The 57,671-nt window shown below is 41.0% G+C and carries 51 protein-coding genes (2 of these 51 cut by a window edge); 23 read left to right on the forward strand and 28 right to left on the reverse strand.

The window, feature by feature from the left end:
* Positions 1-1,413 carry the start of an aminotransferase class III-fold pyridoxal phosphate-dependent enzyme gene (locus tag ACULLH_RS10290; protein WP_454088660.1) on the reverse strand. Its footprint begins 1,620 nt before the window's first position, so only the first 1,413 of its 3,033 coding nucleotides appear in the window; its start codon is at positions 1,411-1,413; its stop codon lies beyond the left edge, outside the window.
* Positions 1,414-1,416: 3 nt separating this feature from the next.
* Complete coding sequence (locus tag ACULLH_RS10295) at positions 1,417-3,438, reverse strand: MGH1-like glycoside hydrolase domain-containing protein (RefSeq protein ID WP_454088661.1); 2,022 nt, start codon at positions 3,436-3,438, stop codon at positions 1,417-1,419.
* A 314-nt stretch (positions 3,439-3,752) separates the two neighbouring features.
* On the opposite strand from ACULLH_RS10295, the gene ACULLH_RS10300 reads away from it, so the two are divergent.
* The 6 genes from ACULLH_RS10300 to ACULLH_RS10325 all read left to right on the forward strand — a co-directional run bounded on the left by ACULLH_RS10300 (position 3,753) and on the right by ACULLH_RS10325 (position 15,503).
* The gene (locus ACULLH_RS10300; protein WP_454088662.1) at positions 3,753-4,310 is read left to right on the forward strand and encodes an RNA polymerase sigma-70 factor; all 558 of its coding nucleotides are present in this window, start codon (positions 3,753-3,755) and stop codon (positions 4,308-4,310) included.
* A 120-nt stretch (positions 4,311-4,430) separates the two neighbouring features.
* The gene (locus ACULLH_RS10305) at positions 4,431-5,558 is read left to right on the forward strand and encodes a FecR family protein (protein ID WP_454088663.1); all 1,128 of its coding nucleotides are present in this window, start codon (positions 4,431-4,433) and stop codon (positions 5,556-5,558) included.
* A 153-nt stretch (positions 5,559-5,711) separates the two neighbouring features.
* Positions 5,712-9,023 (forward strand): SusC/RagA family TonB-linked outer membrane protein, encoded by a 3,312-nt coding sequence (locus ACULLH_RS10310; protein WP_454088664.1) that lies wholly within the window; start codon positions 5,712-5,714, stop codon positions 9,021-9,023.
* Positions 9,024-9,056: 33 nt separating this feature from the next.
* Positions 9,057-10,583, forward strand: coding sequence for a RagB/SusD family nutrient uptake outer membrane protein (locus ACULLH_RS10315; protein ID WP_454088665.1), 1,527 nt, complete (start codon positions 9,057-9,059; stop codon positions 10,581-10,583).
* A 163-nt stretch (positions 10,584-10,746) separates the two neighbouring features.
* Positions 10,747-14,061 carry a VCBS repeat-containing protein gene (locus tag ACULLH_RS10320; RefSeq protein ID WP_454088666.1) on the forward strand — a complete coding sequence of 1,105 codons (3,315 nt, stop codon included), beginning with the start codon at positions 10,747-10,749 and terminating at the stop codon, positions 14,059-14,061.
* Positions 14,062-14,141: 80 nt separating this feature from the next.
* Entirely contained in the window at positions 14,142-15,503 is a 1,362-nt protein-coding gene (locus ACULLH_RS10325; protein WP_454088667.1) for an exonuclease domain-containing protein, read from the forward strand.
* Position 15,504: 1 nt separating this feature from the next.
* Here ACULLH_RS10325 and ACULLH_RS10330 read toward each other — a convergent pair whose 3' ends face one another.
* The 5 genes from ACULLH_RS10330 to ACULLH_RS10350 form a co-directional block, all read right to left on the reverse strand.
* Entirely contained in the window at positions 15,505-16,281 is a 777-nt protein-coding gene (locus tag ACULLH_RS10330; protein WP_454088668.1) for an aldose epimerase family protein, read from the reverse strand.
* A complete protein-coding gene (locus ACULLH_RS10335) occupies positions 16,281-17,579 on the reverse strand; it encodes a M20/M25/M40 family metallo-hydrolase (RefSeq protein WP_454088669.1) in 1,299 nt (432 codons plus the stop codon). The genes ACULLH_RS10330 and ACULLH_RS10335 overlap by 1 nt, the downstream gene beginning before the upstream one ends.
* Positions 17,580-17,600: 21 nt before the next feature.
* A complete protein-coding gene (locus ACULLH_RS10340; RefSeq protein WP_454088670.1) occupies positions 17,601-18,998 on the reverse strand; it encodes a CotH kinase family protein in 1,398 nt (465 codons plus the stop codon).
* Positions 18,999-19,027: 29 nt separating this feature from the next.
* On the reverse strand, positions 19,028-20,008 hold the full coding sequence (locus ACULLH_RS10345; RefSeq protein WP_454088671.1) for a PLP-dependent cysteine synthase family protein: 981 nt from the start codon (positions 20,006-20,008) through the stop codon (positions 19,028-19,030).
* A 163-nt stretch (positions 20,009-20,171) separates the two neighbouring features.
* A complete protein-coding gene (locus ACULLH_RS10350) occupies positions 20,172-21,413 on the reverse strand; it encodes an ABC transporter permease (RefSeq protein ID WP_454088672.1) in 1,242 nt (413 codons plus the stop codon).
* Between the two features lie 3 nt (positions 21,414-21,416).
* Here ACULLH_RS10350 and ACULLH_RS10355 point away from each other — a divergent pair, with 3 nt between their 5' ends.
* Positions 21,417-22,643 carry an exo-beta-N-acetylmuramidase NamZ family protein gene (locus tag ACULLH_RS10355; protein ID WP_454088673.1) on the forward strand — a complete coding sequence of 409 codons (1,227 nt, stop codon included), beginning with the start codon at positions 21,417-21,419 and terminating at the stop codon, positions 22,641-22,643.
* On the opposite strand, the gene ACULLH_RS10360 is transcribed toward ACULLH_RS10355, so the two are convergent.
* A complete protein-coding gene (locus ACULLH_RS10360) occupies positions 22,634-23,470 on the reverse strand; it encodes a sterol desaturase family protein (protein ID WP_454088674.1) in 837 nt (278 codons plus the stop codon). The two genes, ACULLH_RS10355 and ACULLH_RS10360, sit on opposite strands and share 10 nt — an antisense overlap.
* 21 nt (positions 23,471-23,491) lie before the next feature.
* Positions 23,492-23,986: a YkgJ family cysteine cluster protein gene (locus ACULLH_RS10365; RefSeq protein WP_454088675.1), complete on the reverse strand. Its 495-nt coding sequence runs from the start codon at positions 23,984-23,986 to the stop codon at positions 23,492-23,494.
* Between the two features lie 82 nt (positions 23,987-24,068).
* On the opposite strand from ACULLH_RS10365, the gene ACULLH_RS10370 reads away from it, so the two are divergent.
* Positions 24,069-24,779 (forward strand): class I SAM-dependent methyltransferase, encoded by a 711-nt coding sequence (locus ACULLH_RS10370; protein ID WP_454088676.1) that lies wholly within the window; start codon positions 24,069-24,071, stop codon positions 24,777-24,779.
* Between the two features lie 42 nt (positions 24,780-24,821).
* Complete coding sequence (locus ACULLH_RS10375) at positions 24,822-25,685, forward strand: hypothetical protein (protein WP_454088677.1); 864 nt, start codon at positions 24,822-24,824, stop codon at positions 25,683-25,685.
* A 5-nt stretch (positions 25,686-25,690) separates the two neighbouring features.
* On the opposite strand, the gene ACULLH_RS10380 is transcribed toward ACULLH_RS10375, so the two are convergent.
* Complete coding sequence (locus ACULLH_RS10380) at positions 25,691-26,323, reverse strand: 7-carboxy-7-deazaguanine synthase QueE (RefSeq protein ID WP_454088678.1); 633 nt, start codon at positions 26,321-26,323, stop codon at positions 25,691-25,693.
* 112 nt (positions 26,324-26,435) lie between these two features.
* On the opposite strand from ACULLH_RS10380, the gene ACULLH_RS10385 reads away from it, so the two are divergent.
* The 3 genes from ACULLH_RS10385 (at position 26,436) to ACULLH_RS10395 (ending at position 29,531) form a co-directional block, all read left to right on the forward strand.
* Positions 26,436-27,953 (forward strand): helicase HerA-like domain-containing protein, encoded by a 1,518-nt coding sequence (locus ACULLH_RS10385; RefSeq protein ID WP_454088679.1) that lies wholly within the window; start codon positions 26,436-26,438, stop codon positions 27,951-27,953.
* A gap of 16 nt (positions 27,954-27,969) precedes the next feature.
* Positions 27,970-28,500 (forward strand): hypothetical protein, encoded by a 531-nt coding sequence (locus tag ACULLH_RS10390; protein WP_454088680.1) that lies wholly within the window; start codon positions 27,970-27,972, stop codon positions 28,498-28,500.
* A gap of 74 nt (positions 28,501-28,574) precedes the next feature.
* Complete coding sequence (locus tag ACULLH_RS10395; protein ID WP_454088681.1) at positions 28,575-29,531, forward strand: YybH family protein; 957 nt, start codon at positions 28,575-28,577, stop codon at positions 29,529-29,531.
* Here ACULLH_RS10395 and ACULLH_RS10400 read toward each other — a convergent pair.
* Complete coding sequence (locus tag ACULLH_RS10400) at positions 29,528-29,950, reverse strand: winged helix-turn-helix transcriptional regulator (RefSeq protein WP_454088682.1); 423 nt, start codon at positions 29,948-29,950, stop codon at positions 29,528-29,530. The genes ACULLH_RS10395 and ACULLH_RS10400 overlap by 4 nt on opposite strands.
* Positions 29,951-30,047: 97 nt before the next feature.
* On the opposite strand from ACULLH_RS10400, the gene ACULLH_RS10405 reads away from it, so the two are divergent.
* Entirely contained in the window at positions 30,048-30,887 is an 840-nt protein-coding gene (locus ACULLH_RS10405) for an alpha/beta hydrolase (RefSeq protein ID WP_454088683.1), read from the forward strand.
* A gap of 71 nt (positions 30,888-30,958) precedes the next feature.
* Here ACULLH_RS10405 and ACULLH_RS10410 read toward each other — a convergent pair whose 3' ends face one another.
* The 3 genes from ACULLH_RS10410 to ACULLH_RS10420 form a co-directional block, all read right to left on the reverse strand.
* Positions 30,959-32,401, reverse strand: a complete 1,443-nt coding sequence (locus tag ACULLH_RS10410; protein WP_454088684.1) for a Gfo/Idh/MocA family protein — start codon at positions 32,399-32,401, stop codon at positions 30,959-30,961.
* Between the two features lie 16 nt (positions 32,402-32,417).
* Positions 32,418-33,020, reverse strand: coding sequence for a 3-keto-disaccharide hydrolase (locus ACULLH_RS10415; protein WP_454088685.1), 603 nt, complete (start codon positions 33,018-33,020; stop codon positions 32,418-32,420).
* A gap of 68 nt (positions 33,021-33,088) precedes the next feature.
* Positions 33,089-33,877 (reverse strand): 3-keto-disaccharide hydrolase, encoded by a 789-nt coding sequence (locus ACULLH_RS10420; protein ID WP_454088686.1) that lies wholly within the window; start codon positions 33,875-33,877, stop codon positions 33,089-33,091.
* A gap of 194 nt (positions 33,878-34,071) precedes the next feature.
* On the opposite strand from ACULLH_RS10420, the gene ACULLH_RS10425 reads away from it, so the two are divergent.
* Together ACULLH_RS10425 and ACULLH_RS10430 are read left to right on the forward strand one after the other, a co-directional pair.
* On the forward strand, positions 34,072-34,494 hold the full coding sequence (locus ACULLH_RS10425; protein WP_454088687.1) for a VOC family protein: 423 nt from the start codon (positions 34,072-34,074) through the stop codon (positions 34,492-34,494).
* A gap of 6 nt (positions 34,495-34,500) precedes the next feature.
* A complete protein-coding gene (locus ACULLH_RS10430) occupies positions 34,501-35,298 on the forward strand; it encodes a 3-keto-disaccharide hydrolase (RefSeq protein ID WP_454088688.1) in 798 nt (265 codons plus the stop codon).
* Between the two features lie 4 nt (positions 35,299-35,302).
* Here ACULLH_RS10430 and ACULLH_RS10435 read toward each other — a convergent pair whose 3' ends face one another.
* The gene (locus ACULLH_RS10435; protein ID WP_454088689.1) at positions 35,303-35,920 is read right to left on the reverse strand and encodes a DUF2306 domain-containing protein; all 618 of its coding nucleotides are present in this window, start codon (positions 35,918-35,920) and stop codon (positions 35,303-35,305) included.
* 122 nt (positions 35,921-36,042) lie between these two features.
* Here ACULLH_RS10435 and ACULLH_RS10440 point away from each other — a divergent pair, with 122 nt between their 5' ends.
* Entirely contained in the window at positions 36,043-36,195 is a 153-nt protein-coding gene (locus ACULLH_RS10440; protein ID WP_454088690.1) for a hypothetical protein, read from the forward strand.
* Here ACULLH_RS10440 and ACULLH_RS10445 read toward each other — a convergent pair.
* The 3 genes from ACULLH_RS10445 to ACULLH_RS10455 form a co-directional block, all read right to left on the reverse strand.
* Entirely contained in the window at positions 36,192-37,079 is an 888-nt protein-coding gene (locus tag ACULLH_RS10445) for a bifunctional 5,10-methylenetetrahydrofolate dehydrogenase/5,10-methenyltetrahydrofolate cyclohydrolase (RefSeq protein ID WP_454088691.1), read from the reverse strand. The genes ACULLH_RS10440 and ACULLH_RS10445 overlap by 4 nt on opposite strands.
* Before the next feature lie 61 nt (positions 37,080-37,140).
* Positions 37,141-38,469 carry a signal recognition particle protein gene (gene ffh / locus ACULLH_RS10450; RefSeq protein WP_454088692.1) on the reverse strand — a complete coding sequence of 443 codons (1,329 nt, stop codon included), beginning with the start codon at positions 38,467-38,469 and terminating at the stop codon, positions 37,141-37,143.
* A 99-nt stretch (positions 38,470-38,568) separates the two neighbouring features.
* Entirely contained in the window at positions 38,569-40,320 is a 1,752-nt protein-coding gene (locus ACULLH_RS10455) for a hypothetical protein (RefSeq protein ID WP_454088693.1), read from the reverse strand.
* Between the two features lie 114 nt (positions 40,321-40,434).
* Between ACULLH_RS10455 and ACULLH_RS10460 the strand changes: the two genes are divergently transcribed.
* From ACULLH_RS10460 to ACULLH_RS10470, 3 genes are all read left to right on the forward strand, one after another.
* Entirely contained in the window at positions 40,435-40,932 is a 498-nt protein-coding gene (locus ACULLH_RS10460) for an RNA polymerase sigma factor (RefSeq protein ID WP_454088694.1), read from the forward strand.
* Positions 40,933-41,136: 204 nt separating this feature from the next.
* Positions 41,137-42,048, forward strand: coding sequence for a FecR family protein (locus ACULLH_RS10465; RefSeq protein ID WP_454088695.1), 912 nt, complete (start codon positions 41,137-41,139; stop codon positions 42,046-42,048).
* Positions 42,029-44,596: a TonB-dependent receptor gene (locus tag ACULLH_RS10470; protein ID WP_454088696.1), complete on the forward strand. Its 2,568-nt coding sequence runs from the start codon at positions 42,029-42,031 to the stop codon at positions 44,594-44,596. Before ACULLH_RS10465 ends, ACULLH_RS10470 begins: the two co-directional genes overlap by 20 nt.
* Here ACULLH_RS10470 and ACULLH_RS10475 read toward each other — a convergent pair.
* Both ACULLH_RS10475 and argS read right to left on the reverse strand, forming a co-directional pair.
* On the reverse strand, positions 44,580-45,428 hold the full coding sequence (locus tag ACULLH_RS10475) for a zinc-dependent peptidase (RefSeq protein WP_454088697.1): 849 nt from the start codon (positions 45,426-45,428) through the stop codon (positions 44,580-44,582). The genes ACULLH_RS10470 and ACULLH_RS10475 overlap by 17 nt on opposite strands.
* Positions 45,428-47,206, reverse strand: a complete 1,779-nt coding sequence (gene argS, locus ACULLH_RS10480) for an arginine--tRNA ligase (protein ID WP_454088698.1) — start codon at positions 47,204-47,206, stop codon at positions 45,428-45,430. The genes ACULLH_RS10475 and argS overlap by 1 nt, the downstream gene beginning before the upstream one ends.
* Positions 47,207-47,311: 105 nt before the next feature.
* On the opposite strand from argS, the gene ACULLH_RS10485 reads away from it, so the two are divergent.
* Positions 47,312-47,737, forward strand: coding sequence for a hypothetical protein (locus ACULLH_RS10485; protein ID WP_454088699.1), 426 nt, complete (start codon positions 47,312-47,314; stop codon positions 47,735-47,737).
* A 353-nt stretch (positions 47,738-48,090) separates the two neighbouring features.
* The gene (locus ACULLH_RS10490) at positions 48,091-49,572 is read left to right on the forward strand and encodes a carboxypeptidase-like regulatory domain-containing protein (protein ID WP_454088700.1); all 1,482 of its coding nucleotides are present in this window, start codon (positions 48,091-48,093) and stop codon (positions 49,570-49,572) included.
* Between the two features lie 43 nt (positions 49,573-49,615).
* Here the strand turns inward: ACULLH_RS10490 and ACULLH_RS10495 are convergent, their stop codons facing one another.
* Positions 49,616-50,011, reverse strand: coding sequence for an RDD family protein (locus tag ACULLH_RS10495; RefSeq protein ID WP_454088701.1), 396 nt, complete (start codon positions 50,009-50,011; stop codon positions 49,616-49,618).
* A 126-nt stretch (positions 50,012-50,137) separates the two neighbouring features.
* Here ACULLH_RS10495 and ACULLH_RS10500 point away from each other — a divergent pair, with 126 nt between their 5' ends.
* Positions 50,138-50,326 (forward strand): hypothetical protein, encoded by a 189-nt coding sequence (locus ACULLH_RS10500; RefSeq protein ID WP_454088702.1) that lies wholly within the window; start codon positions 50,138-50,140, stop codon positions 50,324-50,326.
* Between the two features lie 322 nt (positions 50,327-50,648).
* Here ACULLH_RS10500 and ACULLH_RS10505 read toward each other — a convergent pair whose 3' ends face one another.
* The 3 genes from ACULLH_RS10505 to ACULLH_RS10515 all read right to left on the reverse strand — a co-directional run bounded on the left by ACULLH_RS10505 (position 50,649) and on the right by ACULLH_RS10515 (position 51,934).
* Positions 50,649-51,572, reverse strand: a complete 924-nt coding sequence (locus tag ACULLH_RS10505) for a TolB family protein (RefSeq protein WP_454088703.1) — start codon at positions 51,570-51,572, stop codon at positions 50,649-50,651.
* A gap of 56 nt (positions 51,573-51,628) precedes the next feature.
* Complete coding sequence (locus ACULLH_RS10510; RefSeq protein ID WP_454088704.1) at positions 51,629-51,787, reverse strand: hypothetical protein; 159 nt, start codon at positions 51,785-51,787, stop codon at positions 51,629-51,631.
* A gap of 66 nt (positions 51,788-51,853) precedes the next feature.
* On the reverse strand, positions 51,854-51,934 hold the full coding sequence (locus tag ACULLH_RS10515) for an MGMT family protein (RefSeq protein ID WP_454088832.1): 81 nt from the start codon (positions 51,932-51,934) through the stop codon (positions 51,854-51,856).
* 124 nt (positions 51,935-52,058) lie between these two features.
* Between ACULLH_RS10515 and ACULLH_RS10520 the strand changes: the two genes are divergently transcribed.
* Entirely contained in the window at positions 52,059-52,661 is a 603-nt protein-coding gene (locus ACULLH_RS10520) for a gamma carbonic anhydrase family protein (protein ID WP_454088705.1), read from the forward strand.
* A gap of 51 nt (positions 52,662-52,712) precedes the next feature.
* Here ACULLH_RS10520 and ctlX read toward each other — a convergent pair whose 3' ends face one another.
* From ctlX to ACULLH_RS10540, 4 genes are all read right to left on the reverse strand, one after another.
* Positions 52,713-53,642, reverse strand: a complete 930-nt coding sequence (gene ctlX / locus ACULLH_RS10525) for a citrulline utilization hydrolase CtlX (protein WP_454088706.1) — start codon at positions 53,640-53,642, stop codon at positions 52,713-52,715.
* Between the two features lie 252 nt (positions 53,643-53,894).
* Positions 53,895-55,730 carry an FAD-dependent oxidoreductase gene (locus tag ACULLH_RS10530; protein WP_454088707.1) on the reverse strand — a complete coding sequence of 612 codons (1,836 nt, stop codon included), beginning with the start codon at positions 55,728-55,730 and terminating at the stop codon, positions 53,895-53,897.
* Between the two features lie 4 nt (positions 55,731-55,734).
* Positions 55,735-56,838: a glycoside hydrolase family 10 protein gene (locus tag ACULLH_RS10535; RefSeq protein ID WP_454088708.1), complete on the reverse strand. Its 1,104-nt coding sequence runs from the start codon at positions 56,836-56,838 to the stop codon at positions 55,735-55,737.
* Positions 56,839-56,850: 12 nt separating this feature from the next.
* Positions 56,851-57,671, reverse strand: the 3' portion of a protein-coding gene (locus ACULLH_RS10540; RefSeq protein ID WP_454088709.1) for an AGE family epimerase/isomerase. The gene runs 334 nt beyond the window's last position; 821 of the gene's 1,155 nt are visible here — the last part of the coding sequence; its start codon lies off the right edge, out of view — the gene reads right to left on this strand; the stop codon is at positions 56,851-56,853.

Consider the following 57,671-nt stretch of genomic DNA (forward strand, 5'->3'; position numbering starts at 1 on the left):
CTTGTCCCCTTCATCATTGGTAGCAGTCACAACCTCTCCGTCGAACAGGGCATGTACCGGGGTATCGTGGGGCAACCAAAAATCCACCCCAAGATGTACCGTTCTGCTTTCACGTCCACTATTTCCAACTTTGTCATAAGACGTGGAAGTATAAAGTGCCCTGGGTTCCAAATATCCTCCAGCAATGACTTTATCCGGATGTTCTTTTTGAAGTCTGTCAAACTTAAATTGAAGCAATTCCAGGTCATTGAATTCTTCTTGATGGCCCACCCAAAGGCTTGAGACACTTAAATCCACTTGAAACACATCGTTGCCGGGTGCAGTTGGAAATAAGGATTTTAGGGTGAAGTTGTTTTTCCCTACCCATTGATTGAACTTCTCTTTTTTCGGATGCGCTTCGAATCCACAGGCTTCACGGAAACAATAATGGGCAAAATCAGCATTTATCCCAAACCACTTTCCAAGTACTTCCCAGGCAGGTTTTTCACTGACCAACAAATATGTATTATCCGGCTCTTTGATTTTGTTCAACGCAGATTTTGTAACGGAAATGGCCAACCGCATCGCAATGGCCACATACAAATGTTCCAACTCCTTTTCTTGTAAAGGGAAGGTGGAATGGTATCCTTTTACTATCGGCAATGCAGCATCCAACGCATCATTATGGTTCATGATTGCATAGGCGCACGCAATAGCAACATCATTGATGATTTGGGTATGAATCGCATCGCCATAGTCGATAAATGCATTTACTTTAGGATCAATCAAATTGTCCGTGACGATGATATTATTATCATTCGCATCGTTGTGGACCACCGATTTTCTGAGGTTTGCAAATGTGTCTTGGCAATCCTCAAACAACCCGATGAAATAGGAGAGTATTTCCCTTTCTTCCCTGTTGAATACGTCAAGATGTTCTTTGACCCATAAAGCTTGTGCCACATCCCATTCAAAATCCCGATGTGCTTCGGGATGGTCAAATCCCTGTAAAGCGGTTGTCAACAACCCACATTGCTCACCCAGGGTAAAACGCAGTGCATCCGATTGGGGATTTACCTTGCTCCAAATACGCCCAGGAATCCAACTAAGTAGCCGAACTTTTCGAATGTTCCCTTGGTCATCGGTATATTCTGAAATGGTTTTTCCATTCTTGTCCTTGACAACGACAGGAGAAATCAACCCCTTCCCCTTTTCTTCAACATATTGCAACAATTGTTGCTGATATTCCAGATAGGCCACATCTTCATCAATGCGGGAAACTTTAAGAATATAACCATCACCGTCCCTCGTTTTTACCCTAAAATTAAAATCGATTTCACCCGGCAACGAAGATGCTTCTCCTTCTATGTTAAACAGCTGCAGCAAAATATGCTCTGCCTGTTCCGGTGTGATTTTCAATGTCAAGTACTCCATGGATTACTTCTCACTTGTCAATAACATTAATATATGTGCCGCGCTCCAGCTAAAGTTTGGCGCGTTAAGTCCCTTGCCTGTCAAGGGGTGGTAATTTTCGAAAATGGGAGAACCTTTATCCAACAAACCTTCGGCACCATTGAATAACTTTATGGTTGCTTCATCGGCTTCTTTATCAAATCCATAATTTCTTAAACCCTTGATTCCAAAATATGCCTGGTCCAGCCAATTTGGACCTCTCCAATACCCTTTTAAAGGATTGAATTTAGGATGATCGGCCGACATTGTTTGAAAAGGCACTTTTACATAGAACTTTTTAAGGTCCATCATTTTCATTTTGATAGCAAGAGCTTGTTTTTTTGTGGCCACATTGGCCCAAAGGGGAATCCATCCCTCGCTTCCGGCCCCTTTTATAAAAGTATCACCTTTTAGATTGGTATCGTAGAACCATCCGTCTTCATTGTCAAAAAATTGTTGTTGGATGCGTCCTTTCAAAGTAGCGGCATCGTTTTCCCATTGATTTGCCTCTTCATTTTTTTCCAAAAACTTAGCAAGGGTGGCCATATATAGCTTTTCGGCATAGAGGTAGGCATTTAGGTCCACACTTTCTTGATCCAGCGAAAAGGCATTTTCTGAGTTTTTGAGGATTTTGGAATCATCGAACCGTATGGCATTGTCCATCCCACTCTCCCACTTAGCGGCAATGACAGTTCCGTCAGTGGATCCATATTCACATAAGCCATCTTGGTCATGATCGCGGTCAACATACCACCAATTATGGTATTTTTTTAGCTTCGGATAGATCTCTTGAACAAAACTGGTATCCGGATCCTGCTCGATTATTTTTGCGACCGCCCATGCCGAAAGAGGGGGTTTGGTATCCCGATAATTATGGGCCTCAATGGTAGTATCACGGTATACGCAATCCACGATAAAACCATTTTCACTTTGGAAATCGTACATGGCCCTCATCTGATCTTTTGCCAATTCTGGGTTATACAACGACAAACCAACAGCATGTTTCCAGGAATCCCAAGACCAAAATCCATGAAACCATTCGTAGTGATAGCTTGGAAAAAGTCCTGAATGTTTCAACTCCCCGGCGGGAATTCTCCAATTATTCTGTAACGTTAGATGAGCCTTGGACAACAATTGATGATATATGCTGTCTTTAAAAACTTCTTTTCGATTTAAGCACAAGCTTTTGAGTTCACCTTCTTTTTCAATTTGACGTGCTTTTAGCAACGTATCGAAATCAATATTTGAAATGGCTTCTTTTTCTTTTTCCCAAGAATATTCAGAAAAGATAAAAGTTTGGGAAACCAGAAAGGATTTCGAATCCCCAGGCCTTAAAACAAAATCCTCAGTATTCGAACTATAGGAATTTTCATTTTCCACAGAAATATTCATTTCCTCATCCAAAAATCGGATGTACCCAACCGCATCGCTTTTGCTAGAAACCAGTTTAAGCATGTTCTCATCCTTCGAAATGGCGACTCCAATATCATAAAGCTCTCCTTGATAATGCGCTTTCAGAGTTATGGGATCTTCAGACTTATTGGTTACAACCGTGCGTTGAACGGCTGTATGGCCGGAAAGAAACACCAGTTGTTGCCAAACCCCCAAAGTCGAATCTGCAAACACTTGTTCCAAATGACTTGAAAAGCTCTTTTGGGACACTAAGTCATCTTTCCAATCTATCGTTTTATGGCCATTGTTGGTGGTAAGTTGAAACTGTAAAAGGTTCTGACTTGACCATACTCCATTTTCTTGGGTCATTAAAAAGGGTCCGGAAAATCCTCCACCTTCTATAATCTTTGGCATGCTATAGCCGAACCAGGCGCCTTGGTCCGAAAACATGAGCATGTTCCTATCCCTAGGTTCTACAGGGGATCCAGCATAGTCCAAAACGTTCTCCGAAATGGCTAGATGACGGGGATGGTAAGTGTTTTTTTCAGCCTTTGGTTGTCCACAACCCAGGAGTAAGAGCACCAAAATGAAATAAGGGAAAATAGATTTGTCCATACGTAATTGTCATATAATTATACGATTGGTTTAAAAGGTGAAAATTCCTTCAAATACTATACGAACGATATGATAAAACACAACGAAAAGAAAAACGTTGTTTGTTTTGGACATGGCCAAAGTACAAAAAAAACCATTTTAACAAAGCCGAATAAATTAAATCATTGTTAATTCATACTTTTAATCTTGTCATTTTTTAAAATTTGAAAATATTGAACGAATTTAAAATACCGTCTAGACCACCTACTTTTCCATTTTGTGCATATGCTGCCCCCACAATGCAATTTTAATTTAGTCAAATAGCCTCAACAATTTTGGATTCGAATTCAATCTTAAAGGAAATTAAAAACCAAAATCGGTTTGTCTACAAAAAGTTTTTCGAGGACACCTATGAGGAATTGGTCCACTATGCGAACAGCTACCTTTTTGACCAAGGATGGAGCGAGGACATAGTACAAGAAGTATTCATCCATATCTGGGAAAAAGCGGGCGATATGGACATCAAAACCTCTTTAAAGGGATATTTGTATGCGATGGTCCGCAACAGATGCCTAAATTTTCTGAAAACCATAAAAATTACCGACGACGCCAAGGTATTGGATATGCAGTCGCTGATAAGTTCAGATTACAATTTGGAATTTTTCTCGAACGAAGACTTAAAAATTATTCACCACCAATTGTTGAAGGTAGTGGAAGGCCTTCCTGTAAAAATGCAGCAAATTGTAAAAATGCGATTTATAGAAAATTACAAGTACGTTGACATTGCTGAAGAACTAGGTGTATCGGTGAATACAGTCAAGACCCAATTGAAGAGGGCCAAACTAAAAATCGCCCAACAAATGGCCTGTATTATCACATTATTTATTGCTTAGCAAAAGGCTATTTTATTGACACATCCATTCTTTTGCTACCTTATTTTTAAATTTTTATCATTTTTTTGTCACCCTTTTTGAGATTTTGGTTGTCTTCTTATAAAGCAAGCGGAATTTATAATGGAGTTTAAGCTAATTCTTAAGAAACTAAATAACAACCTAAGCCCAGAAGAAGAGGGTATTTTTAATGATTGGATTTCCGAATCCAAAATCCATAAATCCTACTTTGAAAAAGTACAGGAAAGCTATCTGAAAAAATCTCCAAACCTCGTGGATATCCAAAAGGGATGGGAACGTATCAATTCAAAAATCGATACTCCAAAGGGGGTGTCTAAGTACTGGAAATACGCCGCGGCTGCGGCGGTTTTGGCCTTGTTGAGCATACCTTTCCTCATTTCCAAACAAGAGTCCACAACCATCCCTCCCATCAATGTTGTGAATCATACCATAGAAATTGGCACGGATAAGGCAACGCTGACACTTGAGGACGGCACAAAAGTTCCCTTGGAAAAAGGAAAGGCTTATAACACCCAAACGGTTTCCAGTAACGGTAAAGAGTTGGTGTATAAAACCAAAACCGACCCATCCAAAGCCATTAAGTACAACACGCTTACCATTCCGAGGGGAGGACAATTTTACCTGGTACTTTCTGATGGCACTAAAGTCTGGTTGAATTCAGATTCCGAATTGAGGTATCCGATAACCTTTGCTGAGGACATGCCCAGAAAGGTCGAGTTGTTATATGGTGAAGCCTATTTTGAGGTATCACCAAGCACACAGCACAATGGCACCCACTTTTTGGTTGCCACGCAATCGCAAGAAGTGGATGTATTGGGAACAGAATTCAATATAAAGGCCTTTAAGGAAGATTCATTCATCGAAACCACCTTGGTCAATGGTAAAGTAGTCATAAGAAATGGTGAAAACATCAGCAACTTGACCCCTGGATATCAATCCACATTGGATAAAGGGACCAATGCAATGAGCATTGCCAAGGCCGATGTCTACAACACCATCTCATGGAAAGATGGATTGTTCAGCTTTAAGAACATGGCCCTAAAAGATATTATGACTGTTTTATCAAGATGGTACGATGTAGAAGTGGATATTGTGAATGAAGAAGTGGCAACGGTAACCTTCAACGGAGTTTTTAATCGAAATCAAGAGTTGGAAAACATACTTTCCATCATACAAAATACGAACGAAGCGAAATTAACAACTAAAGGAAAAACAATTATGGTAGAATAAAAAAGGGGATGGAGCTTAGACCTGGACAATTTAAACTTCCATCCCCGAGTCGATCAATTAATTAAATATTAACTAACTAACGCAATCAAATTTATGAAAACAAAATTTGTTAGGCTACCTATTTTAGATAGGAATAGGCTATTACTTGTCATTATGAGGACATTCATTTTTTTATTTTGCATGACAGCCTTCGGTTTTACGACCAAAATTGGATTCTCACAAGACAAAAAAATTGTAATCAAAGCTACAGAAGAGCTAACTGTGGAAGAGGTTTTTGACCTCATCCGGGAACAAACGGATTATTCTTTTATCTATAGATCCGATTTATTTACCGATGCACCCAAGGTCAAGGTAAAAAAAGGTAAGACCAGAATAAACGACCTACTTCAGAAAACCTTGTCTTTTGCCGATTTTGATTATCAGCTATCACAAGACGGGTCAATTCTTTTAACCAAATTACCGGAACCGGTTGTTCCGAAGGTGGTTGAGGTTCAGCAGACCATAACGGGAACGGTTACCGATAAAGACGGCGCGCCATTACCTGGGGCTAGTGTCAACATCAAGGAAAATCCAACTGTGGGAACACAAACCGATTTTGATGGAAATTATTCCCTCGAAGTCGATTCAGGTGATGCTACCCTTGTGTTTCGGTATTTAGGTTTTATTACGAAAGAAGTTGCTATTGGAAACCAAACTTCGATCAACATTACCCTTGATGAAGATGCCCAAGGATTGGAAGAAGTCATTCTTGTTGGTTTCGGTACACAGAGAAAAGCAGAGGTAACCGCTGCCATTTCTTCTGTGGACATTGAAGAAATCCAAAAAATACCAACCGCGGACGTTGCAACTTCCCTGCAAGGTCAAGTTGCCGGTCTGAATGTGGCCATTGCAACTGGTGCCCCAGGTAGCGAGCCTATCATCCGAATTCGTGGGTTGGGAACCATTGGTAACAACAATCCTTTGGTAGTTATAGACGGTATTCCAGGTGACCTGTCCTATATCAATCCGTCCGACATTGAGGATATCAGTATTTTAAGGGATGCTTCTGCGGCCACCATCTATGGGTCAAGGGCATCCAATGGGGTTGTGATCGTAACCACCAAGAGAGGTAGAACCGGCGAGCCCAAAGTAACCATTGGTTCGTATGTAAGCACCCAATGGTTCAGCAACAATGTTGATGTGGCCAATAGGGCACAGCATGATCAAATTAAACTGGAAGCATTCAACAACTCTGGCGATACCCCAGCACCCTATTTGACCAACGGTCAGCAATATGCCGATTCCGATTGGGTGGGTGCCTATATCGACAACGCTTTTGAGCAAAAACATGATATCGGTATTTCTGGCGGAACCGAAAATATGAAGTACAACTTCTCCGCCGGTTATTTTGAAAACACCGGAACGGTTGTAAATACAGATTTTAACCGATTGAGCACTCGTCTTAATGTTGATTTTAATCTTTTGGAAGGTCGTTTAAAACTTGCCCCAGGTATTAGCTACACTAGGGAAAATACAGGTGGTATTTTTGAGCCCATTGGCGGAGGAAATGCGAGTTTCTCTCCGTTCCTTCAGATCTACCAGCAATTACCACATAAAGAGATTTTTGACTCCAGCACCCTTAACGGCTTTGCAGTTCCTCCATCGGAACTTGGATCAGGAAACCCGGTAGGGGAATCTGAACTTAATGACAGAGCCGATCAAGATGATTATCTGCAATTCAATGTTTCAGCTACGCTCAAGTTGTTTGATGGGCTGAATTATCAATTCCAGTATGGAGCGAATATTGAGAACACTCATTTTTCAAACTTCCTGCCAACCTATAATTTTGGTCCCCAAGCTATAAACGAGAACCCGTTCTTGACAGAGAACAGAACGCGAACCAACGAGTGGACTTTGAACAACACCTTGAATTATCGCAAGTCCTTCGGACAGCACGATCTTGAGGTGCTCCTGGGTGTTTCCCGAGAAAAAAGTGAGTTTAGATCTGTCGGAGGTTCCAACAATGAATTGGCTTCCGATCAGTTGAGAGGTCTTAGTTCCGGAATCGGTGATGAGTCTTCATTCGGATTCAATTCAACCAGTACATTACAGTCCTACTTTGGTCGATTGAGCTATGATTTTGATGATAAGTATTACGTTCAAGGAAGTGTAAGACGAGACGGTTCTTCGCGTTTCGCGGACACAAATAAGTACGGAACTTTTTACTCACTATCATTGGGTTGGGCGGTTCATAACGAAGATTTCTTCAACTCAGATGTTATTTCCCAACTAAAACCTAGATTTAGCTACGGAACACTTGGAAACCAATTGATTGGAGACCACTTGTTCTTGGCGCGAATCGGTTCTGGGGGACAGCAGTTGAATTATCCTTTTGGAGAAGGTCAAAGTCAATCAGTGGTTGTGGGCGCAATCAGTACTTCATTGCCAACTCCTGACATTCAGTGGGAAGAGACATCAACAACCAACATTGGTGTTGATTTGGGTCTTTTACAAAATCAATTGAAGTTCTCGTTTGATTACTTTACTTCCAAGACAACAGATATGTTGGTGAACGTACCGATTCCGGCAACCTCTGGTATCACAGCGTTCCCATTGACGAATGGTGGTAATTTGGAGAACAAGGGTTGGGAATTTTCTGCTTCCTACAACAATGGAGTTGGCAACGACTTCACCTATAGCATAAGCGCTAACATCAGTGGTTCCTCGAACGAGGTGACCCAATTGGGTGTCGCTGGAGAAGCTTTTACGGATGGATTCATAGAATTCAACAATTTCCCAACTACCCGTACCGAAGTTGGTGGGGAAATAGGACGATTCTATTTGTTCGAAGCTGACGGAATCTTCCAAACACAAGCCGAGGTCGACGCCCATGGGGTGCAGCCCAATGCAGCTCCTGGGGATCTGCGTTTTGTTGATACCAATGGAGATGGAACGCTTGACGATGATGACAAACAATTTATGGGCAGCGGACTTCCCGATTTTGAGTATGGAATCAATTTTAATGCTTCATACAAGAACTTTGATATAAGCATGTTCTTCCAAGGAACCCATGGTAACAACATCTACAATGGTGTTAGAATGTGGCTTTACAGAACGGATAGATCCAATATGTCGGCCGATTTGGTCAATGCTTGGTCTCCCCAAAATATGGGAAGCAACATTCCAAGGAATGTTTTTGGAGATCCCAATAACAACATTCGACCTTCAAGTTATTTCCTTGAGGACGGATCATATTTCAGGCTGAGAAACCTGCAGGTTGGTTATACCTTCGATGAAAATACAATAGGTAACCTTCCCATAGACCGTTTGCGCTTATACTTGACCGCTACCAATGTGTTTACCATTACCGATTATTCCGGTTTTGATCCAGCTTTGGGTAATGGAGGAACTTTTACAAGAGGCGTTGACAGAGGATTTTATCCATTGTCCAAATCCTTGATCCTCGGTTTGAACATTTCACTTTAACTAAAAAAATTGAACAACATAATTCGTAAGATCATGAAAAGGAACAAGTATATCATAATCGCGATGTTGGCCCTAATCGGGTTTAACTCGTGCAGCGATGATTTTATAGACGTTGAAAACAAAGAGGTGCTGACCGATTCCAGTTTTTGGCAGACCGAAGCACATGCTTTGCAAGCACTTACAGCAGCCTATGCAGCTTTACACAGTTCTAGTGGAAGTAAGTGGGCCTTCTTTGAGGAAATATATACAGCCATGGCCTATAAGGGCGATGATATGACCAATAACACGGCGGAGACATACAGTCGTGCTCTGGCAAGTTTCACAAATACCACGGAGGAAAGTGGACCTTTCAATATTTGGCGGACTGCCTATGCCGGTATAGGACGGGCCAACCAAATTTTGCTCAGAGTACCTGAAATGGAAGCACTTTCGCAACAATCCAAAGATGTGATTATCGCCGAAGCAAAATTTCTTCGGGCATACTTTTACTTCTGGCTGGTTACAGGTTTTGAGAATGTACCCCTGGTTACATCCTATGAGACTAATCCCGACAATTTGTTTCCAGGTCAGGCTTCTCCAGCAGAAATTTGGGCTCAAATAGAAAGTGATTTAACTGAGGCCGAGCCTGCACTATTGACAGAACATGCTTCAGAATGGAGAGGTCGGGCAACGAGAGGTGCAGCGAGTGCTTTATTGGGCAAAGCATATTTATTCCAAGAAAAATGGGCCGATGCCGAATCCAAACTGGCCCAGGTGGTTGGTATGAACTATTCGCTATTGCCCAACTATGAGGACAATTTCAATGGAAATGGTGAAAATGGAAGCGAAAGTGTTTTCGAAATTCAATTTACTGGTGATAGATCCAATGGAAACGACGAAAGACAGGTTTTCAATTTTGAGGTTTCGCCATACGCATTCGGTGGTTGGGAGCTTTTCTATCCCTCCGAGTGGTTGGTTGAAGAAATGAAAACAGATGTCAATGCTCTTGGTGAACCCAGTGATAGGGTATATGGCAGTATTTTCTTTGACGACCCAGGTTCGGAAATGTACAGCAGAAGTACTGATACAAATGTAGCATATGCAGATGTTGCAGCTGAGTTGAACCATCCAAGGTACTTTAAAAAGTATTCCTTCAATGTGGATACCAATTTCTATAACGGAACCAATATTGCGCTAATCAGATTTGCCGATGTATTGCTAATGTATGCCGAAGCATTGAATGAGAATGGGAAAACCGATGAAGCCATTACAGAAATCAACAAAGTTAGGGAAAGAGGAAATGCAGTACCAATTGCGCTGGGCAGCATGAATCAAAGTGAGTTGAGACAACAAATCCGTCATCACGAGCGTCCCGTAGAACTTGCGATGGAATTCGGAATACGTTGGTTTGACCTTTATAGATGGCAGCGAGGAAGTAGTGCAACCGAATCCATCAAGACCACTTTGGAAAATCATAACAAACCATTCTCTGAGAATTTTCAAGATCGAGATATTCTTTTCCCAATTCCATTGCAGGAAATCAATATCAATGAAAACCTTGACCAAAATCCGGGATGGTAAGACGATTAAGTTTAGTTGAGAGAGTTCAGTTAGTTTAGTAATTAAGTAGCTTTCACCACCTAAGGGTCGCCGCGACCCTTAGGTGGTTTTTTATAAAAAGCCATTTTGGTTGGTTATCTTTAAAGTACACGAACTTAACCCTTTGGTTTAAATTAAAAATGAATTGAAAAACACCAACCTAAATCGGTCATTTTTAAACCTCTTAGGAGTTCTTTTGTTTCTAACAGGAGTGGTTTCATGTTCAAAATCCATAGAAAGGCCTAAAACTGAGGAGCCTTACCTATTTTCTGAAGTTCCTTCTTCCGTTTCTAGGATTCATTTCATCAATGAAATACCCGAGAATAGCGCCATGAACAGCATGGTTTATGAGTATTTCTACAATGGCGGTGGTGTGGCCATTGGCGATATCGATAATGATGGTTTGCCTGATATTTATTTTACAGCAAATCTTAAGGGAAACAAACTCTACAAAAATCTAGGAGACTTTAAATTCCAGGATATCACAACAAAGGCCAATGTGGGTAGCACATTTGGTTGGACCACCGGTGTCACCATGGCCGATGTAAACGCTGATGGTTGGTTAGACATCTATGTGTGCAAATCTGGAAAGGGAAAGGAAGCGAATAGAAAAAATTTACTTTACATAAATAATCAAAATGGAACCTTTACCGAAAAAGCTTTCGAATACGGTTTGGATTTTTCAGGCTACAGCACTCAAGCTTCTTTCTTTGATTATGATAAGGATGGGGATTTGGATATGTTTTTACTCAATCACAATGTGAATCCCATAAACACCAACAACCCGGAAAACTTCAAAAACGAGCAGAACGAATTGGTCGGAGATTGCCTTTTTAGAAATGACAACGGAAAATTCACCAATGTTTCAAAACAAGCGGGCATCATTCAAAATTCTTTGGGGTTCGGACTGGGTGTTTCCATAGGCGACATAGACCAAAATGGATGGCCCGATATTTATGTTGGCAACGATTATATCGAACAAGACTACCTCTATGTCAACAACGGTGACGGGACTTTCACGGAAAAACTAAAATACGCCACAAAGCATACCTCAAACTTTTCCATGGGGACCGATATTGCAGACATCAACAATGATAGCTTCCCCGATATCATGTCGCTGGACATGGTCGCTGAGGATAATTATGGAATTAAGACGAGCATGAGCGGCATGAATCCACAAGCATTCAATCATGCCGTTGACAATGGATTTCACTACCAATATATGTACAATGCTTTACAGCTCAATACAGGTAACGGACATTTCAGCGAAATTGGGCAAATGGCCAATATTTCGAGTACGGATTGGAGTTGGGCCCCGCTTCTGGCCGACTTTGACAACGACGGATTCAAAGACCTGTTCGTCACCAATGGATTAAAACGTGACTTCCGAAACAATGATTTCAAGAAATACAAACTTGAACGATTGAAACAAGCCCAAGAAAGTGGTGAAAAGATATCTAGGGTCATTGAAGAATTGGTCCAAAAAACCCCACAACGTAAAACCCAAAATTATCTTTTTAGAAACAACGGGGATTTAACCTATTCAAAAACATCGGCAGCATGGGGGCTAAAAAATCCAAGCTTTTCGAATGGGGCCGCCTATGCCGATCTGGATAATGACGGAGATTTGGATTTGGTCATCAATAATATCGATGAAAAAGCCACGATCCTGCAAAACAACAGTCATCAAAACTTCATACAAATCCGGTTTAAGGGAGACAAACTAAATCCGTACGGGGTTGGTGCAACGGTATCCATTGAAACCGAAAACGGAAAACAATACATTGAGAACTATCCCACCCGCGGCTATCAATCCGCCGTTGAGGCAATGGTTCATTTTGGATTGTCCGATTTAAATCAGATTGAAAAAATAGTAGTCCGTTGGCCAGATGGGAAGGTTCAAAGCTTAGCAGACGTTCAGTCCAATCAGCGCATAACATTGAATTATCAGGATGCAAATCCTTCACATAGTACTAAATCTTCGGAAGAAACCATATGCTCCGATATCACCTTAAAGGCGGCTATCAATCACAAACATGAGGAAAATGGCCATGATGATTTCGCCGCGGAAAGCTTACTACCACATAAAATGTCACAATTCGGTCCGGCTCTAGCCGTAGCTGATATTAATGGAGATGGCCTCGAGGATTTCTTTGTGGGAGGTGCAAAGGGGTTTCCAGCCGCCCTTTACCTACAAAATAATGACAGCACCTTTGCCCTCACCGATAACGAAACTTGGGTTTTAGACAAAGAACATGAAGATATTGATGCCATCTTTTTCGATGCAGATAATGATGGTGACATGGATTTGTATGTGGTGAGTGGAGGTAATGAATGGGCATCCGGGCATCGACAATATCAAGACCGCGTATATATAAATGATGGTGGAAAATTCAAAAAAGAAATCCATAGATTACCAAAAATGGCATTAAGTGGAAGTTGTGTAAAACCTTTTGATTTTGATCAGGATGGAGATTTGGATTTATTTGTCGGAACCCGACAACAACCTCAAAAATATCCATATTCCCAAACCAGTCTTTTGTTGGAAAATAATAAAGGCGTTTTTAAAGATGTTACGATGGAAAAAGCTCCAGACTTGGCCAATGTCGGAATGGTTACAGATGCCTTGTGGAGCGATTTTGATTCAGATGGGCAAACAGACCTAATCCTTGTGGGCGAATGGATGAAAATCGCTTTGTATAAAAACAACCATGGTAAACTGGAATCAAACCCGTCCATACTTTCGAATACTGAGGGCTGGTGGAACAGCATTTCAAGTGCGGATTTTGATGGAGATGGAGATATGGATTATGTCGTAGGTAATCTGGGACTGAATTATAAATATACTGCCTCAGCCAAAGCGCCTTTTGAGGTATATTCCACAGATTTCGATGACAATGGCACCAATGATATAGTCTTGGGTTATTATAACCAAGGAAGCCTCTTTCCCCTTCGCGGAAGAGAGTGTTCTTCTCAACAAATGCCCTTTATAAAGGAAAAATTTCCGTCGTATCACAGCTTTGGTTCCGCCAATCTTGTTGAAGTCTATGGGAAGGAAAAACTGGAGCAGGCATTGCATCTACAATCCAAAACATTTGCTTCGGTCTATCTTGAAAATTTGGGGGCGAGTAAATTCAATGTGCATCAATTGCCCAATGAAGCGCAGTTTTCCTCCATCAACGCTATTCAAATAGATGATTTTGATAATGATGGGTTACAAGATATCCTTGTGGCAGGGAATCTATACCAATCTGAGGTTGAAACTCCAAGAAACGATGCCAGCATAGGCCTACTATTGAAGGGAAAAGGAAATTCAACCTTTGAACCCCTTCCCCATAAAAAAAGTGGTGTTTTTCTAAACAGCGATGTAAAGAAAATGCGTTCCATTGCCTTGGTAAATAACAACAAGGGCATTTTAGTGGCATCAAACAATGATTCGCTCAGATTGATTGCCAAATAACTGTTTCTTTCTTTTTTAAGCGGTATTCCGCTTGCCAGCTTTTCACAATATCCCTAATTTCAAGGTCCATTTTTATCGATTTGTATACCATCATCGACATAGAAACTTCTGGAAACGGGATTAAGGGCAACAAAATCACGGAAATTGCCATTTTCAAGTATGATGGAAATCAGATCGTTGATGAATACACCTCGTTGGTCAACCCGCAATGTCCCATTCCCTTCTATATTACAGGTCTAACGGGGATTGACGAACAAATGGTGCAAAACGCCCCCACGTTTGACCAAATCGCCCAGACCATTCTTGAAATGACCGAAAACTGCATTTTTGTGGCCCATTCGGTGAATTTTGATTATGGGGTAATTAAAGAAGAGTTTCGTCAAATAGGGGTGGATTTTATCAGAAAGAAGCTCTGTACGGTTAGATTGTCAAGAAGATTGATTCCGGGATTACGGTCGTACAGTTTGGGAAAACTTTGCACAGCAGTCCAGATACCATTAAAAGATAGGCACCGAGCCCGTGGTGATGCACATGCCACGGTGTTGTTATTTCAAAAATTATTGAATACTCCCGACTCGGAGACCGTTGTCAAAAAGTTCTTGAATGCACGAAGTCAGGAAGCTACGCTTCCACCCCATCTACCCAAATCCGTATTTGATGAGATCCCGCAAAAACCGGGAATCTACTATTTTAAAAATCAAAAAGGGGAAATCATTTATGTGGGAAAGGCCATCAACCTTAAAAAAAGGGTACTGGGCCATTTTTATGACAAAAGCACCAAAGAAATTCGGATGTGCAGCGAAACTGCATCGATTGACTATAAACTTTCAGGCAGTGAACTTGTGGCCCTGCTGATGGAATCCGCAGAGATAAAACGTCTATTCCCTCCCTACAACAGCGCTCAAAAAAGAATTGTAAAGCAGTATGCCATTTTTGAATATGAGGATCGAAAAGGGATTATCCATTTGGCCTATAATGTATTGAAAGGGGCTCCGAATCCGATTAAGGTGTTCTATAACCAAACCGACTGTAGGACTTTTTTGGAACAAATCTGCAAAAACTTTGCGCTGTGCCCCAAGTATTGCCATTTACAGCAAGTAAACGCTTCGTGTTCGCACCATGAAATTAGTTCGTGCGAAGGTATTTGCACTTCAAACGAATCGATTGCCGACTACAATGAAAAGGTCAAAGCCGCGATTCTTGATATAAAGACCGAAAAATCCGGGATTCGAATCATCAAAGAAAAAGGTAGGGATATCAATGAAAGTGCTTTTGTGCTTATTAATGAAGGCTTGTACAAAGGCTATGGATTTATTGACCAAGAACAGAGCATCGCTTCATTGGCCGATATTGAAGCGCATATTATTCCTCAGAAAAATACTTTGGAAACCCAACGCATTGTTGAATCCCTATTACCAAAATCCGAGTCCTTTACCCTTTAAATCAGTTAACGGTCAACCTTACTTTAAAAATGCTATCGGAATCGTCTAGAAATTGGAAGCCTTCATGTAATGCTGTTTGTTCCACGGAATAAGGATAAAAAGAAATAGGCTCTATACACACCATATTCCTTACTTCTGTCCAGCACATAAAATGGCCAAAACCTACAGTTTCAATGGTAATGTTGCGTTCATCTTTCAAAGTAATCAATTCACAATCCTCAACTTGATACGCCCTGTTTCCAACCGCTAACACTTCATCCAGGGTAATTTCACCTTCATTTGAAACTATTATCGGATGGTCAGCATGTAGTTTGAAAGCTGGATGATATCCCAACATAAAAGGCATATCTCGCTCCCCAGAAATTCTGAAGGTAATTTCTAGTTGATTTTCTTTTAGCTCAAAAGATTTTTCAAACTCAAAACTATAGGGCCACAACAACCATTGTTTTGTGGATTTTTCCGGGAACTTGGAATTTTTGACCGGCGTTCCAGCCTTATATTTCTTTTTAAAGATGGCACTAGTATCGGATTTGGAAACTAATTCATATTCCAATTCGCGTAGCAGCCCATGTTGATCTTGGATAGCATTGCTTCGAGGTACCTGAACTCGAAAACCAGCCTTATCCACCGGTCCGATTATGGGAAACATCTCGGTATCAGCACTACGCCAACCAGGGCTTCCCTTTTGATGGATAAACTCGTGTTCGTCAGTGGCAAACCCTACCAGTTCACCTTTTTCAATTCTTGTGGAGCAGTTTCCACGTGTCAATTCTGTCATTATTTGGAATTAATCAGCCTATAAATTAAGATTGCCGTTCGCTTTGTCAAGGCCTCTATTGTAATCAGATTTACAGTTTCTTGCGGAGTATGCGCCCCTGTCCCCATGGTGCCCAGACCATCTAAGCAATCTACATATTGTGCCACAAAAGACACATCGGCAGCACCTCTTTTTCCAGGATCATAGGCCAATACCTCTCCTTGACCTAAATCCATGCTTACTCTGTTCAACACATTCAACAATTCTTGGTTTCCTTGGGTAGGTTGCATAGCTGGATAGCTATCAGTAAAAGTAATCTTTGCTGAAGTTTTGGGAAGGTTGTTATCCACAACCTCTTTCATTTTTGACCTGGCTCGTTGTTTTTGTTCTTCTGAAATAAACCTCAACCCTCCTTTGGCGACTGCTTTTTGTGCAACCACATTTCCTTTTCCAAAGACATCCCCCTTGCTGGTTGAATTGTCAAAATTCACAAAAGTACCCCCCAATAAAGTCCCAGGATTGAATGTTAACAACTCCTCTCCTTTTACCTCGGTATAAAATTGATGCAAAATTCTGGAGATTTCAAAAATTGCTCCAGCGCCTATGGATTCATTGAATATTCCAGAAGAATGTGCCCTTTTACCCTCAACTTCCAGAGCCCAGCCGGAAGCACCTCTTCTGGCCACTGTGGCATAGTTAAATCCAGTAGAAGTTTCGAAACCTAAGGCAATATCACTTCTCTTTGCGGCCTCTATCAAATCTTTTCTACTTATTTCCAAGGGTTTACCAGTGCTTTCCTCATCCCCAGTAAACGCAACTACAATTTGTGCATTTTTTAGAAGGTCATTTTGGTGTAATGCTTTTAAGGCATATAGCACAATTACATCACCGCCTTTCATATCGTTGCCTCCAGGGGCATGGGCCGTACTGTCATCCACCATTCTGAATTTTTGAAAGGGACTATCCTCTTCAAAGACAGTATCCAAATGCCCAATCAGCAGCAGCTTTTTTCCTTTATTGCCTGAAGTTTCTGCAAACAAGTGACCAGCTCTGTTCATCTCCTTGGGCATTTCAATCCAAGTTGTCTCAAAATCTATGTTTTCAAATGCATCCTGGAAAACAGTTCCAACCTTTCGAACTCCTTCAGCATTCAATGTCCCACTATTTATATTCACAACTTTTTCCAAAAAAGTAATAGCCTCACCATTGTTTTGTTCAATAGAGGCAAGTATCTTTTTTTCTGTCCTACTTAACTTTTGGGCACACAATACACTGCTGATAGTAATGGCGATGATTGAAAGAAACAGACCTCTCTTCATTTTTTTCTGATATTGATTAAATTACAATTGAGCTATTTCGGTATCCAACCAAGACAACCTGTTTTCTATCCAATTGGTCAAATAACCTATTTCTTCTTCATAGTTACTACCCACAAAATTATTGGGCCAAACATATATCCCAAGTACTGGCCAAGTATTGAAATTTTGTGATACCGAACCAGAATTATTCAATTGCAAAAGATACGCATCAATGTGATCCATTATGGCAGCATTTGATAGTTGATTTCCTCTTAAGCTAGACCAACGTTCTTGTAATTGGGAAACAAATGATGGATCTTCTAGTAGTCTTTCCCACCAAAATGGTACCAGCCATGTGTCATCAGGGCAGCGTTCGTTAAACTTATAAGCCCAAACATTTGGGCTACCACCACCACAATAATCGGCATTACCAAAGGCAAGGTTAAAATCCCAAATGGGTCCCATTTTTAATTTTTCGTTTTTATCCTTGTGCATAAAAGTGCTCAATCGATACGCATCTACATTATTGGACAACTCATTCAACAAGAAAAAATCAATAAAACTTTCTTTGTCAATGAAATTTGAATATCCTAAATCCGGGTCTAAAAAATCTTCCGAGGCAAGGGCATCCTCAAAACCCGCCATATAAGTGGAAATATATGCTTTTTGTTCAACGGTTATATCCTCGGCATCCGGATATTCGTACAGAAAATATGTTACTTGATTTCCGGAAGCATTAGGGGGAGCATATGCAGACATAAATGAGTTTAATTCGTTATACCCTTCACCTAAATTATTCCCGGCTGTTTTGTCAATCTTTAATATATATCCTCCGGTAAGGTCTTCTCCTGAATTTTCATCATCTTTTAACTTATTGATATCGATGCGTTCTCCATCCCTTTTTAACTTTTCCATAAAAACATATACGCCCTGATATGAATCATTTAAAGTTAAATCCACAAAAAGGGTTCTACTTGCATAGTGATCTAAATCCCTTGCCAAGTCATAAATTAAAACATTGCGAATCAGAGTTTTATCACTGTAGGGACCGTATAAAATCCAATCTTCCTCTTCTGGGAAACCAAAAAGTGATACGTCAATATCCTCACCATTCTCATCCCAAGTCTCTAGACCATAAGATTTTTTTGGAAATAAAAGTTGTGAAGTGGCTCCCCTAAATTCAATACCCAGATTACCTTTGTAGATAGTATCTTCTTTTGTGACCAGTACAGCATCTGAACCTATTTTGGGTTCATCGACAATTGCACCTCCTTTAGTGTCAACAAATACTTGTGCTAATCGGTCCTGTATGGGAATTTCAGTATTTTCTTCATCATCTGCAACAACCAACGTGTTGTCATTGCTGCAAGAAAAGGAAAGAAACGACAGGATAAGTAAACCTAAAACTTTGGCGTGTTTTGATTGAAAAAGAGAGATCATATCAATTTTTTGACCTCAATTTACCAAATCTAGTCGATGTAACCCATTTGTTTCATCCAGTCATCGTTAAACATCTTGCCCACATAACGACTTCCATGATCATGGAAAAGTACCACTACAACATCATCCTTGGTAAAATGTTCCTTCAATTGAAGAAGTCCTTTCACCGCGGCTCCGGCTGAATTCCCCAAAAACATGCCTTCTTCTTTGGCCAAGCGTTGGGTATATACTGCGGCATCTTTATCGGTTACCTTGGTAAAACCATCGATAATTTCAAAATTGACGTTTTCAGGAAGGATGTCCTCTCCAATTCCTTCCGTAACATAAGGATATATCTCATTTTCGTCGAAAATCCCAGTTTCATGGTATTTTTTGAAAACTGAGCCATAAGTATCAATTCCCCATACCTTGATGTTCGGATTTTGCTCCTTGAGATATGTTCCAACCCCTGAAATAGTTCCTCCTGTCCCTACTCCGACAACAAAGTGTGTAACCTTACCATCGGTCTGATTCCAAATTTCAGGTCCTGTGCTAAAGTAATGAGCCTTGGTATTGCTTGGATTATCGTATTGGTTAACGTACCAGGAGTTAGGTATTTCTTCGGATAAGCGTCTTGCTGTTGAATAATAACTTTGGGGGTCATCGGGTGCTACATCGGTTGGGCAAACATGTACTTCGCTCCCAACTGCCTTTAGGATATCAATCTTTTCCTTGGACTGCTTGTCGCTGATCACACAAATCATTCGATATCCCTTCACAACGGCGGCCAAAGCCAATCCCATCCCGGTATTACCAGAGGTTCCTTCGATAATAGTACCTCCAGGTTTTAAGAGTCCTGCCGCTTCCGCATCCTTCACCATTTGAAGCGCCATTCGGTCCTTGACTGAATTACCAGGGTTAAAAGTTTCATATTTGGCCAACACCAAACAAGGTAGTTCAGCCGTAAGTTTATTGAGTTTTACCAATGGAGTGTTTCCAATGGTCTCCAGTATATTATTCGCGTAGTTCATAGTCGTTGCAAAGGTAACCTTTTGGGTTATTGGATTTTGATGCAATCCGATTTTTGGATATCTACTAAGCTAATGGAAGAAGAACATAAAATATGTAAACAATTATCGAACTGACAGCATAAAAAATTGATTGCTGGCCATTTTTTATTGCATAATTGTCAATTTACTCAAACTTGATGGCCTTGACCGGAGTGATTTTGGTGATGATATAGGAAGGCACCAATAACATCAACAAGCATAACAACATTACACCTACGTTAAGCAAGAGCACTGTTGGGATATCAATGTAAATAGGAATGTATTCGATGTAATATTCCTCGGGATTGGGAAATTTAAAGAAGCGGAATCTGTTTTGAAGATATAGCAATGTTAAGCCGATTCCATTGCCCCATAGCAGTCCAATCGATATCAGGTAAGCCGCATTGTACAAAAACACCTTTCTAATGCTCCAATTCTCGGAACCCAAGGCTTTTAAGACCCCTATCATTTGGGTCCGCTCCAAAATAAGTACCAAAAGGGCGGTGATCATATTTATACCTCCCACAATGACCATAATTCCAATGATAAGTCCAATATTAAAATCGAAAAGGCTGATCCATTCAAATATTCTGAAGTATTTGCTCTTGATGTTCTGGGTATCCAAATAGGAAAGCGTTTTGCCATAGATTTCGTTGCTTTTTGCTTCCATTTCGTCAAAATCCTGAACAAAGACCTCAAAATTTCCAATTTCGTCAGCATTCCACCTATTCATCCGTTGGATATGTCGGATATCCACAAAAACAATATCCCGATCAAATTCCTCAAATCCGCTGTCATAGATGCCCACAATTTCAAATTTTCGGTTGTTGGGCGGTTTGGAAGGATCATTTTCTTTGAGGAAGATGGTAAAAAACGAATCCCCTACTTTTAAATTCAAAAGGTTCGCCTTGATTCGGGAAATCAGCACCTCATTATTCAATTTTTCAGCATAATCCGGCAACCTTCCATCAACAAGATATTCTTCAAAAAAAGTCCAATTGTAATCCTTGCCCACTCCTTTGGCCAACATTCCCTCAAAAGTATCGGCTGTTCGTATAATCCCACCTTTGGTAGCTACTGCTTGAACGTGTGAAATCCCATCTACATCTTCGAATTGGGGATAAAAATCTTGGTTTAAGGAAACCGGGGCCACAGAAACGTCCGACGTATTATTATCGTAGTTGGAGATTTGGATGTGCCCGTTGAAGGCGGCCACTTTTTCGCGAATCTTGTGCTTAAGACCTACACCCGTGGCAATCGCAACCAACATCATTACGATACCAATGGCTATGGCAGCAATGGCAATTTTTATTATAGGTGCGGAAATACTAATTTTATGCTCCTTCCCTGTAATCAGGCGCTTGGCAATAAACAATTCTAAATTCAACGAATGCCCATTTTATCTATTTCCAAAAGTACAGTTTTATTGTTGGTTTTACTGTTTTCATCATGCAGAGGACCCGAAAAAAAAGATAACGCTATAGCCGAAAACATTGAAAGTGATGTTGTGGTATCTATTATAGTGGGCGCCAATAGAACCGAGGTTTACCTGCCATCTTTACAAGGAAAAAAAGTCGGTATTGTTGCCAATCAGACCAGCGTTATTTTTGAAAATGGAGGGCATACCCATCTCGTGGATTCACTACTCTCACAAAATGTGAAGGTTGAAAAGGTTTTTGCTCCTGAACATGGGTTTCGGGGAAAAGCGGATGCAGGCGAACATGTTAAGGATGGTATGGACGCCAAAACAGGACTTCCCATCATTTCACTCTATGGAAAGAACAGAAAACCTTCGGCGGAACAGTTGGAAGGGCTTGATATTGTTGTTTTTGACATTCAGGATGTGGGGGTAAGGTTTTATACTTACATCGCTACCCTACAATTGGTCATGGAGGCTTGTGCTGAAAACGACCTCCCCATCTTGGTTTTAGATAGACCCAATCCCAACGGTCATTATGTGGATGGACCAACCATGGAAAAGGAACATACCGGTTTCTTGGGCATGACGACAATACCTCTTGTCTATGGAATGACCATTGGCGAATATGGTACCATGATCAATGAGGAGGGATGGCTCGAAGGGGGTAAAAAAGCTGATTTGACCATTGTACAGCTTAAAAACTACACGCATGAAAGCAGTTACCATTTACCGATACGACCTTCGCCCAATTTACCCAATGATATTTCAATAGGTCTTTATCCAAGCTTAGGTCTGTTTGAAGGCACAAATGTCAATGCAGGCCGTGGTACCGAATTCCAATTTCAACGCTATGGTGCGTCATTTTTGGATAGTACTGCTTATGACTTCAACTATGTTCCCAAACCTAACTTTGGGTCAAAATATCCGAAGGAAGACGGTAAAAAGTGTTTCGGAAAGGACCTTTCCCACATCACCCAAATGGATGCTGTTTCCCTTCAATGGTTGCTGGATGCTTACAACAACACTTCGGATAAATCAGAATTCTTCAAAACCAATTCCTTTACCAAACATGCGGGTACGACAGAATTGCAAAAACAGATTGTTTCAGGGTTTACCGAGGAGGAAATCAAAAAAACCTGGAAAGAAGAACTGGACAGTTTTAAACAAATCCGAAAAAAATATTTGATCTACGACTGATCTTCAGTGGTCGGTCTGCGATATTTGTGGAAGGGCTGCTTTAATAAACCCATAATGCTGCTATTTTCCTTTTCATCCGGAAAGGTGTCCACACCATATACAATCTTGTCAGGGTCCAATATCATAAATGTACCGAAGAGCCTGTCCCAAATGGAGAAAATATTCCCATAATTGGAATCCGTATAGGGCAATTTATAATGATGGTGCACTTTGTGCATATCAGGGCTTACAATAATCCAACTTAAGGCATTGTCCACTTTTCTAGGCAATTTAATGTTGGCATGATTGAATTGTGACAATACAACGGACATACTCTGATAAAGCATTATGATACCTATTGGGGCTCCAACAATAAAAACACCGATCAACGTAAATGTGTATCGGATTAAACTTTCTAACGGATGGTGTCTATTTGCGGTAGTAGTATCTACATTATGATCCGAATGGTGAACCAAATGCACCATCCAAAGCGGTTTTACCTTATGTTCCACCCAATGCGCTGCATAGGCTCCGATTAAATCCAAAAACATAACCCCTAAAACCACATAAAGCCACAAAGGCATTTCGGGCAACCAATTGATGATTCCAAATTCGTTGGCTATCGTCCAATCCGATGTTTTAAGCAATAAAAATGCTAAAGGAAAATTGACCAGAATTGTTGTCAGTGTAAAAAAGAAGTTGGGAACAGAATGTCTCCATTTTTTGTAGGGAATATTGAAAAGGGGCACAATGCCTTCCAAAATCCAGAAAAAAGTGATTCCTCCAACCAAAATAAGACTCCGGTGCAGGGAAGGAATGGTTTCAAAATAAGTCATTATTTGTTCCATACTTCCAAATATAAGAAATCGCTAAAGTTTGATTTTCCTTTTCATTTCCTCCACAATCCGGAAAGCCGCAGGGCATATGGCCACATTTTTTAGGGTAAGATTACTGATTTGGTGAAACTTTTTTCTATCCGTATGCGGAAACTCACGACACGCTTTTGGCCTTACATCATAGATAGAGCAATAATTATCCACGCCCAAAAAAGCACAGGGCACTTGTTGAAGCACATAGTCGTTTTCCTCATCAACCCTAAGGTATTGATCTATAAACTGTGACGGTTTTAATCTAAAATGCTTGGCAATCCGCTCAATATCCACATTTGTAAAAAGTGGTCCTGTTGTTTTGCAACAGTTGGCACAGGTTAAACAATCGGTACGTTCAAACTCATCATCATGAAGCTCTTGCATGATGTAATCCAACTTTTTTGGCGGTTTTTTCTTCAGTTTTGCAAAAAACTTCTTGTTTTCCGCATGCTTCTCCATCGCTTTTTTAGGTAATTGTCGCAGTTCCTCTTCCATATGTCACAAACATAAAAAACTGTAGCTATTTAAACCTTTATCTATTAATAAAGTCTCATTTTTGCATGACCTTATCAATGTTATGGATGATATTCTAGGGCAGGCTTTAGTGGATTACCACACTGGAAACTATACGGAGGATATTAAAACATATTCTTCCTTGGGTGAAGAAGATTCTATGCCTCTTCCCTACTTGTTTCGAGACTTTGATCAAATGCCACATTTGGAACAAAAAGCGCTGGAAATGGCCAAAGGAAAAGTTTTGGATATTGGCTGTGGTGCGGGAAACCATGCGCTATACCTGCAAAACAAAGGATTCGATATAACCGCTTTAGATCAATCTGAAGGCGCCATAGCTGTTTGTCAAAAACGAGGGGTGAAATCATGCGTAAAATCTGCTATTCTCGACTACACCCATGCTAAGTTTGATACCATATTGTTGCTTATGAATGGTATTGGTTTAGTGGGAACCCTCAGCAATATTGACGATTTTTTGAACCACTTAAAGTCATTATTACTCCCCAGTGGACAGATTTTGCTAGATTCAAGTGATATTATTTATATGTTTGAGCAGGACGATGACGGCGGTTATTGGATACCGGACAATGCCCAATATTATGGGGAAGTGACCTTTGAAATGGAATACAAAGGCCAAAAAAGTTCACCCTTTCCTTGGCTTTATATTGATTTTAATACCTTGAAAAATGCTTGCAACGCCAATAATTTGGATTGTGAAATTGTAATATCTGGCGATCATTTCGACTATTTAGCCAAATTATCGCTAAAAAAGTAATAGAATTTGCCATTAGGCGTTCTATTTAAATAGCTTTTTACTATGAAAAAGAGAAACTTAATTTACTTACTGTTTGGTTTTGGAGTGATACTGGCTTGTTCTAAGGATTCCGACGTTACCCCGGATCCAGTTACCGTTGATAAATCGGCCAATTTATTGGCTACGGGAGCTTCTGCAAATGATCTACTTGCCAACACCAATTTTGACAAATTATTGATTGAAGTTGCCTATGTAAATGGCTTTCGTCCAACGAATACCACGATGGACAACTTTGAAGCTTTTTTAAGGGAGAGAACCTTTAAAACCGATATAGAATTTTCATTCCTAGCGCTACCATCACCTAACGAAGATGACTTGACATTACAGGAGATCGCAGATTTAGAGAGCGATAACAGAACCGCTTATAACAATGGTTCCACCTTGGCTATCTACATTTATTTTGCGGATGCCCCATCGGATGGTGATGAGGAAGCTGAAGGCCTAGTGACATTGGGAGCTGTTTATCGAAATACCTCCATGATTATTTACGAAGCCACTGTGCGAAATTTGGCGAGTCAAAGTAACTCGATCAGTGTGACCGATGTTGAGAGCGCAACGCTTAACCATGAGTTTGGACATTTGTTCGGACTTGTAAATTTAGGAACACCCGCCGTTAATGATCACGAGGATCCGGATGCAGAAAACCACTGTAACGTAACAGGTTGTTTAATGAGGGCCGAGTTACAATTTGGAGCTTCCAACAAGGGCTTCAACCTAGCCTCGAAAAGTGAACTACATTCACCTTGCCGCTTAACTGGACAAAGCATGATGAGCTTGTTGGAACAGCAAGCTTCAAAAGGGCTTGCCATAGTACCAGATTTGGATGCCGAATGCATCTTGGACCTCCAAAATAATGGAGGGCGCTAAAAAAACTAAGGGATATTCAGATATTTATGGGTTTGTAAAGACACTATCCATTTAGGATTTTGCATTACATAATCCACAATTAGGGGAATCATTTTTTCCCTAACGCTCCATTCGGGCTGAAGGTACAGGATACAGTTTTCACCTACTTTTGCAGCTTGTTCTTCGGCAAAGACAAAATCGTGTTTATTGTATACTATCACTTTTAATTCATCTGCCACGCTATAGATTTCTTCCTTTGGAAGTTTATTTTTCTTGGGCGACAAGCAAATCCAATCCCATGTTCCTGTGAGGGGATAGGCTCCCGAGGTTTCAATATGGATTTTCAAACCTTTTTCTTTCAAACCCGCGGTAAGCGGTCCCATATCCCAAGTCAATGGCTCTCCACCGGTTACAACAATGGTATTGGAGTATTTGGCCGCATTGGCAACAATCTTTTCGATAGCAGTAGGTGGGTGGGTTTCTGCATCCCAACTTTCCTTTACATCACACCAATGACAGCCCACATCACAACCTCCTATGCGCACAAAATAAGCCGCAGTCCCCTTGTGATAACCTTCTCCCTGAATGGTATAAAACTCCTCCATCAACGGGAGCATGAGCCCTTTTTCAACCAAATCCGTAAGTTGTTCTATAACCATGGCGCAAAGATACATTGGATGGTTGGATTACTTTGCAACTCCATGAAGTTGTTTATATTTCGTGTTTCAGAATTGCTTAAAATTACCCTATTTTTATCGGAAATTGAATTCCATGAGCACTACCGAAAAATTCTTTGAACATATTGAAAATGGCTACTCCACCAAAGGTGACTACATTACCATGGGAGCCGGAATGTTCAACGGAGAGGCCGTTAACAAAGCCTTTGTAAAGGTTCCTCTTAAAACACTTAATCGGCACGGGCTTATTGCCGGGGCAACTGGAACAGGAAAAACCAAGACCCTTCAGGTAATCGCAGAAAATCTTTCCGATAAAGGGATTCCTGTTTTGCTTATGGACCTTAAGGGTGACCTAAGTGGCATAGCACAACCCAGTCCTGGACATCCAAAAATCGATGAGCGCCACGAAAAAATTGGGCTTCCATTCGAGGCAAGCGGCTTTCCCGTGGAAATTTTATCGCTTTCCGAACAAGATGGAGTTCGCTTACGGGCAACCGTTTCTGAATTTGGTCCGGTACTATTATCCAGAATCTTAGATCTTTCGGTTACCCAAGAAGGGATTGTCGCTGTTGTTTTCAAATATTGTGACGATAACAAGCTTCCCTTATTGGATCTGAAAGATTTTAAAAAAGTACTGCAATACGCTACAGGAGAGGGCAAAAAAGAGTTTCAGGATGCCTATGGTCGTATTTCCACAAGCTCCACTGGAACTATTTTAAGAAAGATCATTGAGCTTGAACAGCAGGGTGCTGAACTATTTTTTGGTGAAAAATCCTTTGATGTTGAGGACTTGGTCCGAATCGATGAAAACGGCAGGGGTTACATCAACATTATCCGATTGACCGATATCCAAGATAGACCCAAACTGTTTTCCACATTTATGTTAAGCCTTTTGGCTGAAATATATGCCACCTTTCCTGAACAGGGGGATAGTGACCGACCGGAATTGATTTTGTTTATCGATGAGGCTCATTTAATTTTCAAGGAAGCGTCAAAGGCGTTACTTGATCAAATTGAAAGTATTGTCAAGTTGATTCGTTCCAAAGGTATCGGGCTCTATTTTGTGACCCAAAACCCTACCGATGTACCCGATGACGTGTTGGCCCAATTGGGTCTAAAAGTGCAACATGCCCTTCGTGCGTTCACAGCAAAGGACCGAAAGGCAATAAAACTGACCGCTGAGAACTATCCAGACTCCGAGTTTTACGACACCAAGGAAGTGCTCACTTCTTTGGGAATCGGTGAAGCCTTGATATCCGCCTTGGATGAAAAAGGAAGACCGACCCCTTTGGCCGCTACCCTACTTCGAGCACCCATGAGTCGTATGGATGTCCTTACGGATGCAGAGCTTAAGGAAGCGTTGGGCAAATCAAAACTGATTCAAAAGTACAATGAAGATATAGATCGGGAAAGTGCATATGAAATCCTCAACGAAAAAATTGAAAAGGCGGAAAAAGAAGCTGAAAAAGAAAAAGAAACGGAACGAAGAACCTCGACCCGAAGAAGTTCTTCATCAAGAAGAAGTACACGCATGAATCCCGTAGTAAAGGTGCTGACCAGTGCCACTTTTATTCGCGGAGTGTTGGGTGTGCTAAAAAAAGTTATTCGATAAGATAGTTTAGACATTTATGAAGAAGATAAGCTTAGCTTTTGGAATTTGTTTATTGCTAATAGGCTGTGGAGAAAAGGACACCTCTTTTTTGATTACCGAAACCTCTGTGGGACCACTATTGAACGACACGCCAGTGGAGGACTTGGAAAAAGTTTTTATCAAGGATTCCATTGCCAAGGACTCGGCAAAACCTGATTCCGGTAAAATAGAGGTCTACCAAAAGAATGGGAAACATCTGCTGACACTATCGCCTAGTTCAGATAGCATCCCAACAGTTGAGAACATTCGCATCTTTGATACGCGGTACAAAACGGACGGAGGTGTTGGTTTACAAAGTACGTTTCAGGATATCCAGAACCAGTATACCATCAAAAAGATTGTGACCACCATCAATAGTATAGTCATCTTTCCAAAGGAAAGCAATCTTTATTTCACCATCGATAAGGAAGAATTACCATCAAATTTAAGGTACACTTCCACCAAAATTGAAGCCGTACAAATACCCCCTACGGCCAAAATAAAATATCTGATGTTGGGGTGGGAGTAGTACTTGTTAATTAATTCCTAAAGAAAGTCAACGTATCAATTCATTTGGATAATTTGAAGGACAAAACCATCCAAATGAAAACAGCTTTCCTTTTCTTTTTGATACCTGTTCTTACCATTGCGCAATACGATTTTGAGCCTTCTACCGAGCACCCCTTTGGGCTTCCCAACCCGGATGCTCCCAAAGAAATCTTGGATTTTGCCCCATTGATAGGCGAATGCAATTGCAAATCGGTGAGCAGAAACCCTGACCAGACCTGGGCAGAACCTGTGGACATGGTTTGGCGTTTCAAATACATCATGAACGGAATGGGAATTCAAGATGAAACCCTAAAAAAGGATGGAACGCACTCGGGAAGTATCCGCCAATTCAGTCAAGATAGTACACAATGGTATGTGCACTATTATACCTCAAGAGTTGCTTCGACCACATTAAGTACCTGGGAAGGTAACAAGACAGAAGAGGGTAAAATTGTACTATATCGGGAACAAACGGCCCCAAATGGTATGGAGGGATTCTATAGATTGTCTTTTTATGATATTGATGACAAAGGATTCAAATGGGTAGGAGAATGGGTGGACAAAACAGAATCCGTGGTTTTTCCTACCTGGAAAATTGATTGTTCCAACGGTAAGATTTCACTATCCAATGCTGAGGAAAAAGCTAAAATAGTCTCCGCTTCCAGAAATTTCTCGAAGGCCTATATTGAGCAAGATTTTGATACTATGGCCAATAGCTATACCCATGACGCCAAACTTATTCCTTTAGGAATACCTATTGTTGAAGGGCGGGAAGCCATTAAAGCCAGATGGGAATTGGGGAAGGAAACCAAAATACTTTCCCATAGCATGGATGCCTCAGAGATAAATATTATTGGGGACTACGCCTATGATTATGGGTATTACCAGGGCACAAGTCAAAAAGGAAAAGATCCTGTTTCTAAATGGAAAGGCAAATATGTAGTTGTATGGAAAAAGGTAGCAGGTTCCTGGAAAATGTATATTGATATCTGGAACAGGCTAAAAGATTAAATCAGTCCATATTTTTCACGATTGGCTAATACTTTAGGACTGTTCAGTTGCATCCATTCGGTCAATTCCAACAGTCGTTCAACATACAATTGTCCAAAATCGGTCAGACGGTACTCTACCCTTATCGGTACCTCGGCATAGGCCTTTCTGGAAATATACCCATCTGCCTCCAAAATCTTTAACCGCTGGCTCAACACCTTATTTGAAATACCGTACACAAACTTCTTAAGCTTGTTGAATCGAAGTACAGGAAAATACCCCAACCAAAGGATAATCAAAATACTCCACTGGTCTGAAGCAACGGACATGACATCCCTGACCGGGCAGAGTTCGGGTGGATTTTTATAATCAATGTGCCCAAACATTTTTTCCAATTTTTTTGCCATCCTAACTTGCTGATTTTCAGTAACAGTTTCCATTTTTATACTTGGTTTTAACGCGGTGACTTCTTTTTTCTTCTAAAATGATTATGTAATTTTAGTATCAAATAAAGAGTAAGTTACAAAAAGTAACCATATGAAAAAACTACTTACCAAAATACTTCCCCTTGCATACGGGCAATATTTTAATGTTTACTCTCTTTTTACCCCAAAAAAAGCAGCACATAAGGCTTTTAACCTCTTTTGTACCGTAAGAAAAGGAAAAGTACAGCCGCAACAGGCAGATTATCTGGAAAAAGCCAAAAACGGTATAGAACAAATTGCCAAGCATCAGTTGCAGTCTTACCATTGGCCTGGCACTAAGGAAACAGTATTACTGGTTCATGGATGGGAAAGCAATACGTTTAGATGGCGTAATCTGATCCAAAAGCTTCAGGAAGCCGATTTCAATATTATGGCATTTGATGCACCTTCACACGGACATTCTTCTGGTAAGTTGCTTTACGTCCCCTTGTATGAAGAGGTGTTGCACCATATGATCAAAAAATACAATCCAAAATACTTGGTGGGCCATTCCGTGGGTGGAATGACGCTCATGTACAACGAATACAAAAACCCTAATCCCGATGTTGAAAAATTGGTCACCATTGGCTCTCCCTCGGAATTTCATGAGATTATGGAGCATTTTCAGCACATCTTGAAGTTTGGAGACCGTTTTATGGGAATTTTGGATGAATATATCCATAACCGGTTCGGTTTTCGGATACATGAGTTTTCCACCTCAAAGTTTGCTCAATCCAATACTAAAAAAGGACTGTTGTTCCATGATAGATTAGATGCCGTAGCTCCTTATCATGCCTCAGAACAGGTACACGCAGTCTGGAAAGGGAGCAAATTGGTAAGCACCGAAGGTTTGGGACATTCCATGCATCAGGAACAGATAAATAATGAAATCATCGATTTTCTTGTGGCGTAGCCCTTTCCACAAAAAATCCCAAACACTTTAATAGCATTTGGGATTTAAAATTATCCAGTAAAACTGAGGAACTAGAACTTTCTATATTCTCCCTTCAAATATTGGTTAGCTTCTTCTTCGGCAAATTTTGCCTTTTCACTGTCCCAATGAAGAGTTTGATTGGGAAAACGTCCCGCTATAACACCCAATAAAATGGTTTCCGTCAATCGAGCTGCGTATTCAAAAGGAGCAGTACATTTGTCCTTGCCCAAACAAGCATCAATAAATTGGTGATAGTGCTTGGGTCCCTCACTGGCATAATTTCTGACAGGCTCTCCCAAATTCTGCTTGGCAATATCCTTGGAAATGTCCACATATTTGCCACGTACAATTTTTCTGGGCAACTGCATAAAATGAGGCAAGAGCAAACGTCCCTTTGTCCCCACGAACATAGCACCCTGTTCTGGCAATTGACCCTCCGCGGCAACACCAGCGTCCAAAGAATTGTTGTTTTTTACAGTTTGTTTCTTTTTACCCGCGGTCTCTGCTCCTGGAAGCACCAAATCTTCGTGGGCAGGAGGCATTCCTGGACCATCGTACCAAATCCACTTCAATGATTTTCCAGTATATTCGGTACCTGGGAATTCGTATGTAACCGTATTGTTTTCAGGGTATCCATAACCGTTCGGTTCGCGGCATTCATTTTTAATGGTTCTCGGAACATCCAGGTTCAGTGCATTGTAAGGTGTATCAAAAATATGAACCCCCATATCGCCTAAGGTACCACATCCATAATCCATCAGCTTTCGCCAATTCCCCGGATGGTAGTATCCTTCCTTGTAAGGGCGTTCCGCCGACGTGCCCAACCAAAGGTTCCAGTCCAATTGTGCAGGTACAGGGTCTTCCCCTTCTGGTTCAGCACCATTGTACCCCCAAGATTTTGGACTCCATGCATGCACTGTGTGTACTTTTCCAATGATACCATCCTGAATCAACAAGGTGGCCAATTTATAATCGTAGAATGAATGTACCTGTATGCCCATTTGGGTGACCAAACCTTTGTCTTCGGCCATTTTCTTCATGGCTCTGGATTCGGAAACATAATGGGTCAATGGTTTTTGGCAATACACATGCTTGTTCTTCTCCATTGCCAACAACGAAGCAGGTGCATGGGTATGGTCAGGAGTAGATACAACTACCGCATCAATTTCATCCGTCATCTCATCCAACATCACCCGGTAATCAAAAAATACTCTGGCCTTGGGATGTTTCTTTCTTGCGGAAGACAGATTGATGGCATCCACATCACAAAGTGCCACTACATCAACTTGTGGGTGTGATGAAATATCATTAAGGTCAGCTGCGCCCATATTTGCCACTCCAATATGTGCTGTTCGTATTCTGTCGCCCGGCTTTAGCGTTCTTAATTTTTCATTGGCACTCAGAACGACAGGTGCGGCCAACAGCCCGAGGGCACCCACACCACTTTTCTTCAAGAAGTTCCTCCTATCTTGATTTGATATCTTCTTACTCATACTATTATGTTATAAATTATTTTTTCGACGGTAACTCTTTGATTTTGATATTTCTAAATCGAACAACATCCCCATGTCCTAAAAAACCTATGTGACCTGTAGTTCTCTGCAATCCCGGATGTTCGTTATTATCCATTGTTCCATATTCTGATGCTTCCTGAAAATCGCCATCAACAATGACAGTTCCATTGAGCACAACCTTGATTTTTGATCCCTTAACGGTCACGACTTGCTCGTTCCATTCCCCAACAGGTTTCAGAAAACCACGCTTAGCAGGAATGACCCCATAAACCGAGCCATGGTATTGATATGGTTTTAATTTTGAATATTTTTCGGCAGTATTGTCCAGTATCTGCAGCTCTTTACCCACATAGGCCACATCACCTTCCAAAGGGGCATGTATACCCAATCCATTATTGGCTCCCGGAGTCAGTTGAAACTCAAACTTAAAAATAAAATTGCTGTACTGGTCTTCTGTAAATAGATTACCTCCGCTTCCCCCTCCGTTGGGATCTACAATGATGCTGCCATTTTCTGCGCGATATGAGCTTTTGTTCCCAATCCATCCATCAAGATTCTTTCCATTAAAGAGCTCAACAAATCCATCATCCTGGCCCATGCAAGGGGATACAAAAATTGCAAGGCAGAAAAAAATGAATAGTGGCTTGATATGTCCCATATTTGGTTTTATAGCCTTTTGATTTTTATGTTTTTAAACCAAATAGGACTTGAGTGATCCTGTAACGCTATAAAGCCCTTTTTGTATTTTCCATAATCCGGGGCTTCATCCCACTTTCCGGAGTTTTTCTTTTTGTTCCATTCCTCGGACCACGGCTGAAACTCCAGCAACTTTTTGCCATTGAGCCAATGTTCCACCTTTTCAGGAGTGAAAACGATTCTTGAAGAATTCCATTCCCCAACGGGATTTAGCACTTTTTGGGATTCATCGGCAACGTGCATGGCATAATCAGCGCCGGTCTTCTGCCAGTCTTGCAACAATTCTGGATGTTCGGCCCCAAACTGAGCGTTATATTCCGTCAAATCATGGATTTTGGCGTAGTTTTCATCGTCAATAAGCTGATATTCGGGCGAAACCACGGGAGGGCCGTCATAACCTTCTTTAACATGATAGAAGATACCGCTATTACCGCCTTCAGGGATTTTCCATTCCAAATACAATTCGAAATTATCAAACTCCTCGGCTCCATAGATAATATCTTCCCCTCCTTCATAATCTTGTTCCAATCCCAATTCCGTATCAAAAGTCAATGTACTGTCCTTAATGGTCCAACCCGGTGGCATGCTTTCACCATTGTAGGCTCTCCACCCATCCATACTGGTACCATCAAATAGATATACCCATTCTTCAGATTGAGACTTAGCTTCTTCGACACTTACTTTCTCGGCTTCGGTCTTTTGTGTTTTTTTACAAGACCCGATAATGACCAACGATATTAGAATCGCGATTTTCTTCATTTTGATTGTTGTTCAATTGGTTAGAATGATAGTTACTAAAGGTAGCTACATTTATTTTTTTGCGTCTACTTTTTTATACTATCGACACAACATAAACCATGAATGTTATTTTATAAGGAATTATCAGTACGTTGCCCAAAATTCTGTTAACCCCCATTTGCAAGGTTTGCGACCAAGGTTTACTTTTATTCATTATGCAGAACGTTACCCCTTTTCATGTTGCCATTCCAGTCCATAACTTGGATGAATGCCGAAGCTTTTATCGAGATGTGTTGGATTGTGAAGAAGGTCGAAGCAGCGACCATTGGGTCGACTTCAATCTTTTTGGCCATCAACTGGTGATTCATTATAAGCCCAAATCGCTGGAAGAACTCCATTCCAATCCTGTGGATGGAAAAGCTGTACCCGTTCCCCATTATGGAGTGGTCTTGCCTTGGGACACTTTTCAGTCGTTTTCCGAAGATTTAAAGGCTAAGGGAATTGAATTTATTATTGAGCCCTATATCCGTTTCGAAGGAGAGGTCGGCGAACAGGCAACCATGTTTTTTCTAGATCCCGCAGGAAATGCCCTTGAATTCAAAGCTTTTAAGGACATGCAACAGTTATTTGCCAAATAAAACATCATGTCAAAAAAACACTCAAAATCAACCTTACTCCCATTATTTATAGTCTTTTCATACATTTTGATTCTGGGTTGTGAGCCAAAAAACGAATGGATTGAACTATTCAATGGAGAAGATATTGCCGATTGGACGGTTAAAATCCATCACTACGACGTTGGTGACAATTTTGGCGATACTTTCAGGGTCGAGGACGGTATTTTGAAAGTCCGCTATGACCAATACGAAGGTGATTATAACGAACGCTACGGGCATTTGTACTATAATACGCCGTATTCCAATTACCATTTGGTGATCGAATATCGTTTTGCGAATCCATGGTATGATTCCGCTCCCGGTTATACGATTATGAATAGTGGTGTAATGTTCCATTCCCAAGATCCCAGAACCATGCCCAAAGAACAGGATTGGCCCATTTCGGTGGAAATGCAGTTTTTGGCGGAAGTTGAAAAAGGAAAGTCAAGACCTACCGGTAATATGTGCTCTCCGGGGACAGATGTGGTATTTGAAGGGAAAATAGATCCGCGTCATTGTATTTCATCAACCAGCGATACTTATCCTCCGGAGGAGTGGGTAAGGGCTGAACTCATCGTTTATGGCGATTCGTTGATTTCACACATCATCAACGGCAAAAAGGTTTTGGAATATACCAAGCCACAAATAGGCGGAGGTGTTGCCAATAGATATGATGAACGCATAAAAATTGACGGAAAACCTCTAAAAGAGGGTTTTATTGCACTGCAAAGTGAGGGGCAGCCTATAGATTTTAGAAAAGTTGAGTTGAAAACCCTTGGGGATTAGTTCATTAGGCAAGTATTATCCCCTTTTTTCTTACCCAGAAGTAGGCGAAAATTATATTGGGGACCCAACACAGCCAAGCCACAATTTTGTAAGCTATTAGGAATTCTCCGAATACAATCGTCAACAAGGGCAACCAAATTCTTAAGGTCACGGCAGCAAAGCAGGCCGCATAGCTGTAAATCATCATCCCCTGGTGCAGATGTAAATCCTTGGAACGAATGGCTTTATAGGCCTTTAAAGTGGTATAGAGCCATATAACTCCTAAACTGATGAATCCCAATGAAGAAACAATACCTCCCGTGGCGAAAAATCCTATATATATTGCGCATAGACCGCTGATTAATGCTGCCAAAACATATATCTTGCCAAGATTCCTATGTAATCCAAGGTTTTTCGCCCTTAGTTTTTTACTGAATTGTGACCAGCCCGTTAAAAGTGCCAATCCCCCAAAGCCTATATGTCCATAAAAAGCGATGTTCCAGAGCTGATTTGCCAATAATTCTGCAGTTTTACTCTGCAAAAGTCCAAATGGTTCGGGCATAACCAAGTAAAGTATGGGATAAAGTCCCACTGCGATTGCCAAAAATGCAAAAACAAACCAAGCTATTTTATTTCCGATCATGCTAAAATGTCCATTGTTCACGAACAAGTTATCGAATAATTGATGGAAAAAACAAGATTCGAAAATCTAAATCGTTATAAAATCAGTTGAACAGGCAATATCGCCTCCCAAATCTATTTGTGATGAAAACTGTTCTTTTGTTTATTACCCTAATCTTCTCGTCATTGGCCCTATCAAGTTGTACCAATGAAGAAAGTGAAAATGACCTAGACTTTATTAATCCCAACGAAGAAGAGGAAAGTACCCTAATTGTTTCTAAGGAGAATCAAGATTAACTTCTATTGATTTTATGCCTCTCCCTTGCCAAAAGGGTGTTTTGAAGTAACATGGCTATAGTCATTGGGCCAACGCCACCAGGAACCGGTGTTATATAAGAAGCTTTTTTGCTGACGTTTTCAAAATCCACGTCACCAGTGATGTAATACCCTCTCTCACGGGTTTCATCCGGTACTCGGGTTATGCCCACGTCAATAATGACCACATCATCTTTTACCATATCAGCTTTAAGAAAATTGGGGACTCCCAATGCTGAGACGATAATATCTGCCTGAAGTGTCAGTTCCTTGATATCCTTTGTTCTGCTGTGGGTCAAGGTTACTGTGGAATTGGCAGCTTTCCCCTTTTGGCTCATCAATATGCTGATAGGTCGACCAACAATGTGGCTTCTCCCAATAACCACGGTATGTTTTCCTTCAGTTTCGACATCATATCTGCGTAGCAGCTCCATAATTCCAAATGGCGTTGCAGGAATGAAGGATTTCATATCCAAGGCCATCTTACCAAAGTTGGTGGGGTGGAATCCATCCACATCCTTGTCAGGATCTACCGCCATCAATACTTTTAACTCATCAATATGTTTTGGTAAGGGAAGTTGAACAATGTAGCCGTCGATTTCAGCGTTGGCATTCAATTTGGCCACTTGGTCTAAAAGCTCTTCCTCGGTGGTCTCTTCGGGTAAATGAATCAATGTAGATTCGAAACCTATTTTTTTGCATGAGCGCACCTTACTTCCCACATAAGTTAAACTGGCACCATCATTACCCACTAAAACTGCGGCCAAATGTGGGACTTTTTCTCCCCTTTCTTTCATTTGTGCTACCTCAACGGCAATTTCATCCTTGATTTGGTTTGATATTTTTTTCCCGTCGAGAATCTCCATTTTTTTGGTTTTTGGTTGGAAGTAAAGGTGGTTGTTAGTGTAGATTGAAAATTATGTCTTATTATCGCATGTTCTGCATCATCTGCATCATTTTTTTGCCACCTCCGCCTTGCATCATCTTCATCATCTTGCTCATCTGTTCAAATTGCTTTAAAAGCTGGTTGACCTCTTGAATGGAACGGCCACTTCCTTCTGCAATTCGTTTTTTACGACTGGCATTAAGTTTCGACGGTGTTGAGCGCTCATCTGGCGTCATGGACTGAATGATAGCCTCTATATGCTTAAAGGCATCATCATCGATATCAAGTCCTTTTAGAGCCTTTCCTGCACCTGGAATCATGCCCATAAGGTCTTTCATATTCCCCATTTTCTTGATTTGCTGAATCTGGCTTAGGAAATCATCAAAACCAAAGCGGTTTTTGGCTATTTTCTTTTGGATTTTCCGAGCTTGCTCCTCGTCGAACTGCTCTTGGGCACGTTCCACAAGCGAAACCACATCACCCATCCCCAAAATCCTATCGGCCATCCTAGAAGGGTAGAAGACATCGATGGCCTCCATTTTCTCTCCTGTACCGATGAATTTAATCGGCTTGTCAACCACAGATTTAATGGAAATAGCAGCTCCACCACGGGTGTCACCATCCAATTTGGTAAGGATAACCCCATCAAAATTCAAGACATCGTTAAAAGCCTTGGCTGTGTTCACCGCATCTTGACCGGTCATGGAATCCACCACAAACAAGGTCTCTTGAGGCGTAATCGCTTTATGGATGTTCGCAATTTCGGTCATCATCTGTTCATCCACGGCCAAACGACCCGCGGTATCGATAATCACCACGTTGCAACCGTTGGCCTTGGCATGTGCCACCCCAGCTTTAGCTATTTTAACAGGATCGTTGTTTTCACGATCTGAGTATACCTCAACACCAATCTGATCACCGACCACATGCAACTGATCTATCGCCGCTGGACGGTAAACATCACAAGCAACCAATAATGGTTTTTTGGTCTTTTTGTTCTTTAGGTAATTGGCCAATTTTCCGGAAAAAGTAGTCTTACCAGAACCTTGAAGACCGGACATCAAAATTACCGATGGATTTCCTGAAAGGTCCACTTCTTCAGCATCTCCCCCCATCAACTCGGTCAATTCATCCTTTACGATTTTGACCATGAGCTGACCGGGTTGTAAAGAGGTCAATACGTTCTGGCCAAGTGCTTTTTCCTTTACCCTACTGGTAAATTCCTTTGCGATTTTAAAATTGACATCCGCATCGAGCAAAGCTCTTCGAACTTCCTTGAGGGTCTCTGCAACATTAATCTCGGTTATTTGCCCGTGTCCCTTGAGGACGTGCAACGCTTTATCGAGCTTTTCACTTAAATTGTCAAACATCTATCTATGTCATTTTAAAAGAGGGACAAATTTAAGAATAAAAAGAAAAGGACGGCTTTGGGGAGAGCCGTCCTTTTCAAAAAGATAGGGGAAAATCGATTATTGCTTTTCGAAAACTAAGATTTCGGTAGAAAATTCATCTTCATGAACCAATTCGATGCGGTTTGCAGTTACAGATGCAATATACCAGTCATCGGTAATCTCTCCAAACTTGGCATCTTCTGCAAAGTTCAAGAAGAATTTCAGCTCATTATCATGATTTCTAATAACTCTCCATAAACCTTCGATAATAGGATTATCGTTTTCATCTACCTGAACTCTATGCATCTCATTGAAATAGAAATCCAATCCTGCAAATTCAGCCGTCTTATCAACATCATCTTCCGTGTACTGGGCCACATTCCAAGCACCATCCATAAGAGCTGCCCTAATTTCTACCACATCTCCATCATTCGCATTATCATCACACACTCTCAATAGAATCAACTCGTAATCAACTTCTTCTACTTCAAATCGTAATCTTGTATTATTCAGGTCTCTTAACGGCCATTCGAAACTTACTCCAGGTTCGTCACCCATTGTTATCAATAGGGATGGGATTCCTTCATTGTTTTCACCAATTTCCCAAGTACCTTCGGATGTTGTTTCACCATTGCTCAAGGTAACTACTCCTTCTGGCAAGAATTTAAATTCAAACCCGATCAATCTATCAATCTCTTCACCTTGATTTTTAACTTTTTTGATAATCCACTCGCATTCTTTAAGAATCTCTCTCAAGGTATCTGGTCCCGGCTCATCATCCTCACAAAGTTGCTTCATGATAATCTTGTTACCACCTTCAGCATATAGTTTGATGGTGTGGTCTCCAATTTCGTATACCAACCACTCAAGGTTAAAATCAACCAATGTATCGAACTCAAGGGTCAAAAGTGGACCTCTATCGGTAAAGCTGGAACTCCAAGTACCGTTAAGAATGTTACCTTCTCTGTCTTTTACAGTTACTCCTCCGTCTTCAGTGAAAGTCATTAGGTACTCAAAATACTGATCAGTTTGGTTTACTTCATCTCTAACCACTTCTTTGACCAACCATGGACATTGGGTTAAACAGAAGTCAAATCTTTCCTCATCAAAGTCATCGTCATTGAAATCATCATCATCGTCTTCATCACATTCATCTTTGGCAGATTCCAAAGCTTGGGCCAATTCGGCATTGCTATCGACAACAATCTCGGTACCATCAAATTTTTTCAAGGTAACAGGATATTGGATACTAACCAGGTCACCATCTTCCAATCCATCAAAGAACCTTCTTAATTGTTCATCACTTTCAACCATAACCTCACCGGTCTGTTGGTTGTTGATATCAAACGTAAATAGCGTAATTGGGTATACAAAATCGATACACTCAATGTCATCATCATCTCCACCTTCAACACATTCTGCAGCCAATTCCCTTAATTGCTCTTTGTTTTCGATTACCAATTCTGAAAAGTCAGCATACGTAATTGTAATCGGGAAAAGAATCTCTAAAATGTCTTCATCTACATCTACTTCATCAAAAATATCCTCAATGGTCTGAAGATCTTCTTTAGAATCGATGGTCACATCAATACCGTTAACATTTACGGTATACGGAAAATTTAGTGCAAAACAGCTAGCACCATCCACGATGTTATCATAAGAACCATCGTTGGAAGATGTTTTTTCGATTAAAAGGGCAGTAGAAGACCCTGCTTCTAATGTTTCTTGGTTGTCACCATTCACTTCCTCAAATTCTTCTTGACAAGAAGTGAAGCTAAGTGTCATAGCAAAGAGTGCTATGTACATAACGTTATTTATCAACTTTTTCATAACGATTCGGATTTATGGGGTTATAATTCAATCGTAAAACAACTCCCAAAGAAAAAACCCTACCTTCTCTTAAAATTTTTAAAATATCTTTGGGCAACTGACAAACCCTCCTAAATGAATAATGTTTGTGAAGAGCAGGTCTTTAGCTCCATATTCAAAGCTAATTCCAAAACGGTTTTCAACTATATATATTATAAGTTTGGCAATGAGGAAAAGGCACATGATGCTGTGCAAGAGGCCTTTGTCAAGTTATGGGAGAATTGTGCCAAGGTAGTTCCCGAGAAAGCGAAGTCCTATTTATATACCGTGGCCAACAATCTTTATTTGAATGTGATCAAGGCCGAAAAGGTCCGATTAAAATATGCAAAACCCACTTTGGAGATTTCAAACGAATCGCCGGAGTTCCTTTTGGAGGAAAAAGAATATCAACAAAAATTGGACAAAGCACTGAACGATCTTCCGGAAAATCAGCGCACCACATTTTTATTGAATAGGATAGATGGAAAAAAATATGCCGAAATTGCTGAAATGGAAGGCGTAAGTGTAAAAGCCATTGAAAAACGGATGCATTTGGCGCTAAAAACGCTGAGAGAACAAATTGATGGGATTTGACGGTTTACAGTGGACAGTGAACAGTTTACAGTAAGCAGTGAGCAGTGAGCAGTGAGCAGTGAGCAGTGAGCAGTTTACAATGAACAATTATCAATTCAAAATGGCGAATAAAAGGTCATTGGATATTGTAATTTGATCATTTTCAGCAAAAAAGGTAGGGTTTTTTAAAACCTAGTTGTTATTAAATCGTAAAGCATAGAAATCATGCAAGAGAATTATTTGGCAAAATGGCTTAGCGGAGAGCTTTCTGAGCAGGAGTTAGCGGAGTTTAAAAAGTCCTCCGAATATGCTTCTTATCAGAAACTGAAGGAGGTTTCAAGCACCTTGCAAGCTCCTGAATTTGACGTTGACCAAGCCTTGACACAACTTAAGGAAGAGCGTATCGGCACTGCCCCAAAGGTGATTGCTTTGAATCCGTTCAAGAAATTCCTGCGTGTTGCTGCTGTTATTGCAATCATGCTTGCTGGTTCCTATTTCTATGTGAGTACTTTGGACAAATCCGTGACCACACAATTTGCGGAGCGTTCTGAGGTGGTTCTTCCCGACAATTCTGAAATTATCCTAAATGCTGACTCACGAATCTCATACAGTGAGAAAAATTGGGATAATGAGCGTAATGTTGGTCTAAAAGGAGAAGCATTCTTTAAGGTTGCCAAAGGCGAAAAGTTTACCGTATCGACCGAACAAGGTACCGTAGCTGTATTGGGAACCCAATTTAATGTTGAAAACAGGGAAGATTTTTTTGAAGTTACCTGCTTTGAAGGATTGGTCAGTGTAACATTTAACGGTCAAGAGACCAAGTTACCTGCAAATACTTCGTTTTTGGTCATTAATGGAAAACAAGTGGATACTTCCACCCCAAATGCAACACAGCCATCGTGGATGAGCAATGAAAGCTCATTTGAGCGTATTCCATTGGGTTATGTCCTTGATGAACTTGAAAGACAGTACAATATTGAGGTAAATACAGAGAATGTTAATAAAAATCTGTTATTTACCGGAACTTTTAGCAACACAGACTTGAAAATGGCGTTAAAAAGTATAAGCACCCCATCTCGAATGAATTACAAAATTGAGGGTGATAATGTGCTTTTCTATGCTGAAAAAACTCCTTAGTTACCTTTTTGGTCTCTTTTTAGGTTTTTTAGTACTCCTCCCTATTAAAACACAGGGACAGGAGAAGCAGGAAACACCGGTTTCCCTGGTTTCATATATAAAATCCCTTGAAAGCAAGTTTGACATCAAGTTTTCTTTCATCAATGAAGATTTGGAGGACATTGATATTTCTGTCCCAAGTAACCTTGTTTCACTTGATGATATTCTTGGATACATTGAGACCCAATTTCAGATAAAAACCCAAAAACTGAGCGATCGTTATTATACGCTCACAAAACGAACCTTGGTCACTTTATGCGCCAAGGTCCTCGATAATTTTGCCGAAAATACCATCCCAGGAGCAACCGTCGAGGTATTCGGAACGGAAATCGCTCTCACTACAAATCCAGATGGCACTTTCACGATTGAAGACATTCCGCGCAATACCACGCTAAAAATTAGATACCTGGGGTATAACACCAAGTATATCGGTGTTGAAAATTTGATTAAACAGGGTGGCTGTCCCCAAATTTTAATGTCGCAGCACTACGAACAATTGAAAGAGGTCATCGTATATAAATTTCTTACCACTGGTATTGTCAAGGAATCTGATGCCAGCATTACCCTAAATACGGGTGAATTTGGCATTTTGCCGGGTCTTATCGAGCCTGATGTCCTTCAAACCGTCCAGGCCCTACCTGGAATCAAAAGTATCGATGAAACGGTATCCGACATCAACGTAAGGGGAGGAACCAACGATCAGAACCTAATTCTATGGAATGGGATCAAAATGTATCAATCTGGGCACTTTTTTGGGTTGATTTCAGCTTTTAACCCCTATTTGACCGATAAAATCACCGTAATTAAAAACGGTACTCCAGCTAAATTTGGTGACGGTGTAAGCAGTGTCATCCAAATGGAAACAAACAATGAGCTATCCGACTATTTTACGGGTGGTGCCGGATTTAACTTTATAAGTGGCGATGTTTACGGGCAGATTCCAATTACAGATAAGATAGGTTTACAATTTTCTGCAAGACGTTCCACTACCGATTTTCTAAACACCCCGACTTATAACAAGTTTTTTGATAGGGCCTTTCAAGACAGTAAGGTCACCAATCAAAACAATGTTGCTGTAGATGATGATATTTTGCGCAGCGAAAACTTCTTTTTTTACGATTTTACCGGAAAGCTGCTCTACGACATCAACGATCAACATAAGCTACGGTTGAATTTCATCAGTATCACCAACAATTTGGATTACACTGAAAATAATCTGACGGACCTCGAAACCACCTTCAGTCTTCTTGATCAGAACAATCTATCTGTTGGGGGACAGTTGCAAAGCCAATGGACCGATAGACTTTCCTCCAATTTGAATGTGTATTATTCGAGATATAACCTGGATGCGGAGAGTCTTTTTGGTAATCAAATACAGCTTTTGTTTCAAAATAACCAGGTGCTGGAAAACGCACTTAAGCTGGACACCGATTACAAATTATCCGATAAACTCCTCGTGCGCAGTGGATATCAATATATTGAAACGGGTATCATAAACACAACCATCCTTACCCAACCTTCTTTTAATAGTGAAATAAAAGGGGTAGTCAGAATTCATGCTCCACACACGGAAATCGGGTACAAATCGGACGGTAACAAGTTTATCGGTAAGGCCGGGGTTCGTTTTAATTACATGGAGAACCTGGGGACTTTCACCAAATTTTTGGTAGAACCCCGATTAAACATGAGTTTTAGGATCGCCAATTACCTCAGAGGAGAGGTTTTGGGTGAATTTAAAAGCCAGACAACCAACCAAATCATAGATTTGGAGCAAAACTTCTTGGGGATAGAAAAACGTCGATGGATCCTGTCCGACAACAACACACTTCCCATTACACAAAGCAAACAGGGGTCTGTAGGCATCAACTATGATAAAAACAACTTTTATCTGGGACTTGAAGGTTTCTATAAAAAAGTGGATGGTATCAGTACCAGTACCCAAGGATTCCAAAACCAAAATCAGTTCAATGGGGAAATCGGCAGTTATGATGTAAAGGGTTTCGAATTCTTGATTAATCAAAAGGGGGACAATTATAGCTCTTGGTTAAGCTACACCTACAACAAAAATGATTACACCTTTGAGACGATAATTCCCAATAGCTTCCCTAACAATCTGGATATTCGACATACATTGACCTTTGCGGGCACCTATTCCTATAAAAACTTACAGCTGGGGCTTGGGGCCAATTTCAGGTCAGGAAGGCCCATTACGGAGCCTGAAGATGGCAATTTGGCGTTGAACACCACCGTTTTCCCAGCTCAAATCAATTATAAGTCCCCAAATAGTAGCAGATTGCCGGAATATCTCCGTGTGGATGCCTCCGCCATCTATAAATTTGATATTGGACGAAATGTCAAGGCGAATGCAGGGGTTTCCATTCTCAATCTTACCAACAGAAAGAACAGTTTGAATAAATATTACAGGGTCAACGAAGACAATGAAATTGAAGCTGTGGAAAGCATTTCATTGGGCATTACCCCGAATGTGAGTTTCAGGGTGCATTTTTAAGGCGCCAATGCGGCTGATTCAGGTCAAAATTTAGCATTCTACGAAACGTATCGTACAAATCGGGATGCTTTGCGGAAAACTCAGCTGGGCTTTCTATAAAGTTTTCCATCGCAACAGCAAAAAACTCATAAAAATTCGCCTTGCCATATGCCCTAAAATAGCTTGAATCACCCAAATCTTTTTGAAAACCCTCTCGGTTATAAATTCTTTTGATTCGTGTCAAACCCACCTTAAATCTCCGCGCTTCCCAAGTTGATTTTTTCCGCGTTTCGAACATCAGGGCATGGGCTACCTCATGAATCCCTAAATTTCGGTTGTCATTGGGAATTTTGTACCCATTTTCCAAATCGGCAGCGGAAAACACCAATATTTTCAAGTTTGGATTGTATTCTCCCAGATGATGGTTTCTACCTATACGGGAGTAATATTGGTCTGGATAAATAATGATTCTTGAAATCGATTTTTCAAATCTGAAATCACGCATCCCCATCGTCAGCAAGGCAGCAGAGGCCGAGACATATGCCTTGATTTTTTCTTGGTTTGTTATTCCCCCATAAAAAACAAAGGGCTTTTTGGATTTGAACCAAGCGAAACGCTTCAAGAAAGCTTTTTTCTGTTCAGCATTGAATTGTTGAAATGGAACCAGGAATTCGGTGATAAACTGTCGCTCCTTCGCGGTAATTCTTTTTATGGGGTGAAAAACATTGTAAAAAGTGAATCGTTCCCCAAAAAACTGTTGATATCCGACCCGGGCAAACACATACAACAGCCCAATTGCCAAAACAAGTGCAGCAATTTCTTTTTGTGTCGCGGTCAGCCCTAATCCATCCATTACATTCGTTCTGGAACATTGATGCCTAAAAGTCTAAATGCAGACTGAATCACCTCTCCCACCTTTTTGGAGAGTTGTACCCGAAAATGTTTCTTCTGTTCGTCCGATTCCCCCAAAATGGACACCTGCTGATAAAAAGAATTGAATTCCTTGACCAAATCATAGGTGTAATTGGCAATCAGTGCCGGACTGTAGTTCTCAGCGGCCAACTGAACAGTTTCCGGAAAAAGTTGGATTTGCTTCAACAACTCCTTTTCCTTCTCATGCAGCTCCAATGAGGTTTCAACAGCACTCGACCCACCATTTTCGGCCTTTCTCAAAATAGATTGTATTCGTGCATAGGTATATTGGATAAACGGCCCTGTATTTCCCTGAAAATCCACAGATTCTTCCGGGTTGAACAAAATCCGTTTTTTTGGGTCCACCTTCAAAATATAATATTTTAGGGCCCCCAAGCCGATGGTGCTGTACAGCTGCTTCTTTTCTACTTCTGAATACCCGTCCAACTTGCCCAATTCCTCGGAAATGGACTCTGCCGTATTTTCCATGCTCTCAATCAGGTCGTCCGCATCCACAACAGTACCCTCCCTACTCTTCATTTTTCCACTCGGAAGGTCTACCATCCCATAGCTCAAATGATACAATTGTTGAGCCCAATCGTAGCCCAATTTTTTAAGGATTAAGAACAATACCTTAAAGTGATAATCCTGTTCATTTCCCACAGTATACACCATACCATTGATGTCCGGATGATCTGTCACCCGTTGAATGGCAGTACCGATATCCTGGGTCATATAAACTGCGGTACCATCTGAACGTAGCACGATTTTCTCATCCAATCCCTCATCAGTAAGGTCTATCCAGACGCTACCATCTTCTTTTTTAAAGAAAACACCCCGCTCCAGGCCATCTTTTACCACATCCCTGCCTAAAAGATACGTATCACTTTCATAATAAAGTACATCAAAATCGACTCCAAGGTTTTTGTAGGTCGTATCAAAGCCTTCATACACCCAACCGTTCATCTTTTTCCAAAGTCCTACAGTTTCGGTATCACCACCTTCCCATTTACGAAGCATTTCTTGGGCCTCGAGTAAAATGGGAGCTTCTTTTTCAGCTTTCTCTTTCTCCGTTCCCTTTGCAACCAACTCGGCAATTTGCTCTTTATAGGCTTTGTCAAACGCTACGTAATATTTCCCTACCAAATGGTCTCCCTTTAGTGCTGATGATTCTGGAGTCTCACCATCACCAAATTTCTGCCAAGCCAACATGCTCTTGCAGATATGTATGCCCCTATCATTGATAATCTGAGTCTTATACACCTTTTTCCCGGCTGCTTTTAAGATTTCTGATACTGAATATCCCAATAGGTTGTTCCGAATATGCCCCAAATGCAAGGGTTTGTTGGTGTTAGGAGATGAGTATTCCACCATGACGGCATCTTTCGATGGTGTTTTTACATATCCAAAGTTCGCTTCCGAATAGATGGCATTGAAAAAGTTCAAGTAAAAACTATTTTCCACCACAATGTTCAAAAAGCCTTTGACCACATTGAATTTGGCTACTTCATCAATATTTTCCTGTAAATATTCACCAATCTTGGTCCCGATTTCAACAGGATTACCTTTTACAAAACGTAACATTGGAAAGACAACCACGGTAATGTCACCTTCAAAATCCTTGCGGGTAGGTTGAAATTCCACGGTTGGCAGTTCTACTTGGTACAACTCCCCCACCGCTTTGATCACACTTTGTGAAATAACTTTTTGCAAACTCATGTATCTGGCTTTTCAGCCTGCAAAACTACATATTTTTTACCCGTTTCCATCAATAATAATGGGCTTTACACATAACAAACCCACCGATTTTGGTTAATTTTAGAGATGCTTTTGAACGTCTCCTACAACGATAAAACCAGAACACAAAAGATTGATGCTGCCGTGGGCAAACCCTTCACCCTAAAAGAACGTTTTGCCATGGGTGGAATCGGTTCCCCCAAACTGCACATTACCAAGACCAGTATTGAAATCCAGAATTTGCTCATTTTGGACAACAATTTGAATACCTGCAACATCGAAATGCGACCAAAAGGAATCATCGTCCGATTCAGGTCATTACTGGAAACCTATGGTTTGGTCATTCCCTATTACAAACTAAATCTCTATAAGGGCGATTTTGCAGTCTATTCCATTTACAAAGACCATTATTTTATCAAGGTAAGGTCAGATACCAAGGCCATCCAAAAATATTTCAAGAAGTTGTTGGACTATAAGGCAGATAATGCCCAACCTTCAATTGAAGATCTTTAAATGTCGCTGATTAAAACTCCTTCCAATAGGAAGGGAAGGTGGATTGATGGTATGCATCAGTTTACCCCCTCCATCCACCTTTGATGGATACCTCCCCCTTGCATGGGGAGGAGCGCTGAAAAGGGCATATGTTTAAATCGATGCAATTAGTGTTAAGCTTAATGCCAGTTCCCCTCTTGAGATTTAGGAAGAGTTATTAGATAATTTTACCCACTTTTCGATCCTATTAAAAATGACGAAACATCATTTTTGGAACAATCCTTGTTACAAATTCCCCTAAAAATCGTCGTTCTAGATGCAACCCTTTCACCATTTAGTGCGTCTTTAAGAAACAACCATCAAAAAACGAACTGATGTTCAAATTCAACTTAGCCCCAATTCTTTGCTTTTTTCTGGCCTTAAGCAGTCTTTCCGCCCAGACCATTACGTCTAAATTAATCGATGCCAAGACCCAGAAGGGTATTCCTTATGCTACGGTGCAATATGGCGAGTACCAGGGGGTAATCACCAATGAGGAAGGCCGTTTCAGCTTTATGTTGGATGAAGCCAAAGCTCCGGATTCCATTTACATCTCTTCCATGGGGTATCAAAAAACCGGATTTACCTTGGAGCAACTACAGGACAGTATTATTGCTATCACACCCAAGGCCATTGAATTGAGCGGGGTTTACCTATTTGATAAGGAATTGACCGTGGACGAGATCATGGAGCGAGTAGAGGAACGTCTCCCCACAAATTATAACAAAGCACCGCTAAAGCAGCGTTTCTTTTTACGGCAATCCAGCTTCAATACGCTACAGAAAATGGATATTGAATTTAAAAAGTCCACCATTGCCGAGTTGGATGAGCATCTTATTGACAGTATTGCTTCCATCATCCCAAGAAATTCGGCCTATTACACCGAAACTTTGGGCGATTATTACCAAAATGGGGAGGAAAACAAGCTGGAAATCATAAAGGCGGCCGAACTGTACGACAAGAGCAATGAAGGTTCCATGGAAGCTCTGGCCGACAAAATGGAGGCTATTTTTAGGGCCAATGTAAAACCAGACTCTTATCTAAAGATAAAATCGGGGATTTTTGGTGAAAAAGTACCTGTGGATTCCATTCTGGACAATGAGGAAGAAGCTGCTGAAATTCAGGATGAGCTCAAAAAACCGGAGAAAAACTACTTTTTGGGCAACCGCAAGTATATTATGAGCGAGATTACCGACCAGTTCTTTGGAAAGTCCAAATTGGACGTGGCCAAAAAGCTGAATCGCTATGAATATGAACTTTTGGGTTATTCCGAATTGGAAAACAAAGGGGTATACGTGGTGGGCTTTGTTCCCAAACGCGGCGCTGATTTTCAGGGAAAGCTCTTTGTGAACATTGAGGATTTTGCCATTATGCGCATGGACTACGAAAATGTAAAGACCATTCGCAGTATTCGGCTATTGGGCTTTAGCTACCAAGAGCTGAAATATTTTGGGAGTACGGTTTTTTCCAAGTTTGATGGCGATAAATACCAGCTAAAGTTTATGAACTTCACCTTTGGGAAGAAAATGGGGGTGGATCGACCTTTAAAGGTCATCGAGAAGAACAAACACGTAAAGGGCCGAAGAAAACAGAATGAGCTCTCCTTAGCGCTTGACGTAGTCAACTATAACACCGAAAAGTACGAGTTGGTGGTGTATGACTCGGATAAGGTCTCCAAAACCGATTTTGAGGCCTTGGAAGAGGACGAAACCGTAACCGCGACCTATTTGTCGGCCTATGATCCGGAGTTTTGGAAAGGTTTCACCATCATGGAGCCCAATCGGGCCATTCGTGAGTTTGTGGTTGAGGGGGAGTAAGTAACTAAGACTTCAGTGGGCAGATTTCAGAAGGTGTGAATTCCTATTTGTCCTTTAAAACAATCGATTTGGCCGCGTAATCATGGATTGCTTTTTTTCGCTCGTCACCAGTTACTGTCAAAAAAGACAACCATCCCAATAGGTATTTTATGATGAATCGAACCAACGCTAGCGGAAAAATCACTTTTTTGTTGGAATCATTGTCCTGTTGCACTTTGATTCCGCTATAGGAATGCCCAATGGTTTTCCCAAAGACCGATGTAAAAATAGGGTCATACAAAAAGGTAAATAGGATAAACAAAGACATCCTAACATAATCCGGGACGTTATCAAACAAGGCTAAGATCTCTGAGGTCAAGTACATTAATGCAACTAAGACAACTGCATCTATAAAAGCTGCTTTGACCCTGTCAGGTAGTAGGGCATATTCTCTTTCCATATGGTATTGATTGGTTTAGGGAAGATAGTGTTTTTTGATGACCTGCTCCTCCTTTTTAGAGCTTGCCATAAATGGCATTAACTAAGCTACAGATTTATCTTTTCTTGCCTTTACCAAAATATGGGCATGAAAAAGGCACAATTAAAACAATTTTGTGAATGGATCAAAGAAGGTTATGGCTCACCAGAAGAGTTTGCCAAAATTTTAGATCAAGGAATTGAAATGCTCTTTTATCTTGAAGAGGATGTTTTTACGAATAGGGAGGTTCAGGAGGTGGTTACCTCCTTGCGAAAGTTGGCCAGGGTTTTACCGTGAAAAATAATTATAAACTCCTTCCCTTTTTAAGGGAAGGTGGATTGATGCTATGCATCAAGACGGAAGGGATACTTACCCCCTCCGTCCACTAAAAGTGGACACCTACCCCTTACATGGGGAGGAGCTTTTTTATCCTTCAACGTGCCCAGAACAACAAACTGGTATGACAAACAAAGGCTCCTTCCCTAAAAGGGAAAGGAGGTGTTACGGAGTAACAGCGGAAAGGGTAAGCCTAAAACAATCCCTTTCGTCCTTCGGATACCTACCCCCTCCGTCCACTAAAAGTGGACACCTCCCCCTTACATGGGGAGGAGTTTATGGTTTATTCCTCTAACATGGTTTTCGCCTGCTGGCGGTATTTGCGGTACAGTCCCCGAAAATCTGTAACATAGATGTTTGTGCTCTTCCCTTTTAGGCTATCACTACTGGTATAAAAGAGCTGCTTGCCGTTCTTAGGCAAATAGGGGTACAGATCACTACCAGAGGTGTTCAGTTCCGTCATATTCTGGGGAAGTGTCCATGTATCGTCATATTTAAAGCTTATATGCAGGTCACCATAGGGCGATATGTTGGTTTCCCGTTGAGAGGCCTCAAAAATAATCAGGTCCCCCTTGTCGTTGATTTCCAAGTTCCATTCCCCTTTAGGAGAGTTTAAGGTACTTCCCATGTTTACGGGTGGGCCAAACTCCCTATACTTAAATTTGGACATATATAAATCTCCCTGTCCATATCCCCCGGGCCGGTCAGAGGCAAAATAAAGATTGCCCGCACCATCGGTACGCGGACTGTATTCCGTATTTTCAGAATTTATGGGATAGGACAAAACAACAGGTTCTCCCCAGACGTCACTTTCATCACGGGTCACTATCCATATATCTGCAGAAGTTTTGGTATGTTCTGCAGGCCTATCGGAAATAAAAAACAGGGTTTTTCCATCTCTGGATAGATGGGGATCACTATCGTCATGGATTCCCGAAAAAGCAGCAATTTTAGGTTTGGACCATGTACCATTTTTCTTGGTAGCGCGATAAATGGCACTTTTCATATCTCCGCTAGCCCACTCCTGCCAACTTTTGGCGAAGTAAAGTTCATTGCCATCCGAAGAAAAGGTGCAGGAATATTCCACTGCTTGGGTAGAAATATTGTCCGGTTCAAATTTGACAATACGTTTTGGTTTCTCGCATCCAAAACAAATTGATAGGATACAACAAAGCAGCGTCCAAGTTCCAAATTTAATGTTTCCCATATGCAACGATTATGTTATCTAAAGAGGGGAACCAAATTCGCAATAAAACCGTCTACCTATCCAAGGTCCATAAAAGTAATAATTATCCCCATAGTGTAGGGATATTCTGTATAAAATGTTTCCCTGAACTTGTAGAAGGACAATTTTAGGTTATAAAATGGGAGGGTCATGTATTCTTCCGTCCATTTATAGCGGACATGGAGGAGCTTTTTCATGCAAATTCAACCCTTAAGGGTTGATGCACCCGCTTTTTCATGATTCAACAGTCAACGCTTTCGTTCCTATCTACCACCATATCCAGTCAATTGTCTGTTGGCACCTATAATCCTATGGCAAGGTACGATAACAGCTATTCGATTCACCTTGCAACCGAAAAATGGAGGCCTATTTTTTTATTTGGAATTAATTCACGCAGCACTGCACATACTACTGCCCCAGAAGATTTCTGCTTATTTTAGAGTCACAGTAATTTGTAAAAACTGAATCATGATCATTGAACACCTAGGAAAGCGGCCAAAAATACATCCTTCCGCCTATGTTGCTCCAAATGCCACCATATGTGGGGATGTAAACATTGGTAAAAACACCAGAATAATGTTTGGAGCACAAATCATTGCGGAAAACAGCCCAATTGAAATTGGGGAACATTGTATTATTTTGGAAAATGCTGTTGTCCGGGGAACCCAAGGTCTCCCAGTTCAAATAGGCAATCATTGCTTGGTCGGACCCAATGCCCACTTGGCGGGATGTACCGTTGAGGATGATGTTTTTTTGGCCACTGGAGTTTCAATTTTTCATGGAGCCACAATTAAAAGGGGAAGTGAAATACGCATAAATGGGGTAGTTCACTTAAAAACAGTTTTTCCTAAAAATGAGACTTTACCCATTGGTTGGATAGCCGTTGGAAATCCCATGAAAATGTTCCCACCCGATAAGCACAATGAAATCTGGGAGATTCAGAAAAAGTTGAATTTCCCAAGTCTAGTTTATGACCTTTCCGAACAAGATAGTTTGGCCAACGCCAATAAAAATCTTTGTCTAACAATGTCTGGTAGACTAAAAGAACATAAATCTGACCGGGTTTTGTGAATAGTCTTGGATCTATTTACCGCAAATAGTTAAACTAGCTCAGGGTAACTCCTAATTCTTGGGTAAAAACACCTCAGCCATCATACAACGTGCACTTCCTCCACCACAAGTTTCTATAGTGTTCAACGAGCTATGGATTATGGGGCAATGTTTCTCAATAGCTTCCCTTCGGGTTTTGTCCAAACTATGATACGCTGCAGAACTCATCACCATATAGCGCTGGTCGTTGGCGCCAATGACTTGAAGCATATTACCGGCAAATTGATACATCTGTTCTTCAGTGATGTTGATGACCTCTTTTCCATCCTTTTTAAGATGTTCCACCACATTTTTACGTTCTTTTTTGTCATCAATGGTATCCAAGCAGATAACTGCAAAGGTTTCGGCCATGGCCATCATCACGTTAGTATGATAAATGGGCAATCGTTCACCGTTCACCGTCTGATTGGCGGTAAAAATCACTGGAAAACAATCAAAATCTTCGCAGAATTCAATAAAAAGTTCCTCATGGGCCCGTTCAGAGAGGGCACAATAGGCTTTTTGGTTTACACGGTCCTTTAGAATACTTCCGGTTCCCTCCAAAAACACCCCTTCTTCTTCCGCAGAAGTATAGTCTATAACATTATCTATTCGGAAACCTTCTTCTTCAAGGACATCAAAAATGTCCTCTCTTCTTTCCTTTCTTCGATTTTCGGCAAACATGGGGTATACGCAAACCGTACCACTGTTATGGAACGATATCCAATTGTTCGGAAAAATGGAATCTGGGGTGTCAGGCTCCTTGGTATCGTCAATTACGATTACATTGACACCATGACTCCTTAGTTTGGCTACAAAATCATCAAACTCCTGTTGGGCCTTGGCATTGATTTCTTCGTTGCCCATGCCCATTTCTTCCTGAAAGTAGTTGTTTACGGCCGTCTGCTCATTCATTCTAAAGTTCACCGGCCGTACCATTAAAATGGTATTGGTTACCTGCATTGCACGCTTGTCTTTTTTTGTTTATTTGAGAGGGTAAATATACGTGCAAATGCAACAATTTTACACATAAAAATTGGGACAAAATTTCGTCAATTCGAGTGAATGTTACGAATGAAGTGAGTAAGATTTATATCGAGAATAAGAATTATGGAGCTAGAGACAGTTCTCGATACGATTTTTCATAAAAAATCACTCGAACTGACGCTGGAAATATCTGTATTTCCATATTCACGTCTTATCTAGGTTCTGTTTTTATTTCAAATTCCCTTCAAAATCTACTCCTTTGCCAAAGGGATTTAATAAACTGTCTATCAACACACTAACCGTTCTTCTATCCAGTTGGATTGATGGAGTGAATGGAATTTCCATTACTTCATTATCCCAAACTTCCCTAATGGCATCCAAGGTGATTTTCTTATCAATTTTGCCCAATATCCCTGTCAAAAAAACCGGGGTAACACCCTGGCCCGAAGCATGTTCATTTTTAATTCCTGGATAAAGCGGAAGCAATCCGTTTTTCAGTTCGTATTCAGATACAATCCTATTGGGATAGAACCAAGTTTCATTGGCCCATTTATATGGAATTCCATATCCCTTTAACACCCCAGAAGCTCCAATGCGCTGCATTGCCCCAAACGCCTTGTCCTTGGGATTGACATCAATAAATGGCATAATATAGGCGTTGTTCTCCACAAGAGCCTGTTGTACCTGCCGGATGGATACCTCAGAAGTGTTTTTTTGCTCTTTGACGGCAGTTGCAGCTATAGCACCTGCAGCTTGCCCAATCCCTAGGACCACAGGTTGCAATCGTGTGGTTCCATTGACAATATTCGATACGCTGATGTTTTTATCAGACACTAGAAAGTTATCTACCGCTTCTGGAACCAAACTTCCCATGGGAATGGAATAACTGGGCACTTTTATGTTGATGAATTCAATTTCAGGGGTATCGGGGTTTTTATCGTGATGATGGTCTATGGGATAATCCCCGACAGCAACCCCAGTTTTATAGAGATTGAAATCATAGGGTCGCTCCAAATGGTCCACCACCAGAAACGTTTTTCCCTTGACCCTTCTGCCCTCTCGATGGTAGGGAATCATAGGGTAATTGTCCTTGGTCGGAAACTCATCGGCCAACCTTAGGTTTTTATATCCCAAATCGTTTTGGATGTAGTAGACAAAACCTTGGGTAAAGATTTTGGCCTTTTTTATGGCTTCTTCTTGCTCCGCTTCGGTCATTTCTGGCCAGTTTACAAAATAATCATTTCCGCAATTGGGCCAATTGATCATGTATTTTTCGTTCGGTAATTTTCCGTAGGTCAGCATTTGGTCACAGTCCGCCACAGAACCGAACATTTCGCCACCTTCGCGCTTGCAGGCACAAGCGTAGGCATCTGGAGCGTAGTTTTTGGGCTTTTTCACCAATCCTTTTCGACTTCTACTGTCACCAACATCCTTTAGGATGGCCACATAGGTCAAATCCTGAACTATGGGGTTCGAAGCTTCAGGTGCTTCTTTTTCCCCAGTATCCTGCTTGGAATCCATTCCCAATCGAAAATCGGCACCAACCAAAGGAAGCAATTCCCCAGTTTCCGTAGCATCTATAAGAACAGAAGCTTTGGTTGTAAAGGATTTACCCTTCTGTTTATAGTGAACAAGCCACTTACCATTCTTGTTTTCCACTCTGCCATAACGCGCTTCATACAAAATATCCAGATTCAGGTGATCAGCCATTTCTCTCAATATTGATTTGCCTACAGATGGTTCGAAAAGTGTATGACTGACCCATCCGGTCGCCACCGCCTTTGGACCCCCATAGTGGTCATAAAGCTTTTGCCGGAACTCTCCCCAAATCCCAGAAGGCATTTTATGGTTGCCGTCTATCGCCGATACCCCGGCAGAAGTGAGCATACCGCCCAACCAAGTGGTTTTTTCAATAATTTGAACCTTTGCGCCCATTCGTGCTGCTTGGATTCCTGCGGAAGTGCCTCCAGCACCTCCACCGACAATCACAATATCCACATCTTTCTGCGCATAGGTGGGCATAAAAATTATGCTGAAAATTAGTAAGCCAATTATTCGTTTCATCCTTTTACATTTTTGGATATGTCTTTCTAAAAAAAGTATCATGGAGCTTCAATCCTTCATAAAAAAAGAACACTTCTCCTTGAAGTCCCAAACTACGATTGGTTTTGATCATCTTTTTCAAAAACCGTTTTGATGGGGTATAACCATTCACACGAAGCAATACACCTGGCACAAATAGATCACGTTTATCCGCAGGCATAAAATCCACGTTGGATTCCAATGTGGTACTATAGGCTTCGATATCATATCGATACACCTGCGGAATGATTAGATCCACCCATCCATTTTTCACCCAAGTGGGCCAATCTTGCAGGTATTCTTCCTTGCTCCATGGAAAAATGCTGGGTGCCATGGTCACCAATACTTGGGGTTTAACGGATTTAACCGTCCTGTACACCTTTTCCGCAAAAAGGTTCAATCGGTTGGCACGCCAGTCAATCCAATCCGTATCCCTGTAATCTTTAGGAGGTGCTTGACCATTGTGTTCCTTTTTGTATTCGGAAACCGTATGGGCGTCATAGCCCGATGTGGAAGGATTGGCAGGGAGCCTATCATCTCCTTGGATGCCATCAATATTATAGTTTTTGACTACCTCAACAATCAGCGACAGTAAAAAGTCCTGAACCTCTGGATCAAATGGGTTCATCCATTGGAATCCATTCTTGGAAACCAAATTACCCTCCACATCAATGGCCTTCCATTCTGGTTTTTTCCGAAGGATATGTCCTCCATCTTCTTCTTGATAACTCGACGAGAATCCGAACTCGAACCAAGCATGCACTTTTAAATCTTCTTTGTGGGCTTCCTCAATCAAGGTCTGGAGCACATCAAACTTTGAAAATCTTGGAGCCACTTTAACTCCAAATAAATCTTCCATTACCTCACTGGGGTATAGGGTATGTCCCCTATTCCAAACCACCACATAGATATTGTCCAAACCAATATCCTTGCATCTTGAAACCACCTCTTTTATTCCAGCTTTGGTATCCAAGGCTTCGCTTGCCACATCGGTCAACCACACTCCTTTTTCTGACTGCGAGAATCCATAGCCGAACGCAAGCATTGCAATAATCTGGATGAAACGTTTTAGAAGCTTGGGCAAACTCATTTTCTCAAGGTATTAGATATCCAGTGCTTTTGAAACCTCAAACAATGCTCGGGGCACGTGAAAACAGCCTTTCCATTTGCCTCCTTTTAAATTTAGCAAAAGTTCTCCCTGACGGTTCAGGTATCCGTACCATTCCCCACCATAAACAGGGTCCCTAAAATGGTTCCATGTGTAATCGTGTACTTTTTTAAACCACTTCGCGGCTTTGGGACTTTGGTTATGGGCATAGGTTTTTGCCAAAGCAATCAATGTTTCCAAGTGTACCCACCACAACTTTTGGTCCCATTCCAGTTTTTCAGGGGGATTGTCTTTGGCATCCATAAAATAGAAGATGCCACCATAAGCTTCATCCCATCCTTTTTCCAATTGTTGGAACATGATGGCTTCGGCCTTTTTTACCAAATCGGGGTCGTTTGTCTTCAACCCAATGTTCATTACAAACCACATTGCCTCGATGGCATGACCTGGGTTTAACAACCTACCTTCAAAGCTGTCTACGAATTTGCCATCCAAAGAAATATTTTCATATACCAAACCAGTCTTTGCATCATAAAATTGATTCATAATCACATCCACAAGGGAATCCGTCAATTCCTGTACCTGATTACCTTCCAATAGATGTTCAAGTTCCAATGCCAGATTACATAGAATCATGGGTAAGGAAAAATCCTGTAGATTACGGGTACCGGGGTATTTTTTGTTGTACTTCCCTTTGGGGTTTTGTTGTCGTGACAGAATATTTTGAAAAGTATCCTTGGCAATCTTGGCGAAACGTTCGTCTTTTTCTGCTTTGTAGTATTCCCCGAATGCCATTGCGGCAAAACAGTCAGCGA

Source organism: Flagellimonas sp. 2504JD4-2 (assembly GCF_053642935.1).

Bases quoted from the DNA above. Each gene is read 5' to 3' on its own strand.
- ACULLH_RS10295 (WP_454088661.1), bottom strand. From the start codon at position 3,438: ATGGACAAATCTATTTTCCCTTATTTCATTTTGGTGCTCTTACTCCTG.
- ACULLH_RS10305 (WP_454088663.1), top strand. From the start codon at position 4,431: ATGGAGTTTAAGCTAATTCTTAAGAAACTAAATAACAACCTAAGCCCA.
- ACULLH_RS10310 (WP_454088664.1), top strand. From the start codon at position 5,712: ATGAGGACATTCATTTTTTTATTTTGCATGACAGCCTTCGGTTTTACG.
- ACULLH_RS10315 (WP_454088665.1), top strand. From the start codon at position 9,057: ATGAAAAGGAACAAGTATATCATAATCGCGATGTTGGCCCTAATCGGG.
- ACULLH_RS10330 (WP_454088668.1), bottom strand. From the start codon at position 16,281: ATGACAGAATTGACACGTGGAAACTGCTCCACAAGAATTGAAAAAGGT.
- ACULLH_RS10335 (WP_454088669.1), bottom strand. From the start codon at position 17,579: ATGAAGAGAGGTCTGTTTCTTTCAATCATCGCCATTACTATCAGCAGT.
- ACULLH_RS10340 (WP_454088670.1), bottom strand. From the start codon at position 18,998: ATGATCTCTCTTTTTCAATCAAAACACGCCAAAGTTTTAGGTTTACTT.
- ACULLH_RS10345 (WP_454088671.1), bottom strand. From the start codon at position 20,008: ATGAACTACGCGAATAATATACTGGAGACCATTGGAAACACTCCATTG.
- ACULLH_RS10355 (WP_454088673.1), top strand. From the start codon at position 21,417: ATGCCCATTTTATCTATTTCCAAAAGTACAGTTTTATTGTTGGTTTTA.
- ACULLH_RS10360 (WP_454088674.1), bottom strand. From the start codon at position 23,470: ATGGAACAAATAATGACTTATTTTGAAACCATTCCTTCCCTGCACCGG.
- ACULLH_RS10365 (WP_454088675.1), bottom strand. From the start codon at position 23,986: ATGGAAGAGGAACTGCGACAATTACCTAAAAAAGCGATGGAGAAGCAT.
- ACULLH_RS10370 (WP_454088676.1), top strand. From the start codon at position 24,069: ATGGATGATATTCTAGGGCAGGCTTTAGTGGATTACCACACTGGAAAC.
- ACULLH_RS10375 (WP_454088677.1), top strand. From the start codon at position 24,822: ATGAAAAAGAGAAACTTAATTTACTTACTGTTTGGTTTTGGAGTGATA.
- ACULLH_RS10380 (WP_454088678.1), bottom strand. From the start codon at position 26,323: ATGGTTATAGAACAACTTACGGATTTGGTTGAAAAAGGGCTCATGCTC.
- ACULLH_RS10385 (WP_454088679.1), top strand. From the start codon at position 26,436: ATGAGCACTACCGAAAAATTCTTTGAACATATTGAAAATGGCTACTCC.
- ACULLH_RS10390 (WP_454088680.1), top strand. From the start codon at position 27,970: ATGAAGAAGATAAGCTTAGCTTTTGGAATTTGTTTATTGCTAATAGGC.
- ACULLH_RS10395 (WP_454088681.1), top strand. From the start codon at position 28,575: ATGAAAACAGCTTTCCTTTTCTTTTTGATACCTGTTCTTACCATTGCG.
- ACULLH_RS10400 (WP_454088682.1), bottom strand. From the start codon at position 29,950: ATGGAAACTGTTACTGAAAATCAGCAAGTTAGGATGGCAAAAAAATTG.
- ACULLH_RS10405 (WP_454088683.1), top strand. From the start codon at position 30,048: ATGAAAAAACTACTTACCAAAATACTTCCCCTTGCATACGGGCAATAT.
- ACULLH_RS10410 (WP_454088684.1), bottom strand. From the start codon at position 32,401: ATGAGTAAGAAGATATCAAATCAAGATAGGAGGAACTTCTTGAAGAAA.
- ACULLH_RS10415 (WP_454088685.1), bottom strand. From the start codon at position 33,020: ATGGGCCAGGATGATGGATTTGTTGAGCTCTTTAATGGAAAGAATCTT.
- ACULLH_RS10420 (WP_454088686.1), bottom strand. From the start codon at position 33,877: ATGAAGAAAATCGCGATTCTAATATCGTTGGTCATTATCGGGTCTTGT.
- ACULLH_RS10425 (WP_454088687.1), top strand. From the start codon at position 34,072: ATGCAGAACGTTACCCCTTTTCATGTTGCCATTCCAGTCCATAACTTG.
- ACULLH_RS10430 (WP_454088688.1), top strand. From the start codon at position 34,501: ATGTCAAAAAAACACTCAAAATCAACCTTACTCCCATTATTTATAGTC.
- ACULLH_RS10435 (WP_454088689.1), bottom strand. From the start codon at position 35,920: ATGATCGGAAATAAAATAGCTTGGTTTGTTTTTGCATTTTTGGCAATC.
- ACULLH_RS10440 (WP_454088690.1), top strand. From the start codon at position 36,043: ATGAAAACTGTTCTTTTGTTTATTACCCTAATCTTCTCGTCATTGGCC.
- ACULLH_RS10445 (WP_454088691.1), bottom strand. From the start codon at position 37,079: ATGGAGATTCTCGACGGGAAAAAAATATCAAACCAAATCAAGGATGAA.
- ffh (WP_454088692.1), bottom strand. From the start codon at position 38,469: ATGTTTGACAATTTAAGTGAAAAGCTCGATAAAGCGTTGCACGTCCTC.
- ACULLH_RS10455 (WP_454088693.1), bottom strand. From the start codon at position 40,320: ATGAAAAAGTTGATAAATAACGTTATGTACATAGCACTCTTTGCTATG.
- ACULLH_RS10460 (WP_454088694.1), top strand. From the start codon at position 40,435: ATGAATAATGTTTGTGAAGAGCAGGTCTTTAGCTCCATATTCAAAGCT.
- ACULLH_RS10465 (WP_454088695.1), top strand. From the start codon at position 41,137: ATGCAAGAGAATTATTTGGCAAAATGGCTTAGCGGAGAGCTTTCTGAG.
- ACULLH_RS10470 (WP_454088696.1), top strand. From the start codon at position 42,029: ATGCTGAAAAAACTCCTTAGTTACCTTTTTGGTCTCTTTTTAGGTTTT.
- ACULLH_RS10475 (WP_454088697.1), bottom strand. From the start codon at position 45,428: ATGGATGGATTAGGGCTGACCGCGACACAAAAAGAAATTGCTGCACTT.
- argS (WP_454088698.1), bottom strand. From the start codon at position 47,206: ATGAGTTTGCAAAAAGTTATTTCACAAAGTGTGATCAAAGCGGTGGGG.
- ACULLH_RS10485 (WP_454088699.1), top strand. From the start codon at position 47,312: ATGCTTTTGAACGTCTCCTACAACGATAAAACCAGAACACAAAAGATT.
- ACULLH_RS10490 (WP_454088700.1), top strand. From the start codon at position 48,091: ATGTTCAAATTCAACTTAGCCCCAATTCTTTGCTTTTTTCTGGCCTTA.
- ACULLH_RS10495 (WP_454088701.1), bottom strand. From the start codon at position 50,011: ATGGAAAGAGAATATGCCCTACTACCTGACAGGGTCAAAGCAGCTTTT.
- ACULLH_RS10500 (WP_454088702.1), top strand. From the start codon at position 50,138: ATGAAAAAGGCACAATTAAAACAATTTTGTGAATGGATCAAAGAAGGT.
- ACULLH_RS10505 (WP_454088703.1), bottom strand. From the start codon at position 51,572: ATGGGAAACATTAAATTTGGAACTTGGACGCTGCTTTGTTGTATCCTA.
- ACULLH_RS10510 (WP_454088704.1), bottom strand. From the start codon at position 51,787: ATGAAAAAGCTCCTCCATGTCCGCTATAAATGGACGGAAGAATACATG.
- ACULLH_RS10520 (WP_454088705.1), top strand. From the start codon at position 52,059: ATGATCATTGAACACCTAGGAAAGCGGCCAAAAATACATCCTTCCGCC.
- ctlX (WP_454088706.1), bottom strand. From the start codon at position 53,642: ATGCAGGTAACCAATACCATTTTAATGGTACGGCCGGTGAACTTTAGA.
- ACULLH_RS10530 (WP_454088707.1), bottom strand. From the start codon at position 55,730: ATGAAACGAATAATTGGCTTACTAATTTTCAGCATAATTTTTATGCCC.
- ACULLH_RS10535 (WP_454088708.1), bottom strand. From the start codon at position 56,838: ATGAGTTTGCCCAAGCTTCTAAAACGTTTCATCCAGATTATTGCAATG.